Origin of the sequence: Xanthomonas sp. BRIP62418, from assembly GCF_003993495.1 — a bacterium.
Taxonomy (GTDB): Bacteria; Pseudomonadota; Gammaproteobacteria; order Xanthomonadales; family Xanthomonadaceae; genus Xanthomonas; species Xanthomonas euroxanthea.
Window position 1 is genome coordinate 1 of the sequence record NZ_QEZG01000058.1, and the last position, 57,671, is coordinate 57,671.

Annotated in this window: 45 protein-coding genes and 1 tRNA gene (1 of these 46 running past the window's edge); 15 read left to right on the plus strand and 31 right to left on the minus strand. The window is 65.9% G+C overall.

What is annotated here, in order from left to right:
• The first annotated feature begins 116 nt into the window (after positions 1-116).
• On the plus strand, positions 117-908 hold the full coding sequence (gene ccsA / locus EO174_RS21565) for a cytochrome c biogenesis protein CcsA (protein ID WP_126947445.1): 792 nt from the start codon (positions 117-119) through the stop codon (positions 906-908).
• Between the two features lie 52 nt (positions 909-960).
• On the opposite strand, the gene EO174_RS21570 is transcribed toward ccsA, so the two are convergent.
• Positions 961-2,010 carry an aldose epimerase family protein gene (locus EO174_RS21570; protein WP_126947448.1) on the minus strand — a complete coding sequence of 350 codons (1,050 nt, stop codon included), beginning with the start codon at positions 2,008-2,010 and terminating at the stop codon, positions 961-963.
• Between the two features lie 240 nt (positions 2,011-2,250).
• On the opposite strand from EO174_RS21570, the gene EO174_RS21575 reads away from it, so the two are divergent.
• Complete coding sequence (locus EO174_RS21575) at positions 2,251-3,834, plus strand: alpha-L-arabinofuranosidase C-terminal domain-containing protein (protein ID WP_164740297.1); 1,584 nt, start codon at positions 2,251-2,253, stop codon at positions 3,832-3,834.
• Positions 3,835-4,004: 170 nt separating this feature from the next.
• Here the strand turns inward: EO174_RS21575 and EO174_RS21580 are convergent, their stop codons facing one another.
• Positions 4,005-4,976, minus strand: coding sequence for a LysR family transcriptional regulator (locus EO174_RS21580; protein ID WP_104582469.1), 972 nt, complete (start codon positions 4,974-4,976; stop codon positions 4,005-4,007).
• A 135-nt stretch (positions 4,977-5,111) separates the two neighbouring features.
• On the opposite strand from EO174_RS21580, the gene EO174_RS21585 reads away from it, so the two are divergent.
• Positions 5,112-5,387, plus strand: a complete 276-nt coding sequence (locus tag EO174_RS21585) for a DUF2798 domain-containing protein (protein WP_104582468.1) — start codon at positions 5,112-5,114, stop codon at positions 5,385-5,387.
• Between the two features lie 414 nt (positions 5,388-5,801).
• Positions 5,802-7,151, plus strand: coding sequence for a glycoside hydrolase family 16 protein (locus EO174_RS21590; RefSeq protein ID WP_126947451.1), 1,350 nt, complete (start codon positions 5,802-5,804; stop codon positions 7,149-7,151).
• A gap of 96 nt (positions 7,152-7,247) precedes the next feature.
• Here EO174_RS21590 and EO174_RS21595 read toward each other — a convergent pair whose 3' ends face one another.
• Positions 7,248-7,616, minus strand: a complete 369-nt coding sequence (locus EO174_RS21595) for a response regulator (RefSeq protein WP_104582466.1) — start codon at positions 7,614-7,616, stop codon at positions 7,248-7,250.
• Positions 7,609-8,772 (minus strand): PAS domain S-box protein, encoded by a 1,164-nt coding sequence (locus tag EO174_RS21600; RefSeq protein ID WP_104582465.1) that lies wholly within the window; start codon positions 8,770-8,772, stop codon positions 7,609-7,611. The genes EO174_RS21595 and EO174_RS21600 overlap by 8 nt, the downstream gene beginning before the upstream one ends.
• A gap of 155 nt (positions 8,773-8,927) precedes the next feature.
• On the opposite strand from EO174_RS21600, the gene EO174_RS21605 reads away from it, so the two are divergent.
• From EO174_RS21605 to trxC, 6 genes are all read left to right on the plus strand, one after another.
• On the plus strand, positions 8,928-12,095 hold the full coding sequence (locus EO174_RS21605; protein ID WP_126947454.1) for a response regulator: 3,168 nt from the start codon (positions 8,928-8,930) through the stop codon (positions 12,093-12,095).
• Complete coding sequence (locus EO174_RS21610) at positions 12,068-12,919, plus strand: CheR family methyltransferase (protein ID WP_180496911.1); 852 nt, start codon at positions 12,068-12,070, stop codon at positions 12,917-12,919. The genes EO174_RS21605 and EO174_RS21610 overlap by 28 nt, the downstream gene beginning before the upstream one ends.
• Entirely contained in the window at positions 12,916-13,503 is a 588-nt protein-coding gene (locus tag EO174_RS21615) for a chemotaxis protein CheB (RefSeq protein WP_119132585.1), read from the plus strand. Before EO174_RS21610 ends, EO174_RS21615 begins: the two co-directional genes overlap by 4 nt.
• Positions 13,500-14,630, plus strand: coding sequence for a hybrid sensor histidine kinase/response regulator (locus EO174_RS21620; protein ID WP_126947457.1), 1,131 nt, complete (start codon positions 13,500-13,502; stop codon positions 14,628-14,630). Before EO174_RS21615 ends, EO174_RS21620 begins: the two co-directional genes overlap by 4 nt.
• Before the next feature lie 390 nt (positions 14,631-15,020).
• Positions 15,021-15,386, plus strand: coding sequence for a DUF1428 domain-containing protein (locus EO174_RS21625; RefSeq protein WP_104582460.1), 366 nt, complete (start codon positions 15,021-15,023; stop codon positions 15,384-15,386).
• 183 nt (positions 15,387-15,569) lie between these two features.
• Positions 15,570-16,016 (plus strand): thioredoxin TrxC, encoded by a 447-nt coding sequence (trxC, locus tag EO174_RS21630; RefSeq protein ID WP_104582459.1) that lies wholly within the window; start codon positions 15,570-15,572, stop codon positions 16,014-16,016.
• Between the two features lie 152 nt (positions 16,017-16,168).
• Here trxC and EO174_RS21635 read toward each other — a convergent pair whose 3' ends face one another.
• The 10 genes from EO174_RS21635 to EO174_RS21685 all read right to left on the minus strand — a co-directional run bounded on the left by EO174_RS21635 (position 16,169) and on the right by EO174_RS21685 (position 31,637).
• Positions 16,169-18,538 carry a TonB-dependent receptor gene (locus EO174_RS21635; protein ID WP_115676379.1) on the minus strand — a complete coding sequence of 790 codons (2,370 nt, stop codon included), beginning with the start codon at positions 18,536-18,538 and terminating at the stop codon, positions 16,169-16,171.
• Between the two features lie 404 nt (positions 18,539-18,942).
• Entirely contained in the window at positions 18,943-20,901 is a 1,959-nt protein-coding gene (locus tag EO174_RS21640; RefSeq protein ID WP_180496910.1) for a response regulator, read from the minus strand.
• Positions 20,891-21,766: an ATP-binding protein gene (locus EO174_RS21645; RefSeq protein ID WP_104582456.1), complete on the minus strand. Its 876-nt coding sequence runs from the start codon at positions 21,764-21,766 to the stop codon at positions 20,891-20,893. The genes EO174_RS21640 and EO174_RS21645 overlap by 11 nt, the downstream gene beginning before the upstream one ends.
• Complete coding sequence (locus EO174_RS21650) at positions 21,763-22,773, minus strand: ATP-binding protein (protein WP_126947460.1); 1,011 nt, start codon at positions 22,771-22,773, stop codon at positions 21,763-21,765. The genes EO174_RS21645 and EO174_RS21650 overlap by 4 nt, the downstream gene beginning before the upstream one ends.
• Positions 22,764-23,159, minus strand: a complete 396-nt coding sequence (locus tag EO174_RS21655; RefSeq protein ID WP_104538234.1) for an ATP-binding protein — start codon at positions 23,157-23,159, stop codon at positions 22,764-22,766. The genes EO174_RS21650 and EO174_RS21655 overlap by 10 nt, the downstream gene beginning before the upstream one ends.
• A complete protein-coding gene (locus tag EO174_RS21660; protein WP_104538235.1) occupies positions 23,156-23,518 on the minus strand; it encodes an STAS domain-containing protein in 363 nt (120 codons plus the stop codon). The genes EO174_RS21655 and EO174_RS21660 overlap by 4 nt, the downstream gene beginning before the upstream one ends.
• A gap of 1 nt (position 23,519) precedes the next feature.
• Entirely contained in the window at positions 23,520-24,362 is an 843-nt protein-coding gene (locus EO174_RS21665; protein ID WP_104582453.1) for an STAS domain-containing protein, read from the minus strand.
• A 1,481-nt stretch (positions 24,363-25,843) separates the two neighbouring features.
• Complete coding sequence (locus tag EO174_RS21675) at positions 25,844-28,168, minus strand: hypothetical protein (protein WP_126947466.1); 2,325 nt, start codon at positions 28,166-28,168, stop codon at positions 25,844-25,846.
• A 24-nt stretch (positions 28,169-28,192) separates the two neighbouring features.
• Positions 28,193-30,061: an ATP-binding protein gene (locus tag EO174_RS21680; protein WP_164739871.1), complete on the minus strand. Its 1,869-nt coding sequence runs from the start codon at positions 30,059-30,061 to the stop codon at positions 28,193-28,195.
• A 220-nt stretch (positions 30,062-30,281) separates the two neighbouring features.
• Entirely contained in the window at positions 30,282-31,637 is a 1,356-nt protein-coding gene (locus tag EO174_RS21685) for a helix-turn-helix transcriptional regulator (protein WP_180708131.1), read from the minus strand.
• Between the two features lie 911 nt (positions 31,638-32,548).
• Here EO174_RS21685 and EO174_RS21690 point away from each other — a divergent pair.
• Entirely contained in the window at positions 32,549-33,328 is a 780-nt protein-coding gene (locus EO174_RS21690) for a response regulator transcription factor (RefSeq protein WP_104582449.1), read from the plus strand.
• Positions 33,329-33,740: 412 nt separating this feature from the next.
• Here the strand turns inward: EO174_RS21690 and EO174_RS21695 are convergent, their stop codons facing one another.
• The 13 genes from EO174_RS21695 to murJ form a co-directional block, all read right to left on the minus strand.
• Positions 33,741-34,127: a DUF805 domain-containing protein gene (locus tag EO174_RS21695; RefSeq protein WP_104582448.1), complete on the minus strand. Its 387-nt coding sequence runs from the start codon at positions 34,125-34,127 to the stop codon at positions 33,741-33,743.
• 296 nt (positions 34,128-34,423) lie between these two features.
• On the minus strand, positions 34,424-35,815 hold the full coding sequence (gene radA, locus EO174_RS21700; protein WP_104650266.1) for a DNA repair protein RadA: 1,392 nt from the start codon (positions 35,813-35,815) through the stop codon (positions 34,424-34,426).
• 363 nt (positions 35,816-36,178) lie between these two features.
• Positions 36,179-38,059 carry a tetratricopeptide repeat protein gene (locus EO174_RS21705; protein WP_164740298.1) on the minus strand — a complete coding sequence of 627 codons (1,881 nt, stop codon included), beginning with the start codon at positions 38,057-38,059 and terminating at the stop codon, positions 36,179-36,181.
• 187 nt (positions 38,060-38,246) lie between these two features.
• A complete protein-coding gene (gene cyoD, locus EO174_RS21710; RefSeq protein WP_006450195.1) occupies positions 38,247-38,582 on the minus strand; it encodes a cytochrome o ubiquinol oxidase subunit IV in 336 nt (111 codons plus the stop codon).
• A complete protein-coding gene (cyoC, locus tag EO174_RS21715; RefSeq protein WP_180496907.1) occupies positions 38,582-39,211 on the minus strand; it encodes a cytochrome o ubiquinol oxidase subunit III in 630 nt (209 codons plus the stop codon). Before cyoC ends, cyoD begins: the two co-directional genes overlap by 1 nt.
• The gene (gene cyoB, locus EO174_RS21720) at positions 39,208-41,208 is read right to left on the minus strand and encodes a cytochrome o ubiquinol oxidase subunit I (protein ID WP_104582446.1); all 2,001 of its coding nucleotides are present in this window, start codon (positions 41,206-41,208) and stop codon (positions 39,208-39,210) included. Before cyoB ends, cyoC begins: the two co-directional genes overlap by 4 nt.
• Entirely contained in the window at positions 41,208-42,143 is a 936-nt protein-coding gene (gene cyoA, locus EO174_RS21725; protein WP_104650267.1) for a ubiquinol oxidase subunit II, read from the minus strand. Before cyoA ends, cyoB begins: the two co-directional genes overlap by 1 nt.
• A gap of 359 nt (positions 42,144-42,502) precedes the next feature.
• A tRNA-Thr gene (locus EO174_RS21730) sits at positions 42,503-42,578 on the minus strand.
• A gap of 177 nt (positions 42,579-42,755) precedes the next feature.
• On the minus strand, positions 42,756-43,706 hold the full coding sequence (ispH, locus tag EO174_RS21735) for a 4-hydroxy-3-methylbut-2-enyl diphosphate reductase (protein WP_126947469.1): 951 nt from the start codon (positions 43,704-43,706) through the stop codon (positions 42,756-42,758).
• A 77-nt stretch (positions 43,707-43,783) separates the two neighbouring features.
• Positions 43,784-44,296 carry a signal peptidase II gene (gene lspA / locus EO174_RS21740; RefSeq protein ID WP_104582443.1) on the minus strand — a complete coding sequence of 171 codons (513 nt, stop codon included), beginning with the start codon at positions 44,294-44,296 and terminating at the stop codon, positions 43,784-43,786.
• 309 nt (positions 44,297-44,605) lie between these two features.
• Entirely contained in the window at positions 44,606-47,437 is a 2,832-nt protein-coding gene (gene ileS, locus EO174_RS21745) for an isoleucine--tRNA ligase (protein WP_126947472.1), read from the minus strand.
• A gap of 6 nt (positions 47,438-47,443) precedes the next feature.
• Positions 47,444-48,514: a bifunctional riboflavin kinase/FAD synthetase gene (locus tag EO174_RS21750; protein WP_126947475.1), complete on the minus strand. Its 1,071-nt coding sequence runs from the start codon at positions 48,512-48,514 to the stop codon at positions 47,444-47,446.
• A 218-nt stretch (positions 48,515-48,732) separates the two neighbouring features.
• On the minus strand, positions 48,733-50,325 hold the full coding sequence (gene murJ / locus EO174_RS21755) for a murein biosynthesis integral membrane protein MurJ (protein ID WP_126947514.1): 1,593 nt from the start codon (positions 50,323-50,325) through the stop codon (positions 48,733-48,735).
• A gap of 116 nt (positions 50,326-50,441) precedes the next feature.
• On the opposite strand from murJ, the gene rpsT reads away from it, so the two are divergent.
• Positions 50,442-50,711 carry a 30S ribosomal protein S20 gene (rpsT, locus tag EO174_RS21760; RefSeq protein ID WP_002807888.1) on the plus strand — a complete coding sequence of 90 codons (270 nt, stop codon included), beginning with the start codon at positions 50,442-50,444 and terminating at the stop codon, positions 50,709-50,711.
• Between the two features lie 91 nt (positions 50,712-50,802).
• Here rpsT and obgE read toward each other — a convergent pair whose 3' ends face one another.
• From obgE to rplU, 3 genes are all read right to left on the minus strand, one after another.
• Complete coding sequence (gene obgE / locus EO174_RS21765; RefSeq protein WP_104582439.1) at positions 50,803-51,852, minus strand: GTPase ObgE; 1,050 nt, start codon at positions 51,850-51,852, stop codon at positions 50,803-50,805.
• Between the two features lie 232 nt (positions 51,853-52,084).
• Positions 52,085-52,345 carry a 50S ribosomal protein L27 gene (gene rpmA, locus EO174_RS21770; protein ID WP_003484326.1) on the minus strand — a complete coding sequence of 87 codons (261 nt, stop codon included), beginning with the start codon at positions 52,343-52,345 and terminating at the stop codon, positions 52,085-52,087.
• A gap of 12 nt (positions 52,346-52,357) precedes the next feature.
• Entirely contained in the window at positions 52,358-52,678 is a 321-nt protein-coding gene (gene rplU / locus EO174_RS21775) for a 50S ribosomal protein L21 (protein WP_016901712.1), read from the minus strand.
• Between the two features lie 291 nt (positions 52,679-52,969).
• Between rplU and uvrA the strand changes: the two genes are divergently transcribed.
• Both uvrA and EO174_RS21785 read left to right on the plus strand, forming a co-directional pair.
• Positions 52,970-55,936: an excinuclease ABC subunit UvrA gene (gene uvrA, locus EO174_RS21780; RefSeq protein WP_104650273.1), complete on the plus strand. Its 2,967-nt coding sequence runs from the start codon at positions 52,970-52,972 to the stop codon at positions 55,934-55,936.
• Positions 55,936-56,343 (plus strand): thioesterase family protein, encoded by a 408-nt coding sequence (locus EO174_RS21785; protein ID WP_126947478.1) that lies wholly within the window; start codon positions 55,936-55,938, stop codon positions 56,341-56,343. The genes uvrA and EO174_RS21785 overlap by 1 nt, the downstream gene beginning before the upstream one ends.
• Before the next feature lie 263 nt (positions 56,344-56,606).
• On the opposite strand, the gene EO174_RS21790 is transcribed toward EO174_RS21785, so the two are convergent.
• A complete protein-coding gene (locus EO174_RS21790) occupies positions 56,607-57,035 on the minus strand; it encodes a copper chaperone PCu(A)C (RefSeq protein ID WP_104650299.1) in 429 nt (142 codons plus the stop codon).
• A gap of 65 nt (positions 57,036-57,100) precedes the next feature.
• Here EO174_RS21790 and EO174_RS21795 point away from each other — a divergent pair, with 65 nt between their 5' ends.
• Positions 57,101-57,671, plus strand: the 5' portion of a protein-coding gene (locus EO174_RS21795; RefSeq protein ID WP_126947481.1) for an enoyl-CoA hydratase/isomerase family protein. It continues 200 nt past the right edge of the window; 571 of the gene's 771 nt are visible here — the first part of the coding sequence; the start codon lies at positions 57,101-57,103; the stop codon falls past the right edge of the window.

A 57,671-nucleotide genomic window follows, 5' to 3' on the forward strand; every position in this document is an offset into this window, starting at 1 on the left:
CGCCCGCCCCCGCCCGCCAGCTCGCAACCCGCTTTTCCCGATTCCCGATTCCCGATTCCCGATTCCCGATTCCCGATTCCCGATTCCCCGCCCCACCAATATGCGAAACTGACACGATGACAATCGTTCTCATCGCGTTCGCCTTGTATCTGCTGGCCACGGCGCTGCTCACCCGGTCGGTGCTGCGTGATGGCAACCAGGCGCCGGCACGCTGGCTGGTCCCGGCGCTGGCGGCCGTGGCGGTGCACGCCGGGTATCACGTGCTGGTGGCATTGCGCACCGCCGGCGGGCCGGACATGCATTTCTTCGCAGCGCTCTCGCTGAGCGGCCTGGGCATGGCCGCGCTGACAGCGGTGTTCGGCGCGCGCGGGCGCATGGCGGCGGTGGGCGTGGTGGTGTTCCCGCTGTCGGCGATCCTGCTGGCCTGCTACCACGCCTACGGCCACGAACCGAGCTCGGACCTGGGCTGGCGGCTGGAACTGCATGCGTGGATGGCGCTGCTGGCCTATGCCACGCTGGGTATCGCCGCGTTGCTGGCGATCATGCTGTGGCTGCAGGAGCGGGCCCTGCGCCGGCGCGATTTCCACACCTGGCTGCGCGCGCTGCCGCCGTTGACCGAGCTGGAGACGCTGCTGTTCCGCACCATCACGGTGGGCTTCGTGCTGTTGAGCCTGACCCTGCTGACCGGCCTGCTGTTCGTGCAGGACTTCCTGGCGCAGCGGCTGCTGCACAAGACCGTGCTCAGCATCCTGTCGTGGATCGTGTTCGGTGCGCTGCTGATCGGCCGCTGGCGCAACGGCTGGCGCGGCACCAAGGCGGTGCACTGGACGCTGACCGCGATGGCGCTGCTGGTGTTGTCGTTCTTCGGCAGCAAGTTTGTGATCGAACTGGTGCTGGGGCCGCGCTGATCGGCCTGGCTTCAGGCGCGCCGCGGCCTCACCGTCGCGGCGATCCACGCGCTCAGGCGTCCAGCGCAGCGCTCACCACCGGCCAGGGCTGATCCGGCCCCGGGTCGGCGAAGTGATAGGCGATGCGGCGGCGGTAGACCTGCCCGGGCCGCAGGATTGTCGACGGGAAGTTGGGGTGATTGGGCGCATCCGGGTAGTCCTGCGGCTCCAGGCAGACGCCGCGGCCGAGGCCGGGGTGGTGGGCGTCCAGATGCTGGCCTTCGTAGAGTTGCACCGCCGGCGCGTCGCTGCTGATGCGCAGCGCCACGCCACTGTGCGGCGAGTACAGCTCGGCAACGCACTCGGCCCCGGCGGCCAGCACCAGGCATTGGTCGTAGCCCTTGCCCAGCACCACCTGCGGGTGCGATGGGTCGATATTGTCGGCCAGCGCCGCCGCATGGCGGAAATCGAACGGCGTGCCGGCGACCGAGGCGATCTCGCCGGTCGGGATCGATTCGGCATCCACCGGCAGATAGCGATCGGCCGGCACGCGCAGCACCTGCAGCGCGGCGCGCAGATGCGGGTCGCCGGAGAGATTGAAGTAGGGGTGATGGGTCAGGTTCAAGGGGGTGGCGGCATCGCATTGCGCCTCGAAGTCCAGCTGCAGGCGGCGTCCTCGCAGCTGCAGCCGCGCGCGCATCTGCAGATTGCCGGGATAGCCTTCTTCGCCGTCGGGCGAGTGGTAACCGAGCAGCAGTTGGTCCGGCGCCTGCTCCAGCACGCTCCACACGCGCCGCCCGAAGCCGCGCAGGCCGCCGTGCAGCTGGTTGCGCCCTTCGTTGGCGGCCAGCGTGTGGGTGACACCGTCCAGCGTGTAGCGCGCACCGGCGATGCGGTTGCCGAAGCGGCCGACCAGGATGTTGAGGCTGTCGCCATCGGCGGCGTACGCCGGCAGATCCGGCAATGCCAGCAGCAGCGGCACCACCCCGCGCGCGGTGGTCAGCCGCAGCGCATGCAGGATGCCGCCGTAAGTGAGCACTTCCGCCTCCAGTCCGGCATCGCTGTGCAGCGTGAGCGCATGGACTTCGACACCGCCTGGCAACTGCCCGAACACTCGCTGCATGGATCGTCCCGCCGATACTGGAAGCTGGCGAGCATAGCGGGGGAGCGCGGTCGACGACCATGCCCCGGCGCACATCCGGCGCGCAGCGATGGCGAGGTCGGCAAGGCATGCACCAGCGTTCGGCGGCTTGATCGCGATGCAGCAATACAAGCCGAGGTTGCAGGCACTAGGCTAGCGACGCGCCCGCCCACGCTGCGGCGTGCGACCACCTCGATCGATCAGCACAGGAGCGCCAAGCCGATGCAGTGGATTCTTCCCGCCTTGCGGATATCGCCCAGACGGCTGTTGCAGGCTGTCGTTGGCGCGGCCTTGGTCGCCAGCGCGCTCGCCGCCTCTGCCGCCGAGGTCGAGGTGACCGGCACGCTGCGCGCGGACCAGCCCGGCGCGCAGGTGTCGCGGCAGCTGTTCGGCCAGTTCGCCGAGCATCTGGGGACCGGCATCTATGGCGGGGTGTGGGTCGGCGAGGACTCGGCGATTGCCAATACGCGTGGCTATCGCAACGATGTGCTGGCCGCGCTGAAGGCGATTGCCGTGCCCAACATCCGCTGGCCCGGCGGCTGCTTCGCCGACGAATACCATTGGCGCGATGGCGTCGGCGCGCCGGCCCTGCGCCCGGTCAGCGTCAACACGCACTGGGGCGGCGTGGAAGAATCCAACCGCTTCGGCACGCACGAGTTCATGGACTTCACCGAACTGCTGGGCACCCAGGCCTATATCGCCGGCAACGTGGGCAATGCGGCGCCGGACGAAATCGCGCAGTGGGCCGAATACATGACCGCACCCACCCGCTCCAGCCTGGCCAACGAGCGCCGCGCCAATGGCCGCGACGCGCCGTGGCAGGTGCCCTACTTCGGCGTGGGCAACGAGTTGTGGGGCTGCGGCGGCAACATGCGCGTGGAATACGCGGCCGACGTCTATCGGCGCTACCAGACCTTCGTCAAGGCACCGACCAACCAGAAGATCCTCAAGATCGCGCCCGGCCCCAACAACGACGACTACCACTGGAGCGAAGTGATGATGCGCGAGGCCGGCACGCTGATGGACGGCCTGAGCCTGCACTACTACACCGTGCCCGGTGGCTGGCCGCCGCGCGCCTCCTCCACCGACTTCGACGAAGCCGCCTGGATCGACACGCTGTCGCGCACGCTGGTGATGGACGAGCTGATCAGCAAACACAGCGCGATCATGGACCGCTACGACCCGGGCAAGAAGGTCGCGCTGGTGGTGGACGAATGGGGCACCTGGTACGCCGGGCTGCCGGATGCGAACCCGGGCTTTCTGCATCAACAAAACAGCCTGCGCGATGCACTGGTGGCGTCGTTGAACATCGACATCTTCAGCGCACATGCCGAACGCGTACGCATGGCCAACATCGCGCAGATGGTCAATGTGCTGCAGGCGATGATCCTCACCGACGGCGACAAGATGGTGCTGACGCCGACCTACCACGTGTTCGCGCTGTACAAGCCCTACCAGGACGCCACCCAGCTGCCGCTGCAACTACGCACACCCGAGTATCGCCACGGCGATGTCCACGTGCCCGCAGTGCACGGCTCGGCGGTCAAGGCCAAGGACGGGCACGTCTACATCGCGCTGACCAATCTGGCGGCCAACGCAGCGGCGAGCGTGAGCGTGCAGGTAGAAGGCCTGTCACCGAGCAGCGTGGACGGGCAGATCCTCACTGCGCCGGCGATCACCACGCACAACACGTTTGCCCAGCCGCATGCGGTGGAGCCGAAGGCGTTCAAGGGCGCACGGGTACGAGGCAAGGCCTTGACGGTGGCCTTGCCGGCGCGTTCGATCGTGATGCTCAAGCTGGAGTGAGTGATGGCGGCGACGTCAGCTGCCGTCGCCGCAGTGGCTGGCGAGCGATGACTGCGCAAACGGTGTTGCAAGGCGATGTTCTCGACGCATCGCGCGCCCGCGCAGGACGCCTGCGTGCGCCTGGTGGACCAGGGCACGCAACCGGGCGGTCTCCAGATGTCGAATGCCGGCTATACGCCGGTTGCCGCCTGGGCGGGCGCAGGCGCCAGCGTGGGTTCGGCGATACGCCATTGCACGGGCAGGCGTTCGAGCACGTGCTGCATGAAGGCACGCACCTTGGGGGTGAAGTCGCGGCGGTCGGCGACGCAGAGGTAGATCCGCAGCGGTTCCGGCAATGCCTGGGCGCTGCTGCCGAGAGCTGAGACAAACAGCGGCTGCAGCTGGCCGCGCTGCAGATAAGGCTGCACCACATAGGCGGCCAGGCGCGCGATACCGCCGCCGGCGGTGGCCATGGTGGCGAGCGCATCGATATCGTCGCTGACCATCGCCTTGCCCAGCTCCGGCTGGAAGCGCACGCCATTGCGCACGAAATTCCATGGCAGGCAGCGCCCGTCGACCGGGTAACGCAGCAGCAGGCAATCGTGATACTTCAAGTCGTCCGCGGTTTGCGGCGTCCCGCAGCGCGCCAGATACTCGGGCGCTGCGCAGACCACCAGCGGCACCTGGGCGATGCAGCGCGCCACCAGGCCGTCTTCCAGCTGCGCTTCGATGCGCAGGCTGACATCCACGCTTTCCTGGGCGTGCTGCACAGCCCGGTCGGTACACAGCAGCTCGATCTCCAGCTGCGGATACTGCTGACGCAGGGCCGGCAGCATCGGGGCGAGCACGTGCCGCGCGAAGGCCGCGGTGCTGGCCACCCGCAATCGCCCCGCCGGCGCCTGCTGCGGCCCGGCCACCGATTGCCGCGCGCGCTCCAGATCGCGCTCCAGCTGCCGCACCTGTTCGAAGTACAGCGTGCCGCGCTCGGTCAGCGCCAGGCTGCGCGTGGTCCGGTGCAGCAGACGCACGCCCAGATGCTGTTCCAGACGCGCGATGTTCTGGCTGACCGCGGCAGCACTGATCCCCAGCAACTTGGCGCCTCCGGCAATGCTGCCGGCATCGACAGTGCTGACAAAGCTGCGGATGGACTGAAGAATGTTCATTGAATAGGCAAGTATTACCAAACGATTCGTAAGTTTTTCTTACGTAAGCCGCAAGGCTACGCGATCTACCCCGGCCGCGGTGGCGTCCCTACAGTGCTGCCCATCGTGCCGATCCGCGGCAACCGAGGCCATTGCATGTCGACATCTCCCCCTTCCTCCCCGTTGATGCGCCCACGCTGGAAACTCGGCGTGCGCACCACCCCGTTCGTGTTCGCGTTCTACATGGCCGCGATCATGGCCCTGCTGATGTGCCTGGTGATCACGGGCGCCAATACCGGCCTGGCCCCCGGCTACCTGTGGCGCGTGCTGGACGCCTACCGCATCGCGATGCCTACCGCATTCTGCTGCGTGCTGGTGGTGCGCCCGCTGGTGATACGACTGGTGGCGTGGACGGTGCACGCCGGGCATTGAGTCAGGCGGGCGCGAGCATGCCCGGAAACGGCCATACGGCAAGCGTACCGATGCGTCTGCGCGGCCATCGATGCGCAGCAACGTGCGCCTTGCCTGCCGCAGTGGCATTCAGGACGGGGCATTACTGCAGAGGCTGCACGCGCTCGCATGCGTCGTCGACCCGCCATCCCCCCGCTTGAATGTTCCGACCTGGACGCTGCGCATGCCACCTGCCGGCAGCGGACATTCGCAGCCAGCTGCTGCCGCGCAACATCCGGTGCATGCAGTCTGCGACCGCCGTCATGCCAATGATGGACTATTCCGGAATGAACACCACGGAACTGAAACGCGCCACACAATTGCTTTGACACTGAAGTAGCCGCTGCGCAGCGTCACGTCTCCATGGACATCGGTCCACTTTCTGGAGAAGCACGCATGAACACGCGACGCAGTGCCGCTGTGCAGCTCGCCCTGCTCTGGGCCGTGGCGATGCCACCAGGCGCGCACGCGCAAACCCTGGTGTGGGAGGACAACTTCAATGGGCCCGGCATCGATGGCAACAAGTGGACCTACGATGTCGGCAACGGCTGCCAGATCGGCTTGTGCGGCTGGGGCAATGGCGAGATGCAGTACTACACCAGCCGCGCCGAAAACGCGCGCATCGAGAATGGCCGGCTGGTGATCGAAGCGCGGCGCGAAGCGTTCCAGGGCATGCCGTTCACCTCGGCGCGCCTGAAGACCGAAGGCCGCATGCACTTCAAGTACGGCACGCTGGAAGCGCGCATCAAGACGCCGGTGGTGGGCAACGGGCTGTGGCCGGCATACTGGATGCTGGGCACCATCGGCGTGTGGCCAGGCCGTGGCGAGATCGACCTGATGGAAGCCGGCATGGCCGCGGCGATCGCCAATGGCACCACCAATCGCCGTATCGGCGCCGCCGTGCACTGGGACTACAACGGCCAGCAAGCAGACTACGACACCAGCTACACCAGCCCGGTGGATCTGCATGCCGACTTCCATGTGTACCGCATGACCTGGGACCCCCAGTTCATCCGCGTGTCCATCGACGGCCAGCAATACTTCGAATTTGCGATCTCCAATATCGAGGGTGCCTCGCTGCACGAATTCCACCAGCAGCAGTATCTGCTGCTCAACCTCGCCGTGGGCGGCAGCTATACCGGCATCACCTCGCCTGCGGCGGTGACCGCGCCGCTGCCGGGCAGGATGGAGGTCGACTACATCCGCCTGTATCAAAATCCCGGTTCGCAGCTGTACGTGGGCGCGCAACATGCCGCGCCGGCAGGGCGCTTTGGCGTGTTCACCGAGCAGGCCGACACCAGCGGGCGGCTACAGTTCGGCCAGGATGCCGAGCTGTATCTGTGGAACAACCTCACCCCGATTGCGCAGGCGCCGTTCGAAGGCAGCAACGTGATGGCGTACCGCGCCAACGCCGGTGCCTGGTATGGCCTGGGCATCCAGACCGACTATCGCAACATGGCCGCCTACGCCGGCGGCGCGCTGAAGCTGCAGCTGAAAACCACCACGCCGTCGACGTTCAAGATCGGCATCAACACCAGCTTCGGCGACAGCTGGGTGGATTTTGCCGCTGGCGGCAATCAATACGGCCTGGTGCGCGACGGCGCCTGGCACGAGGTGAGCATTCCCTTCAGTGCGTTCTACGATCTGGACCTGCAGGCGGTCAAACAGATGTTCATGCTGGTGGCCGATCCACCCGCCGCGCCGGTGGAGATCGCCATCGACAAGGTGTATTACCAGAGCCGTTGAGCGGCATCTATGCAGCAGTCCCGGCGAAGGCGCCACACGATGGCCGCGCAATTCCATGCAGCGGTTCCTGCAGCGCGCGACCGGCGCAGCCAGCGCTCAGGCGTTGGCTGCAACGCCTTTCAACACGTCGATCAGCTGACGCAGGCGATACGGCTTGGGCAGGAAATCCACCCGCGCCGGCAGCGGTGGCAACTGCGCCTTTGCGAATCCCGAGGCCAGGATCACCCGCGCCTGCGGCAGCAGTTGCGCCACGTGTTCGCTCAGTTCGATGCCCGACATGCCGTTGGGCATGCGGACATCGCTGAAGACCACATCATAGGGGCCATTCTCGCGCAGCATGCGCAGGGCGCTATGGCCGTCGTCGGCGGTCTCGACGGTGATGCCTGCATCGCGCAGCGCCTCGCCGATCAGTTCGCGCAATTCCTGCTGATCTTCCACCATCAACAGACGCAGGGGTTCAGTCATGCTCAGCCTCCTCGATGGCCGGGAGAAACAGGGTAACGGTGGTGCCGCGGGCGGGAGCGGTGTCCAGCTCGACGAAGCCGCCGGACTGGGAGGCGAAGCCATACACCTGGCTCAATCCCAGGCCCGAGCCCTTGCCCACGTCCTTGGTGGTGAAAAACGGCTCACTGGCGCATCGCGCCACGTGCGCGGACATGCCCGGGCCGTCATCGCGCACGGCGATACTGACGTAATTGCACGGCTGGCCATGCGGATCGGACGGCGCAACACGCTGCTGTACGGCCGTTTCCAGCACGATGTTGCCGCCGCCAGGCATGGCATCGCAGCTATTGAACACCAGATTGAGCAAGGCCGCTTCCAGTTGGCCAGGGTCCACGCGGATATCGGGCAACTGCTCGGCGAACGCCAGCGACAGCACGATCCCGGCCGGGCAGGCACGCCGCAGCAGCTCCAGCGAGCGCGTCACCACCGCGTTGGCGCCATGGCGCTCGGGAATCAGCCGCTGCCCGCGTGCGAAGGACAGCAGTTGGCGCGTCAGCAAGGTGCCACGATCGACTGCGGTCTGCGCTGCTTCCACCAGCATGCGCGTGCGCGCATCGTCGCCGGCACGCAGCGCGATCAGATCCAGGCTGGTCACCATCACGGTCAGCAGATTGTTGAAATCATGCGCCATGCCGAGCGTCAGGCGGCCCAGCGCATCCACCTTCTGCGACTGCAGCAGGGCGTGCTGCGCCTGCTGCAACAGCTGCTGCGCCTGGTGTCGCTGGTCGATGTCGCAGGTGACCTTGGCAAACCCGACCAGGACGCCGAATTCCAGCACCGGTTCGATCGCCACGCTCGCCCAGAAGCGGCTGCCGTCCTTACGCAGCCGCCAGCCCTCGGTGGCAAAGCGCCCTTCGCGCTTGGCGGTGTCCAGATTCTGCGCCGGTTCGCCGCGTTGCACGTCCTCGGGCAGGTAGAAACGCGAGAAGTGCGAGCCAATGACCTCGGCGGCGGTATAGCCCTTGATGCGCTCGACACCGGGATTCCAGCTGCACACATGGCCGCCCGTATCGAGCATGTAGATCGCGTAATTGGACACGCTCTGCACCAACAGCTGGCACTGCCGGCTGTCGTGAGAAAGCGGCCCCGCACTGTCGACGGCCGTCTCCGCATCCATCGCGCGACTTTTCCCCGGAAAAGCGCGCGACCATAGTGACGGGTGCGTGAAGGCTGCGTGCAAGCCGACCCGACTGCAAAGCGTCAAAATACCGGCGATTTGCGCGTGAAACTTATCGGCTACCATGACCGCCCCCCAGTCAGGTCCGCGCCGTCATGCAGAACATCTCGACCACACGCGACCGCTGGGTGTGGGTGATCGCGGGGGCCCTGATGGCGGGAACACTCGGCGTGGAGTTGGTCACCCCACTCGGCTATGCAGTGTGGCTGACCTACTTCGTCGCAGTGGGCGTGACGGTCTTCCAGAATCGCGTGCAGGCGCCACTGGTGGTCGCCGCGCTGTCGTGCATGCTGCTGGCGGTCGGTTTCAAGCTGGCGCCGGCCAGTACCAGTTCGAGTTTCTCCTCGATCAACCGCAGCATCGGCGGGGTCTCGTTCCTGGCGATGGCGCTGGTGGTGATGCAGGCCATCCGCGCGCGCCGTCAGGCCGAACTGGCGTTATGGCTGCAGCAGGCCGAAAACACCGTCGAAGCCAGTCTGCGCGGCGACCACAGCCCGGACGATCTGGCCAATGCGGCCGTGCAGGCACTGTGCGACACGCTGGATGCCCAGGTCGGCGCGTTGTATCGCATCGAAGGCGACCGCCTGCGGCTGACCGGCGGCACCGCGCTGCCGGCCGATGCATCCAGGACGCTGCCGACCGATGCCGGCCAACTCGGCGAGGCCTTGCGTGGCGGCACGGTACGCCGGGTGCGCGGCGTGGACGCCGGACATCTGCAGATCGCTTCCGGCCTGGGCCGCAGCGCCTGCCAGGAGCTGCTGCTGGCGCCGGTCATCGCCGATGGGCGGGTGATCGGCATTCTCGAGCTGGGCCGCGCCGCCGCACCGGGCATCGCCCGCACGCGCGAAGAAGAGCTGCTCGCACGCTGCGGCGAAAACATCGGCCTGGCCTTGCGCACGGCATTGCTGCGCGCACAGCTGGTGGCCCTGCTGGAAGAAACCCAGCGTCAAAGCGAAGAACTGCAGACCCAGCAGGAAGAGCTGCGCGTGGCCAACGAGGAGCTGGAGGAACAGAGCCGCAGCCTGCAGCAATCGCAGAGCGATCTGGAGATGCAGCAAGCCGAACTCGAACAGACCAATGTGCAGCTGGAAGAACGCACCCAGGCACTGGAAGCGCAGAAGCAGGCCTTGCTGGTGGCACAGAATCAGCTGGTGCGCAACAGCAACGAGCTGTCCACCGCCTCGCGCTACAAATCCGAGTTTCTGGCCAACATGTCGCACGAGTTGCGTACGCCGCTCAACAGCGCGTTGATCCTGGCCAAGCTGCTGGCGGACAACAAGGACGGCACGCTCAGCCCCGAGCAGGTGAAGTACGCACAGGCGATCCTGTCGTCCAACAACGATCTGCTGGCGTTGATCAACGACATTCTCGACCTGTCCAAGATCGAGGCCGGGCATGTGGAACTGGCCGACGAAACCATCGCCACCAGCTCGGTGGTACAGCGCCTGCGCGAAACCTTCGAGCCGCTGGCGCGCCAGAAAGGCCTGGCCCTGCAGCTGGCTGCCGAATCCGATGCACCGACGCAACTGGTCGTCGACAGCCAGCGCCTGCAGCAGATCCTCAAGAACCTGCTGGCCAATGCGATCAAGTTCACCGAGCACGGCAGCGTCAGCCTGTCGATCCAGGCGCATACGCCGGGCCGGGTGCTGTTCAAGGTCAACGACACCGGCATCGGCATCGCGCACGAACAGACCGAGATCATCTTCGAAGCGTTCCGTCAGGCCGATGGCAGCACACGCCGTCGCTATGGCGGCACCGGCCTGGGCTTGTCGATCTCGCGCGATCTGGCCCAGCGCATGGGCGGCAGCATCCGCGTGGACAGCCAGCCGGGGCGCGGCAGCAGTTTTACGCTGGAATTGCCGATCGACGGCGCCCCGGCCGAGCTGGCGATGGCCGCGCCGGCAAACGCAGGCGCGGCACTCGGCGGCACGCCGTCGTCGCGGTTCGCCAGCGGCACGGCCATGGCCTCGCGGCGTGATGGGCGCGCCACGGTGGCCTCCACCGGGATGCCGCTGCCGCTGCCGATTCCGGCAACCGCCACTGCGCCGCTGCAGCGCGCCGACGACGATCGCGACCAACGCACCCGCCCCGGCCGGCTGATCCTGGCAGTGGAAGACGAAGCACGCTTTGCGCAGGCGCTGGTCGACCTGGCGCACGAACTGGATTTCGACTGCGTGGTGGCGCCCAGCGCCGAAGAAGCGCTGCGCCTGGCAGCCGAACTGCGCCCCAGCGGCATCCTGCTCGACCTCGGCCTGCCGGATGCGTCCGGGCTGAGCGTGCTCGAACGCCTCAAGCGCGATCCGGCCACGCGCCATATTCCGGTGCATGTGGTATCGGCGCTGGAGCGCAGCCAGATCGCGCTGGAACTGGGCGCGGTGGGCTATTTGATCAAGCCGGCCACGCGCGAGCTGCTGGCAGGTGCGATCCGGCAACTGGAAGACACCAATGCCCGCGCGGTACGCCGCCTGTTGATCGTCGAAGACGACAGCGCCCTGCGTGCGAATCTGCAATTGTTGCTGGCGCGCGACCAGCTGGACATCATCGCGGTGGGCAGCATTGCCGACGCGATGCAGCAGCTGGCCGGCTCGACCTTCGACTGCATGGTCACCGATCTGGCGCTGCCCGACGGCAGTGGCTACGACCTGCTCGAACGCATGGCCGGCAACGACGCGGTGGCGTTTCCGCCAGTCATCGTCTACACCGGGCGCGCGCTCACCCGCGACGAGGAACAGCGCCTGCGCCGGTATTCCAAGAGCATCATCATCAAGGGGGTGCGCTCGCCCGAGCGTCTGCTCGATGAGGTGACGCTGTTCCTGCACAGCGTGGAAGCCTCGCTGCCCAGCGACCAGCAACGCCTGCTGCGCGAAGCGCGCCGCCGCGACGCGGTACTGGACGGCGCCACCGTGCTGCTGGCCGAAGACGATGTGCGCAACATCTTCGCGCTCTCCAGCGTGCTCGAACCGCTCGGCGTGACGCTGCAGATCGCCCGCAACGGCCGCGAGGCGCTGGAACATCTGGCCAAGCACGAGGTGGACCTGGTGTTGATGGACATCATGATGCCGGAGATGGACGGGCTGACCGCGATGCGCCAGATCCGCGCCAATCGCCAATGGCAGGATCTGCCGATCATCGCGCTGACCGCCAAGGCCATGGCCGACGATCGCGAACGCTGCCTGGAGGCCGGCGCCAACGACTACATCGCCAAGCCCATCGACGTGGACAAGCTGGTGTCGCTGTGCCGTGTGTGGTGCTCGCGGCAATGAACGCGGTGGAGCTGTTCGATCTGGAGCTGCGGGTGCTGCTGGAAGCGGTCTACCAGCGCTATCACTACGACTTCCGCGATTACGCGGTGTCCTCGCTGCGCCGGCGCATGCGCCACGCGATGGCGCGCATGGAGTGCACGCGCGTGGCCGACCTGCAGCACCGCCTGCTGCACGAACCTGACACCTTCGCGCAGGCGATGCAGTTCTTCACCGTGCAGGTGTCGGAGATGTTCCGTGACCCGGCCTACTTTCGCGTCCTGCGCGAACATGTGGTGCCGGTGTTGCGTACCTACCCCTCGATCAAGCTGTGGGTGGCCGGCTGCAGCACCGGCGAGGAAGTCTGGTCGCTGGCCATCCTGCTGCACGAAGAAGGCCTGCTGGAAAAGGCGGTGATCTACGCCACCGACATCAATCCCGAAGCCTTGGGCATGGCCGAAGCCGGTGCCTTCGGCATCGACCGCATTGCGCAGTTCAGCCGCAATTATCTGGACGCCGGCGGCCGCAGCTCGCTGTCCGACTACTACACCACCGCCTACGATGGCGCGGTGTTCGACCGCCGTCTGAAGCGTAATATCGTATTCGCCGATCACAGCCTGGCCACCGATACGGTGTTCTCCGAAGTGCACCTGGTGTCGTGCCGCAACGTGCTGATCTATTTCAACCGCAGCCTGCAGGACCGTGCAGTGGGCCTGTTTTACGATGCGTTGGTGCATCGAGGCTTCCTGGGCCTGGGCAGCAAGGAGTCGCTGCAGTTCGGCGCGCATGCGCAGGCGTTCGAAACCGTGGCGCGCGAGCAGCGCCTGTTCCGCAAGGCGGCCGCATGAACGTCTTGCACACGGCGGCAACTCAGTTCGACGCGATGGTGATCGGGGCCTCGGCCGGCGGTGTCGTGGCCTTGCAGGCGCTGTTGTCCAGCCTGCCTGCGGATCTGCCGATGCCGGTGCTGGTGGTGCTGCATCTGCCGCGCGACCGCACCAGCCACCTTGCCGAGCTGATGGATGCACGCTGCGCCTTGCCGGTGCGCGAGGCCGAAGACAAGCAGCCGTTGCTCGCCGGCAGCGTGACCATCGCCCCGCCCGACTATCATCTGCTGGTGGAAACGCGCGACAGCCTGGCGCTGTCGATGGATGCACCGGTGCTGTTCTCGCGTCCGGCGATCGACCCCTTGTTCGAATCGGCTGCCGACGTGTTCGGGCAGCGCCTGCTGGCGATCCTGCTCACCGGCGCCAGCAGCGACGGCAGCGCCGGGGTGGCGGCGGTGCGCGCGGTAGGCGGCAGCGCCTGGATCCAGCGCCCCGACGATGCCGCCTCACCGCTGATGCCCGCCTCCGCGCTCGCCCATGCCGGCGCCGATGCGGTGCTCACCCTGCAGGCGATCTGCAGCCGACTGGAAACCTTTCACCCATGAACCTCACCGCGACCGGCCTGGCGACAACCAGCAACGATGACGAACCGGCCAAGCTGCTGATCGTCGACGACGTGCCGCAGAACCTGGTGGCGATGGAAGCGCTGCTGCAGCGCGACGGCATCCAGGTGCTGTGCGCCGCCTCCGGTGCGCAGGCGCTGGAGCTGTTGCTCGAACACGATGTGGCGCTGGCATTGCTGGATGTGCACATGCCGGAAATGGACGGCTTTTCGCTGGCCGAGCTGATGCGCGGCTCGCAGCGCAGCCGGCATGTGCCGATCATTTTCCTGACCGCCTCGCCGAACGATCCGATGCGCGCGTTCCAGGGCTATGAAACCGGCGCGGTGGATTTCCTGCACAAGCCGATCGAGCCGCACGTGATCCTCAGCAAGGTCAATGTGTTCATCGAGTTGTACCAGCAGCGGCGCCTGCTCAAGGCGCGCAACGCCTCGCTGGAACGCGCGCTCACGCTCAACGAAACCATGATGGCCGTGCTCACCCACGACCTGCGCACGCCGCTGTCGGTGATTCTACTGTGCGCCGACAAGCTCAGCCTGGATGTGGACGCCGATGGCTCGGCCGCGCGCACGCTTGATCACCTGGAAAACAGCGCGCGGCGGATGGCGCGGATGGTCGAGCAGCTGCTGGATTTCTCGCGCCTGCGCAGCGACGGGCTGTCGATGCAGTTCGGCCCCTGCAATCTCGGCGACCTCACCCACAGCGTGGTGGGCGAAGTGGCACAGGCCAATCCGCACACCCCGATCGACCTGCGTACCGAGGGCGACCTGCACGGCGATGGTGATGGCGATCGCCTGGCACAGGTGGTGTCCAATCTGGTCGGCAACGCGGTGCTGCACGGCGGCAGCGAGCCGGTGCGGGTGCACCTGGACGGACGCGAACGCGACACGCTGCGGCTGTCGGTGCGCAACGTCGGGCGCATCCCCGACAGCCTGATGCCGCGGCTGTTCGAGCCGTTCAAGGCCAGCTTCCATGCCAGCCAGGGCCTGGGGCTCGGCCTGTTCATCGCCGACCAGTTCGTCAAGGCGCACGGCGGCACGCTGCAGGCACGCAACGAAGACGGCGACGTGGTGTTCGAAGCCATCCTGCGGCGCCACAACCTGGCCGCGTAGTCGCGGCCATGCGGCGGCCGGGCAGCACGCCGGGCTGCCGCCACGGCGCACCCGGCAAGGCGTGCGGGGTGATCGAAACCCATGCAATCCCGATGCTGGCGGCCTGTCGCAACCCCAGCCCATCGTGACAACATAATCCCTCTGACGAACTCATCCAGGACGCCTCACGCAGCGCGCGGCGCATGCGATCCGACAACGGAACTTGGCACGAAAACGGTTTGCAACGTCATGCGAGCGCGACCAGTGCTTGCCATCCAGATGCACCGTATGCTCGCAATCCACGCGCGGGCAACACGCACCCTGGCGCTGCTTTCCAGCGTGTTCCGATCGCACCAACATCTGTTCGCCGTCATCAGGTGCACGCCGTGCGCCATGTCTGAGGAGGTGCTTATGTCGTATGTGGATGGGTTTGCACTCGCGGTGCCCACGGCCAACAAGGCCGCGTTTCTGGAACATGCCCGCATGGGCGATGCCATCATCATCGAATACGGCGCACTGCGCGTGGTGGAGTGCTGGGGTGATGATGTCCAGCATGGACAACTGACCGACTTCCATCGCGCGGTCGCTGCCGGCGAGGACGAAACCGTGGTGTTTTCGTGGATCGAATGGCCGGACAAGGCGACCCGCGATGCGGGCATGCGCAAGATGATGGACGACCCGCGCATGGACCCGTCGGTCAACCCGATGCCGTTCGATGGCAAACGCCTGATCTACGGCGGCTTCGTTCCGATCCTGAGCCTGGGCCAAGCGGGCTGACCACCGCAGCGTGCTGCGGCGCACTTCTCTGTCGCGGCATTGCGGCACACCCGGTGCGGCGGCGGCAGCCTTCGGCATCGGGTCCTTGGCGATGGCCGTTACACTGGCCGCATGCCGCCGCGCCCGCCGCCCATGTGGTATGCGGGCGCGGCGACTGCATTACCTGCCACCGGAGACCGCCACATGCCCGACGCACCGCTCCTGATCGCCTGCCCGAGCTGCGCGGCGATGAATCGTGTCGCACACGCGCGTCTGCGCGATGCGCCCAACTGCGGCAGTTGCCATAAACCATTGTTCCTAGGCACACCGGTGGCGTTGTCGGCGGTCGACTTCGACAAGCATGCGGTACGCAGCGCGCTGCCGTTGGTGGTGGATTTCTGGGCGCCGTGGTGCGGGCCGTGCCTGAGCATGGCACCACACTTTGCCGCCGCCGCGGCGATGCTCGAACCGCAGGTGCGGCTGGCCAAGGTCGATACCGATCTGCATCCGGCGCTGGGCACGCGCTTTGGCATCCGCAGCATCCCCACCTTGCTGGTCATCCGCGGCGGCAGTGAGCTGGGCCGTCATTCCGGTGCGGTGAGCAGCGCGCAGATCGTCAGCTGGGTACAGTCGGTATTGCGCAGCCGTTGATACAAAAAAACCCGCTGCGTGATGCACGCAGCGGGCCTGGTTCTACGATTGGCATCACTGCGACACATGCGCGGTGATGCGGTCGATCGACCAGCAACCGGGAGCGGCTGACAAGATGACCGTGCAGCCGCTCGCTACTGGTTCAACCGCTCTTACTGCCAGTTGACGTTGACCGACACACCCACGATGCGCGGCTCGTTGTAGACCGCCGCCATGTAGTTTTCGATCACGCCCTTGACGTTCTTCTCGTTGGTGATGTTGCGCGCGAACGCCGCCACTTCCCACGCACCGTAGCCGCCGGTGTAGCCGAGCTTGAAGCCGCCTTCGACATTGCCGTCGGCGCGGAACTCGGTGGAGTCGTACAGCACGAAGCTGGTTTCGCCCTGCTTGTTCCAGTCGGTGGAAACGAAGAACGCGCCATCGGTGCCCACCGGAATGTCGTAGCGCGCCGCCAGGTTGAGGTTGTACTTGGGCGCGTTGGGCAGCGGGTTGCCGTCGATCTGCGCAAAGGTGTTGGCACCGACGCGGATGGTCGGGTCGTTGACCGTGCACACCACCACGCCATTGAGCGCACAGGCCTGCGCGTAGACGCGATCGTCGTGGATTTCGCTATGCAGCAGGCTCAGGCCGGCGGTCAGCGACAGGTTGGAGATCGGGCGCCAGTCCAGGTCTGCTTCCAGGCCGTAGGCCTTGGCCTTGTCGGCATTGAACAGCACGCCGTTGCCGTCCGAATCGTTGCCGTTGAGCTGGATGTCGTCCACCGTGTAGGTGAAGCCGCTGACATTCAGACGCAGGCGATTGTCGAACAGGCTGCTCTTGATGCCGGCTTCCCACGACAGGATGGTTTCCGAATCGGCAGTGGTGAAATCCGAATTGAACACCGCGCTGCGGCCCTGGATGGTCGGGCCGCGGAAACCGCGTGCCACGCGCGCGTAGACGCTCAGCTCGGGGTTGATTTCATACATCGCGCTGAGGTCCCAGCTGGGCTGGGTGTCGGACAGGCGTACGTCGCGACGGCCGCGATAGGTCACCGCGCCAGCGGCGGTATCGGCGGTCTTGAGCAGGCGGGTTTGCTTGGTGTCCTTGGTCTGGCGCAGGCCGGCGGTCAGGGTGAGCGCGTCGGTGGCCTTGTAGCTGAGCTGCCCGAAACCGGCCCAGGAGGTGTTGGTGTTGCGCAGGCGCACCCAGTTGTTGGGGTTGCGCGCGGCGGTCTGCAGGAAATAGGCACGCTGATAGAAATCGGTGGTGTCGCGCCCGTCGAAGTAGAACGCGCCGACCTGCCATTGCAAGGCATCGTCGCCTTCGCTGGCCAGGCGCAGTTCCTGGGTGTACTGATCCAGGTCGCGGATCTGCCCCATCGACTGGCCGAAGCCGTTCGGCACGCCGTTGACCGGGTAGTTCGCCGCCGCGCCGCCATCGGTGTCGCCACGGCTATAGCCGGAGGTGGTTTCGTAGGCGGTGATGGAGGTCAGCGACACGCCACCGAAATCGTAGATCGCCTTGATCGAGCCGCCATCGGTCTGATACGCCTGCGGGTTGTCGTGTGCCTCGTCATAGGCCACGCGATCGCGCGGCACGTCGACCTTGTCGCTGCCGCGCGTCACTGCATTGCGCAGGAACAACGTGGAGGTGCCGTCGTAGTCGCGCGTATGCACCGAGCCCAGCAGCGAGAATGCGTCGTTGGGCTTGAGCAGCAGCTGCAGGCGCGCATTGCGGTCGTTGTAGCCGCCCATCGCATCCTTGCGCGGCGTGCGCGTGCCGTCGGCACTGCTGCCGGCGAAGGTGTTGTCCACCCAGTCGTCGCGGTGCTGGTACAGCGCCGACACGCGGAACGACAGTACCTCGTTGATCGGCCCGCCGAAGCCGCCATCCAGCGACACCGTGTTGTAGCTGCCGTAGCTGGCATCGACACGGCCGGTATAGGTCTCGCTGGGCTTGACCGTGTCGAACTTGACGATGCCGGCGGTGGTGTTGCGGCCGAACAAGGTGCCCTGCGGGCCGCGCAGCACTTCGACCTGGTCCACGTCGTAGACCGGGTTGGACTTGAGCACCACGTGTTCCAGTACCACGTCGTCCTGGATGATGGACACCGGCTGCGAGGCACCGAGGTAGAAGTCGATATTGCCCAGGCCACGGATATAGAAGCGCGGGAAGATGCGCCCGGTGGTGGTCTCGGCGTAGAAGCCCGGCACGCGGCCGGACAGCGCCAGCAGCGTGTCGTCGCCACCGGCGGTGAACTCGCGCATCGCCGCACCCTGCACCACGCCCACCGACACCGGCACCTCCTGCAGGTTTTGCTCGCGGTGCTCGGCAGTGACGGTGACTGCATCCAGCGCCGTCGGGCTGCCCTCGCCCTGGCGCGCCGGCACCTGCTGCGCAGCGGCCGCTGCCGCCAGCGAGGCGAGCAGCAGGCCGGCGCAGGCGCGCGCCAGCGGCGTGCGCTGCAATGCGGCGCGACGGGGTGCGGTTACGTGCGTGGCGGCGGGCGTCAGCGACGCGGAGACAGACGAGGACAACGACATGCGAGATGATCCTTGGGTAGGTGACGCGAGGGGTGAGACAGGGGCAATAGCGGCGATCAACATGACTGCGCAGCCATCAGGCGCGCGCGGCCGGCGCTCGGAACCGGGTGCACCACCGGCACCCGGTTCCTCTGCGCCATCCGCGCCATCTGACTGCCGCGCTACGTTTTGTTTCCCCCACCAACATCCGTCGGCATCGAACATGCCGGCCGGAGGCGCAACGTGGCGCCGCGCGCACGATATGTCAGCAATGTTGCAGCTCTATGGCAAGCGTGCCGCCACGCACATGGCAGCCGCCGCAGAGCCACGGTCGCCGTGGCGTGTTCAACGCATAAGTGGGCCGCCACACCATCGTCGTGCGATCGGCAGGCGTCGGCAGCAGGCCCCAGGCGCGCCCCCCCGCGTCAGGCGCGGGCAGCCAGCACGCTGCTGTCGAGCATCTGCCCGACCATGTTCAACAGATCGTTGAGGCTGAAGGGCTTGGGCAGCAACGCCATGCCGTCGGCCAGGAATTCCTGGCGGGTGGCGGCGTTTTCGGCGTAGCCGGTGATGAACAGGATCGGCAGGCCAGGCCGCAGCGCGCGCGCCACGTCTGCCATGTCGCGCCCGTTCATGCCGGGCAGGCCGACATCGGACACCACCAGATCGATCTCCACGCCGGCACGCAATTGATCCAGCGCGCCGTTGGCATCTTCGGCTTCGACCACGTGGTAGCCGGCGTCGCTGAGCACCTCGCTCACCATCATGCGCACCACGTCGGTGTCGTCCACCAGCAAGATGCGCTCGCTGCGGGTACGGGGCGAATTCGGTACCGGTGCCGGCGGCAATGCGCTGGCAGTGAGTCCACGCGGCAGCAGCAAGGCCACCGTGGTACCGCGCCCCACCGTGCTGGTGATGCGTGCGGTGCCGCCGGACTGGCGCGCAAAGCCGTAGGTCATCGACAGGCCCAGGCCGGTGCCTTCGCCGATCGGCTTGGTGGTGAAGAACGGCTCGAAGACCTGGTTGAGAATGGCCGGCTCGATGCCGCTGCCGTTGTCGATGACGTTCACCGCCACGTACTCGCCATCGTCCAGTTCCGGATCGCCCTGCGCGGTATGGGCCGCGCTCTGGATGCGGATGGTGCCCCTGCCCTTCAACGCGTCGCGCGCATTGATCACCAGATTGAGCACCACGTTTTCGAGCTGGTTGGCATCGGCCACCGCCACCAGCGGCGTGTCCGCCAGGTCCAGCTCCAGCACGATGTTCTCGCCGATCGAGCGGTGCAGCATGTCTTCCAGCGAGCGCACGCGTGCGTTGATGTCGAAGGCCTGCGCATCCAGCGATTGCTTGCGTGCGAAGGCAAGCATGCGCTGGGTCAGCGCGGCAGCGCGATGCGCCGAGCCGGTGGCGATCTCGGCCAGCCGCGGCACACGCTCGATGCGATTGGACTCGACCGCCAGCTGGATCATGTCCAGGCCGGAAATGATGCTGGTCAGCAGGTTGTTGAAGTCGTGCGCGATGCCGCCGGTGAGCTTGCCCAGCGCTTCCATCTTCTGTGCCTGCAGCAACTGGATCTCGGTGCGCTGGCGCTCGGCGATCTGGTGGGCCAGCTCGGTGGTGGCGGTATCCAGTTCCTGGCGCTGCTCACGCTCGCGCATGCGCTGTTCGGTGACATCCTCGACCAGCAGCAGGCCCAGGTCCGGTTCGCGATACGGCGACACGCGCCACTCGGTTTCGCACACCTTGCCCTCGCGCAGGATCGACAAGGCACCGCTCCAGCGCTCGCGCTGCGCCAGCGCGTCGATCAGCGCGTGCACGGTGGCGGCCTGGTCCACGCCGGGCACGGCAAGCGCCTCGCCGGGTGTGGCGGTGCCGATCAGGCGCTGGAACGCGGCATTGGCTTCATGCGTGTGCAGCCTGGCGTCGACCACCGCAATCGGTGCGCTGATGTGCTCGAAGATCTCGCGGAAGCGGGCCTCGCTGATGCGCAAGGCGTCCTCGGCCTGGCGCGCGCGCAACAAGGTGCGCAACGTGGCGACCAGCACGCTGGGGTCGACCGGATGAATCAGGTAGGCATCGGCGCCGGCTTCCAGGCCGGTGATCATGTCGCCGGTGGCGATCGAGGCGGCCGATACATGCACCACCGGCAGCAACGCGGTGCGCGGCTCGGCGCGTAGCGTGCGCACGATGTCGAAGCCGCTCATGTCCGGCAGATTGACGTCCAGCACCACCGCAGCAAACGCCTGCTCGGCCAGCCTGGCCAGGCCGTCGGTGCCGGTGCCGGCTTCTTCGACCACGAACTGATGGTGTTCGAGCACGCGCCGCACCGAATAACGCGTCACCGCGTTGTCGTCGACGACCAGAATGTGTGGCTTACTGCCCAAGTGCATCCTCCGCTGCCAGCGTGACCGGCAGCACCACGAAAAACTCCGAGCCCTGCCCGACCACGCTGTTGATTCCCACCCTGCCGCCCAGCAGCTCGGCAAACCGCTTGCAGATCGACAGCCCCAGACCGGTGCCGGTGAGGCGTTTCTGCAACGGTGAATCCACCTGTACAAAATCCTCGAACAAGGCGTCGTGAAGCTCGGCCGGGATGCCGATGCCGGTGTCCTGCACGCCGAAGCGCACATGGCTCTCGCCTTCCAGCTGCGCGAACACGCGCACATGGCCTTGCGGGGTGAACTTGAGCGCGTTGGAAATGAAGTTGCGCAGGATCTGCGCCAGCTTCTTGTCGTCGGTATAGAGCATCGGCAGCACCGGCGGATCCTCGAAGATCAAGGTGGTGCTGCTGACATCGGTGAGCGGGCGGAACATGCCGCGCAAGGCCGCAAACAGGTCCATCAGATCGAACCAGCCCGGCGAGATGGTGATGCGCCCGGCTTCGATCTTGGCCAGATCCAGCAGGTCGTCGACCATCTCGGTGAGCTCGCGCGCCGAGGCACTGACAAAGCGCACCTGTTTGGACTGCTCGGCAGTGAGCGGCCCGTCCATGCCGTCCTCGAGCAGCCGCGTGATGCTCAGGATCGAGCTGAGCGGGGTGCGGAACTCGTGGCTCATGTAGGACAGGAAGCGGCTCTTGAGCTCGGACACGTCGCGCAGCTGCTCAGCCTGCTGATCGAGCTCGGCATACAGCGCCAGCACGCCCTGGTTGGTTTCTTCCAACTCTTCGCGCAGGGCCTGGTTCTGCTGCCGCAGCGCGTCCAGTTCGGCCAGCGGATCGATGGGCGATGTCTCACCGGAAGCATTCATTGCAGGCCTCCCAGCCGCATGACAAACACGCCGCAATCGTCGCGGCCCCGCGTGTAATCGCGCAGCAGCACGGCCGCAATCAGGCGCGGATGGCGCGACAGCAGCCCCGGATGATCGCGCAGGCTCCAGCGTGATTGCAGACCATCACTGTGCATGACCAGCAGTTTGCCGGCGGCGTCCGGAAAATCGAACGGCTGCGTCTTGCGGAACTGCACCCCGACGATGCCCGGATGCGAGGGCATGCCACGCACGCCGTCGCCATCGCACAGCGACGCGACGATATTGCCCACACCGGCAAAGCGTACCCGGCCGGTGCTGCTGTCGAATTGCATCACCGCCGCCGCGCCGCCGCGGGTGCCTGACATGCCCGCATGCAGCTGCGCGATGCGCTCGCCGGGCTCGCCGCTGGCCGCGGCTGCAGCGCGCGTGCCGGCATCGGCAGCATCGGCGGCGCCTGGACCGTGGCCCAGGCCATCGATCACGGTGACGGTCACGCGCTGCTCGCCAATGGCCAGATGCCAGGCATCACCGCACACCGTTTCGTTGTGCAGCGGCAGGCGGATCGCGCCGTACGGCAGGTCCAGTTCGGCGCGTTGCTGCGCAAACAGCCGTGCCATCACCACCGCGCCCTTGGCATCGGAATACGCGTCCAGCACCTGCGCCTGGCGCTGGATCGCGCCCAGCCCGGTGCCCGGCGTCCCGGCGGTGGAATAGCCATCGCGCAGGCCGTCCACGAGTGCGAAGCCCGGCCCGCCGTCGATGGCGCAGATTTCCACGCCCATGCCCTGGCGTGTGGCCACCGTGGACAACTGCAGGCAGCCGCCACGTCCATGCTTGACCATGTTGGTGGCCAGCTCGGTGGCCACCAGTGCCACGCGGCCGCAGGCGGCCTCGTCGAAACCCAGCGTCTGTGCCAAAACCGTCGCTTCGCGACGTGCCTGCCCGACCTGGCTGATTTCGTCGACACGAAACGCGCGCGTGACCTCGCCGGCGAGCGTCACTTCCATTTGGTGATGGTGATGCGCGTGCCCTTGCCGGCTGCGGTATCCAGGACGAAGTCATCCACCAGCCGCCGGCTGCCGGACAGGCCCAGTCCCAGCCCGCTGCCGGAGGTCCAGCCATCGGTGAGCGCCAGGTCCAGGTCGGGAATGCCGGGACCTTCGTCGCGGAAGGTCAGCTGCACGCCCTTGCGGATGCCGCTTTCCACCAGGGCCCAATCCATCTCGCCGCCACCGCCATAGATCACGGTGTTGCGCGCCAGTTCGCTGGCTGCGGTGACCAGCTTGGTCTGGTCGACCAGACGCAGGCCGCACTGCACCACCAGCTTGCGTACCGTCTGCCTGGCCAGCACCACATCCTGTTCGGTACGCACCGATTGCGAACCGGTCGTCATGAAGTGCGATCGGGCTGCTGCAGCAGGCGCATGCCGCGTTCGACATCGAGCGCGGTGCGCACCGATGGCAGGGTCAGCCCCAACTCGACCAGCGTGATCGCCACGGCCGGCTGCATGCCCACCACCACGGTCCTGGCATCCATGATCGCCGCCAGCCCGGAGATGGTGCTGATCATGCGGCCGATGAAGGAGTCGACGATGTCCAGTGCGGAAATGTCGATCAGCACGCCACGCGCGGAGGTGGCGCTGATCTTTTCCGACAGGTCCTCCTGCAACGTCATCGCCAATTGATCGTGCATGTCCACCTGGATGGTGACCAGCAGCAGGTCGCCCATCCGCAGGATCGGGATGCGCTCCATGTCAGCCTGCCTTGTTCACGGTCACGCCGATGCGCTTGAGCGCCAGCGCCAGCGCATCGGACAGGTTGGCCTTGGTGACGATGCCCTGCAGGTCCAGCCCCAGATGCACGATGGTCTGCGCGATCTGCGGGCGCACGCCGCTGATGATGGCATCGGCGCCCATCAGGCGGATCGCGGTGACGGTCTTGAGCAGGTGCTGCGCGACCAGGGTGTCCACGGTGGGCACCCCGGTGATGTCGATGATGGCGATTTCCGAGCCGGTATCGACGATGCGCTGCAGCAGCGACTCCATCACCACCTGGGTGCGCTGCGAATCCAGCGTGCCGATCATCGGCAGTGCCAGTACACCGTCCCACAGCTTGACCACCGGGGTGGACAGCTCCAGCATTTCTTCCTGCTGGCGCACGATGATGTCTTCGCGGGTCTTCTGGAACGCCTTGACGGTGTACAGGCCCAGGCGATCCAGCAGCTCGGACAGCGCCCACAGCTGCTGGCCCAGATCCTCCGGCGTGTCGGCGTATTCGCGCTGCACAAGCGCGAACAGCACCCGCTTCAGCGAGAAGATGAAATTGGCGGTTTCCTGCGAATCAAAGCCACGGGTGGCGCGATCGCGCGACAGGTTTTCCAGGAAGCGACGCACCTCGCTCCAGTCGGCGCTGTCCAGGCTGCTGCCACCGTCCTTCAGGGAGGCGACCAGCAGGTGCAGGAAATCCGCGCTCTGGGTTTCGACGTCCTGTCGGGAAATACGTCCATCGCTGCCCAGGCTGGAGCCCAGCCATGCCGCCAACAACGCAGCTTCCTGGCCACGAATCGCATCGATCGAGCGCTGCTGCAATGCCACCATGAGATCACCCGCCAAGAGTTAGAAGAGAGAAGGCTGGGCATGCGGGGCGATTGCGCCCCCCTGACTGGCGCGGCGCCCCCACGCCGAAGCGCTGCAGAGTAAAGCAATTCAGTTTCGGCAACCAGCGACGAACCTGTAGCGGTCAGAGGAAGATCCGTACGGAGTTTGACATTGCCGCGCACGCCGCGAACGTGAGCGCGACCACGCCTGGACAGATGCGCTTGCCGCCGGCCCGCCACCCTGCGCTCGGGCGCGAGGCGCCCGGCTACAGACTGCCGCCGGACCGGCCGTGATGCGGTCACCGACCGCTGCGCGAAGGTGGTCCAACTTGTGGGAAGACCGCCTGACGCCGGCCCGGACCGATCGCAACGCCCCTCCCATGGCAGCGGACGCGCTCGATGTGCCGGCAGGCCGGTTTGCCCCCCGGCGCCGCATGCACGCGCCGGGTCTCGCCACTGCGGGGTCAGCCTGCAGTGCGTATTGAAGCCATCGCTTGCCGATCGGCACTAGCGATACCGGGAGCATGGTGCCGCGTCCGGGGGCGGGACCGTGTGGCGGCATGGATGCCGCCACCGAGCCTACATGGACGTACTTGCGGCGTGTCCCGACACCGGATGCGGCGCCGCGCCGCCAACCGACTCCGCACACCGACCAACCCTGCGTGAGATCTGCCGGTGCTACGTAGAAGCTTCGGTCTACGGCGGGCGCTTGCACGCGTACCGGCGTGGGACACGCCGCAAGTACGTCCTTGTAGGCTCTGGCGCTGCATCCATGCCGCTCAAGGTCCCACGCCGGCACGCGCGCAAGCACCATCAGTTGCTATCGGTTCCGGAACGAAATGCGAACGACTTGCTGGACTACACGTCTCTGGAGTGCCCCTCCTGGCGACGTGACAGTAGATAGATGACTCGCCAATTGCGTTAGCGACGGAGTCCGCAGGCATCTACACGTGCTGACCGCATTGCTTGCCAATCAGCGGTAGCGCTATTGGGAGCGTGGTGCCGCGTCCGGGGGCGGGACCGTGTGGCGGCATGGATGCCGCCACCGAGCCTACATGGACGTACTTGCGGCGTGTCCCGACACCGGATGCGGCACCGCGCTGCCGACCAACTCCGCATACCGACCAACCCTGCGCATGAGGTCTGCCGGTGCTCCTTAGAAGCCTGGGTCTGCTGCGGGCGCTTGCCCGTGTACCGGCGTGGGACACGCCGCAAGTACGTCCGTGTAGGCTCTGGCGCGGCATCCATGCCGCTCAAGGTCCCACACCGGCACGCGCGCAAGCACCACCGGTTGCTATCGGTTGCGGAAAGAAATGCGAACAGCCAGGTGGGCTGCACGTTCTTCCGAGCGTCACCATTGCTGACGACATACCAGCAGTTGGCATGCAAACCACACATGCCAATCCCGAATGCCCACTCCCCAATCCCGGCGGCAACGGCGACCGCATCAGCAGCCGCTGCGCGACGAGCCTGATCGCCGCCCTACAGCCCGTAGCGCTCCACCGCCTCCAGATGCGGGCGCGGGTCCTGATCGCAGGCCTCGGCCAGGCGCAGCCAGCACATCGGGTGCGCCCACTGCGCGGTTGTGGCCAGCAGGACGCGATGCAGTTCCAGCGGCGCCGCCGCTTCCGGCAGCGCCACGGTGAACAGCACGCCCGGCAGACCCGTGCTTGCATCTTCCGGGTCGAATGCGTCCGCGTGTGCCGGATCGACCACGCGATAGTCGTCGCGGCTATGCAACCACAGCTTCCAGCCGCGCGCTTCGACGTCCTGCCGCAAGGCCTCGATCGCCTCCTCGCCAGGATGCACGCCATCCACCAGCCAGCTGCTGCCGTAACCGCCTGGCTCCAGCACATGCACCTGCGCATAGGTCGGCACGAACCGCTCGCGCTCGGCCTCGTCGTCCGGTGGCGGATACAGCAACTCCGCGTCGAACACCACCCAGTCGCCGACATGCTGGCGCCGATGTGCCGGTGCATTTTCGACGATACGCGCGGTGACCGGGCCGGTGCGCCGTGCGTAGTACTCGGCTACCTCGCCGTCGTCCACGCAACGCACGATCACCCACCCCCAGGTTTCTTCGACCACGCCACTGGTGCTGCTCAGCTCCATGCCGAGCGCCAGCGCCGAGGCGCGCACCGCGTCCCATTGCTGCGCCGCGCTGGCCGCGGTCATGTGATCCCAATGCGCGGAGCGCGGCTCCTCCATCAACTCGGTCAGCTGGCGATACACCTCGGCGGCTTCGGCGAAGCGGCCGGTGTTGAGATACATGCGCCCCAGCAACCCGCGCGCGCCATGCGAGCCTGGCGACAATTCCAGCAACGCGGTGCAGGCCTGCTCCAGCGCCGGCCAATCGGCCAGCCGCTGGGCCAGCTGCGCCTCGCACCACAGCGCCGCCACCGGCACCAGCGGGCGATACAGCTGCGCCAGCCGCCGCAGGCCGGCTTCGTCGCCGCGGCCCAGCAACAGGTTCATCAGCCGGAAGGTCGGGCTGGTCTCGCGGTCGGCATGCCGCTGCACGAATGCCCACAGCAGCGCGATCGCCTCGTCGTCGGCCGCACACGCGCTCAATGCCGACGCCGTGGTGTCCACCAACTCGGCGTCGTCGGGACGCTCGGCCACTGCCAGCAGCAACCACTGCGCCTCGCGCTCGGGATTCCGTGCCACGTCTTCGGCTTGCGCATCCAGCCACTGCAGCAACTGCTCAGCGGGCACCGGTGCCGGCTCGCCCGCCGGTGCGGCCTCGACGCGCGCAGCCAGGCCGTCCAGCAGTTGCGTGGCGCCACGGTCCTGGCGCAACTTGGGCACATGCGCACGCGCAAGCGCCAGGTGCCGGCGCGCGGTCCACACCGCACCACGCTGCAACGCCAGCGCGATCGCCATCTCGGCCGCTTCGATCAGGATGCGATGCGCACCCACCTGCGCGTAATGATCGAGCATCACCTGCAGGCGGCTGCCCAGATCCCAGGTGTTGCGCTCGGGCTGGCGCGATACCAGCACCACCACCGCACGCAACCAGTGCAGGCGGTAGCGCGGCGCAACCTCGCGCCACGGCAGAAAGGCTTCCAGTGCTTCGTCGTCGCGATTCAACATTGCCAAGGCACGGGCTTTCTGCAGGCGCCGCGGCTGACTGCAGTTGGCCCATTCGGCCCCTTCGCGCGCGGCTTCGCGTTCGCGCTGTTCGATCAGCGCCAGCGCCTCTTGCGCGCGGCCCAGCGAGAGCAGGATCGAGATGCGCATGTCCGGCACGCCGTCGTAGATCTGCCCGCCATGCGCAACGATGGTCTGCGACTGCTGTTCCAGATAACTCAGTGCCGCCTCGCCGCGTCCATCGTCGAGCAGGGCATCGGCTTTTTCGCAGCTCAGGCACTGGTAGCACGACCAGCTCGGATCGATGCGGCCCAGCGTTTCCTCGCACACCTCGATGCGCTCTTCCACCCAGCCCGGCCCGTCGATATTGGCGTAGCAGGCGGCCAGGTCCTGGGTCACGCACACCGACTGCGGGCACTCCACCGCATCGGCGCGATGCGCGCGTTCGAACAACGCCACCGCGTCGCTGAGCGCACGCTCGCCTTCGCAGAGATTGCCGACGCGGTTGCGCATTTCCCAGTGCCCGACGAACACCTCCAGCCACGGATTGGCCAGCGTCTTGCCCAGCGCACGCGCCTCGGGCAACAACGCTTCGGCGCGTTCGATCTGCAGATCGCAGATATGGTCGGTCAGGCGTGTCAGCAGCTGCGCATTCTGCGGCTGCCCGGCTTCGCCCAGATCGTCCTGCAGCTTTTCTACCCAGTTCCAGATTTCCATCGTGTTGCTCCTTCGATGCGGCGCTCAGCGCGCCAGCAGTTGGGTCACGGCCTCGGCAAGATCGCCAAAGGCCCGGTTCAAATCCGATCCGCCCGATGCGTTGGCACCCGGCTGCGGCTGGCTGCGCCCCTGCGTCGACACGATCACCTTGAGTGAGCGCAGCAACCGCGCCGCCACCGCCGCCTGCGGATTGCCGGCGCGCTGCGCCGCCAGCAGTGCCTGCAAGGCCGGGTTGTCGAGATTCAGATACAGCCGCTGGGTCTGCCGCGCCTGAATCCCCGCCGTGAACTGCCGGGCCAGCCGCAACGCGGCGGTGGACACGCGCTTGTCGTTCTCGTCCTGCTCCAGCCGGCGTTTGAGTTCGGCCTCGCGGTCGGGCACCACCACCAGCGGCAATGCCTCAGGGCTGAAGCGTGCCGGCACCAGCGCCTCGCCATCGCCCAGGTGCTGTTCCAGCCAGGCCAGTTCGTCGGCCGGCAACGTATCCAGCTGGAACAACTGCCGGTTGCCCTGCTCGGTGCCCAGCTCGACCAGGCGCACGCCCTTGGCCTGCGCCCAGCGGCGCAGGAACGGCACCACCGCATAGCGGTTTCCGTAGGCCACCGGCACGCCCATCGCGCGGAACAGCATTTCCTCGAAACCGCTGTCGCTGTCCAGGATCACATGTACCGCGCCACGCGCCGGCAACTGCTGCGCGGGCAGGTCGCCCTGCGAGGTCGGCACCCGCACGTGTTCCATCAGCAGCGCGAACAAACGCTCGTCGCACAGCGCCGCGCCCAGCAATGCCTCGTTGTGCCGCAGCAGGATGCGCCGCCAGGCTTCCGGCTGCTGACGCGCCACATCGGCCAGGCCTTGCACCAGCGCTTCGGACAGCGCGTGCTGCACGGCCGTGTAGGTGGCATCGCGTTGCAGATCTTCGCGGCTGGCGGTGGGCGTCAAGCGATTGGACTCGATCACACCCCCGATAAAGCCCGCCCACGGTGGCAGCAGTTCGCGCGCGTTGTCGTCCAGCAGCATGCCGCGCAGGAACACCGACAGGTTGCGGTTGTCGCTGGTGCCGTAGGTGGCTCCGTCCTGCACCCACAGCAGGCCGACCGCATCGCTGCCCTCCTCCGCACGCACCGGCATGCAGCACAAGGGCTCGAAGTTGCGCTCGAAACGCGCGGCAAACTCGCGCTGACGCCGCCAGGCCTGCACCGGATGCAACGGCACCGCATCGTGCATGCGCCACGGCGGCGGCTCGGGATTGATCGCCTGGGTATCGCCGCCGATCCAGATCGGCTCGCGCAACAGCGCGCAATAACGCGACAGGATCTCGCGCAGCCGTGCTTCCTGGGCCAACGGCAGATAGTCCTCGTGCAGCTCCAGCACCACTTCCGTTCCGACCTGGGCGCGTGCCGGGATCGGACTCACCGTGTATTGCTCGGCATTGCTGGAGATATAGCAATGCCCCAGCGTCGGGCTCTGGTAGGAGGTGGTGCGCACGGTGACGCGGCGCGCCAGCACGAAGGCCGACAAAAAGCCCAGCCCGAACATGCCGATCAGGCCGCTGTCCTCATGCCCACCCTGACGCAGGCCACGCGTATACCCCACGCCGACGGTAGCAAGGTAATCGTGGATTTCCTGTTGGGTCAGCCCGGCGCCGGTATCGACGATGCGCACGATGCCCTGGGCAGCATCGGCATGCACTTCGATGCGCGATTGGCCTTGCCAGTCGGGTTGTTCCAGGCGGCGACGCAGGATCGAGTCGTGCGCGTTCTGCACCAGCTCGCGCAGCGCGACCACCGGCGTGGAATACAGATGCTTGCTGAGAACGGACATCAATCCGTTGAGATCGACGCCTGCGCGGCGGATCTGGGAGGCGTCCGTCGCCTCGGAGGTGTGATCTTGCATGATCGTTCGTCGTTTCCTTGGCGGCCACGCCCATCCTCGGACGCGCCTTCCTGGGTGGCAGTGCGAGCCGCACAGGATAGCCGCAAGCCGCCCCACACGCACGCACGTCACACTATGACGGCGTCTCGCGCGTGGCCGGCGCGCGGCCGCCACGGCAGCCCCCCTTGCAGAAACGACGCGCCACGGCCTGCGTCGACGCATGGCCGTGGCGCGCAACGGCTTACCGCTGCAAGGTTTCCATCGGCGCCTCATTGAAATGCTGGCGATAGCCCTTGGCCAAGGCCGACCGGCTGCCCACGCCCCAGCGGCTCGCCGCCTGCAGCACGCTGCCGCAGCCGCCTTCGGCCAACAGTTCGTCGCGGATGCTCTGCATCCGGTAACGCCGCAGCACCTGGGTCGGCGACAGCCCGGTGGCGGACTTGAACGCCTGCTGCAAGGCGCGCCCGGTCACGCCGATCTGCGCGGCCACCTCGTTGATGGACAGGTCCGAACGGTGCGCATTGGTGATCATGTAGGCGTAGGCGCGCCGATACTTGGCCGGCAGCCGCGCGGAGATGTCGTCGCTGACATGTGCCGGCGTGCCGCTTTCCAGCAGCCGCGGCGCCTGCACCTCGCTGCGCAGGCACTGCACCGCGCCCAGCGCGTACCGGTTGTACAGCAACAGCGCCTGCTCGGTCTTGCCCAGCGCCTGGCTGATCTTGGCCTGGCAATACTCGAACTCCAGATTCCAGCGCGGCGCGTGGTGACGTCCGGCACCGGCCAGGGCGCGCTCTGCCAGATCCGCGCGCCCCACCGCCAATGCGGCAAGCGCCAGTTCCACCTGCGCATCCTGCCGGGCGCATGGCGGGCACCCGGTGGCGGCGGCCGGCAGCGCATCGATCTGCGCATCGAAACCGAAGGTGTCGCCACCGGCAATGCGCAGCAGGTTGCGCACGTGGCGCATGCGCTGGGCGAGCACCGGCATGCTCTCGGCCAGGTCGGCGATGCAGGCGCGCAACTCGTTGGGCTCGAACGCATGCGCCGCATCCTCCTGGCGCAGCGTGGCCTGCCAGAACACGTGGTCGCTCATCCGGTCGGCACGCCGGATGCGCAGCTGCGCGATCATGTCCAGACGCAGCGCGTTGGCGATGCGCTGCCACTCGGTTGCGCCGCTGTCCAGTTCCCCCAGCGCTTCGTTGGCACGCTCCAGCGTCTGCAGCGCCAGCGTGCTCTGGCCCAGATGGAAGTGGGTCAGCGCCTTGCCCAGCAGACTCTCCCCGCACAGGCAGGGCGGCGTTTCGCGGTCCATCGCCAGCTGTGCGAAGCAATTCAATGCAGCGCTCAGGCGGCGCTGGCTCAGCATCAACCAGGCGGTGTTGCGGCAGGACAGCAGCCGCAGTTGGCGCTGATGCCCGCGCATCGCCTTCAAGGCGTGGCGGTAGGCATCTTCGGCCTCCTCCTGGTATTCGAGGATCAACAATGCATCGCCGCTGGCACCGAGCAGGCTGACTTCATCCTCTGCACCATCCGGGGCGGCCTGGCCGTCGCGGCGTTGTTGAAGATGTTGCAGACCTTGCGGCCAGGCACCAACCAGCATCCTGCTTGTATAGATAGGAAGACGGTCTGCGTACGACAACGCAGAGATTGCCGCGAAGTAGGTTGAAAGGATCATGCCGGGCTCTCTCATAGGGGGACGAGCAAAAACAACAATGCGCCGGTCTGGCTGGCGCAAACGATTGTATGCAGCGGATCCAATGGAATTTCTCACTCCAAGGCACTAAGAAAATCAAAAATCCTCACTCTGTCTGTCGGCAAACCAGTTAAGCGGCGTGCAGGTAAAGGGCACTTTTTGCATACCGCCACCGCATGCGTGCATAGGACATTCCACGCCATGCGAAGCCGTATTGAAGACAGGACGCCAGCCAAAAAAGCAATCGTCGGCCATTCGAGCACCTGAGCCCGTGCGCAGCGGGACCATTGTCCTGGCATGTCGCGGCGATGGCCGCGTGCAAGGTATTTCAGTAAATGAAAGATGCACTTCAAACCAATGCTGCCGCATTCCATGGCATCAACCGATGGCCCACATATTCCATGCGCGCTTCGCGCACGTGCAAATCGCAATACCGTGGTATAGACCTGACATTGCATTCAACGACCTGGCGATCGTGCGTATTGTTTTCCGCCGGAACCATCGGCCCGCGTACCGCGCGATGTCGGAATTTTGTTAGTCGCCGTCGACGCATGCCCTGGATGTAAGAGCTGCGTTGCGCCTAAATGAGCGTACGTTAAAGCCGGCCCGCCCGAAGCCGAAGAAAAGTACGCAGCAGTGAAACTTTCTGGCTCCGCAATGGTACATACCATTCGTCCGGCCTCAGGCCGGATCCCCTGGCAGCCGAAGGCGATGGCGATGCACTTATCTATACATGTGGGTTTTGTATTGGCGCCTGCTGTCCACAACAGGCATCCAGCACATGACTGGTACGTGGGCAGACATGGGAAGGCCGGCTGATGCACGGCAACCCTACCGGCAAGCAAGGATCGGCTTTCCTGTTGACGCAGGACGCGCGTCTGGCATCGCAGGTCAATGCGAGCCTTGCACCGCTGGCCCCGAGTTTTGCGGTGTTTTCCGACGAACTCGAACTCCTGCGCTCGCTGCGGCATTCCCCCTGCGAGCTGCTGGTTTTCGACGCGACCTGCGTCGCGTCGGACGACAGCTCGCTGCTGGCCTGGCAACGCTGCCACAGCGGTCATCCCACGCCACTGATCGTGCTGGGGCGTTTCGACTGTGCGCACGACATTCTGGCCTGGTACCGCGCCGGCGCACACGACGTGCTCGCCCTGCCGTTCAATTCCCACGAACTGCATGTGCGCGCGGCATTGGCGCTTTCGCCGGTGGCCGAGGCATGCTCCGAGAGCCAGCAGCTGAGTGTTGGTCCCTACCACCTGATTCGCGACGAAAATACCGTGTACCTGCACGGCAAGCCGATCGTGCTGACCGCACGCGAGTTCTCGATCGCCTGGCTGTTGTTTTCCAGCCCCGGCGTATGTTTCCGCCGCTGCCAGTTGGCCAAGGCGGTGTGGGGTAGCCACACCGAGTTCACCGACCGCACGATGGAGCAGCACATCTACAAGCTGCGCAAGAAGCTGCAGCTATGCAACCACAGCGGCGTGGTGCGCATCAGAACCGTGTATTCGCATGGTTATAAGCTGGAACTTGCTACGCCCGACAAGCACGCGCCCAGCAAGGCCGTCAGCCCCAGCACCGCCCATCACGCCGCGGCCTGTTGACCAACGCGGGCTCGCAACAGCGGCAGCGCGGCGAACGGCGGCGAGCCGCGCTTGCTGCATGCCATCGGCGCCTGCAGTGCAGTGAGCCGTCCGCTGTGATGCGTTGATCTGGTCGGGCATTGGCTGGACTGCTTTTCGCCTGCTGCCACGCCGGGCGGAAAACCTATCCACCTGGTAGTTCAATCATGTAGTGAACACACGAGCAGGCCCTTGCCCTATTGCCGCTCGACCGCTTCCCACGCCCTGGCAAGACGGTTACGTTTTTGCGGGCAGCTCAAAATGCCCCCATCGCACCAAGTGCCGCACTCGAACAGGTGCGTGCCCTTCGACAGCCTGAGCCGGCCGGCTCTCCAGAAACGACAATGGCGCGGAGGACTCCCCGCGCCATTGTTCGATCAGGCATTGCACCCGGTTACTGCTTGGGATTCTCGCCGTACTCGTTCGGGCCGGGCGTGCCTTCCAGGCACATGAAGACCAGCACGATGAAGCCACCGACGTAGGGCACCAGGCTGATCAGATAGAACCAGCCGGACTTGCCCTGGTCATGCAGGCGACGCACGGTCACCGCAATGCTCGGCACGATCAGTGCCAGTACGAAGATCCCCATGATGGCAAGCACCAGCCATGCCAGTGCGCCGGGACCGTTCTCGCCGCCCATCACTGCCGCCGCGATGCCGAACAAGCCGCCCAATACCAGCAGGACGATCGCCTGCAGCAGCATGAACATCCAATATTCCTTGCGGCGCGAGCGGCCATTGAAGTCGGCGTAGCGCTTGAGTGGCAACAACATCCATTCCATCGTGTTCTCCTGGTGACGCGCAGTGGGCGCTGTCTGTGATCCGGTGCACCGTGCAACGGGCCGCGCATGTTGCCATAGCCGCCCTCTGCTGAAAACGGTTTCTTACCGGCTGGCGGCATCTCGCGACTGCTGGCCGACCAACGGTCGCCGCAGTTGCCGGCGGCCAACCCGACAACCTCACTGATGCAACTCCGGCATCGCGCGGCGCAATGTGTGCAGCCCTGCACCGGGCGCGCGATCAGCTCACCGCGTGCAGCGCGATGCCCTGCGCACGCGCGCTCCCATACACGCCGGCATCACTCGGCCGCCGCTTCCAGCGCCTGGCTCAGCCGCTCCACCGCGACGATCTCCATGCCCTTGATGCTGGCAACCTTGGGCGCGTTGGCCTTGGGCACTATCGCGCGCTTGAAGCCGTGGGTGGCGGCTTCTTTCAGACGATCCTCGCCGTTGGGCACCGGCCGGATCTCGCCCGACAGCCCCACTTCGCCAAAGGCAATCGTCTTCTCCGACAGCGGCCGGTCGCGCAGCGAGGACAGCACTGCCAGCAGCACCGGCAGATCGGCAGCGGTTTCCTGCACGCGGATGCCGCCGACCACATTGACGAACACGTCCTGGTCGCCCACCACGATGCCGCCATGGCGATGCAGCACCGCCAGCAGCATCGCCAGCCGGTTCTGCTCCAGCCCCACCGCCACGCGCCGCGGATTGGACAGCGGCGAGGCGTCCACCAGTGCCTGCACCTCCACCATCAGCGGCCGGGTGCCTTCGCGGGTGACCATCACGCAACTGCCCGGCTGCTGGGTGCTGCCGCCGGACAGGAAGATCGCCGACGGGTTGGAGACCTCCTTGAGGCCCTTCTCGCCCATCGCGAACACGCCCAGCTCGTTGACCGCCCCGAAGCGGTTCTTGAACGCGCGCAGCAGGCGAAACCGGCTACCGCTCTCGCCTTCGAAGTACAGCACCGCATCGACCATGTGTTCCAGCACGCGCGGGCCGGCGATGCCGCCCTCCTTGGTCACATGGCCGACCAGGAACACGGCGGTGCCGGTCTCCTTGGCATAGCGCACCAGCCGCGCCGCGCTCTCGCGCACCTGGCTGACCGAGCCCGGCGCCGCGGTCAGCGACTCGGTCCACAGCGTCTGGACCGAGTCGGCCACGATCAGCTTCGGCCGCGCCACGCTGGCATGCTGCAGGATGTTTTCGATGCCGGTTTCGGCCAGCGCATTCAAGCCTTCCAGCGGCAGATCCAGCCGCACCGCGCGCCCGGCCACCTGTGCCAACGATTCCTCACCGGTCACGTACAGCACCGGCAGCGTGCTGGCCATGCTCGCCAGCGCCTGCAGCAACAATGTCGACTTGCCGATGCCCGGGTCGCCACCGATCAGCACCACCGCGCCCTCGACCAGCCCGCCCCCCAGTACCCGATCGAACTCGCCGATGCCCGTGGACACACGCGCCTGCTCGGACTGCTGCACATCCTTGAGCGCGGTGATCTTGGGCGCCTCGGCCTTGCCGGCCCAGCCGCTACGTCGCGAAGCCGCAGGCGAGGCCTTGCCGCCGGGCGTGGCGCTTTCGAGCACGATCTCGCTGAGCGTGTTCCAGACCCCGCACTCGGTGCACTGCCCCTGCCACTTGTTGTATTCGGCGCCGCACTCGCCGCAGACATAGGCCGTTTTCGCCTTCGCCATCGTCAGTTAACCCATCGCTTCTGGAGCGACAGCATAGTCGGCGTCGGTCTCAGGATGCGCGACGCTGGCTCGGGAATCGGGAATCCGGAATCGGGAATCGGGAATCGGGAATCGGGAATCGGGAATCGGACAGCTGACGCCGCCGCAGGAAGGGATGCAAGCACCCATTCCTGCGGCGGCGTTTTTCACCTGGCCGCATTGATGAGCGGACCAGTCGGCTGGCGCGCCGTCTTTCGATCGGTCGCACCGGCATCGGTACCGACGAAAACCGGCGCCTGCCGCTGCATGATCGATCGCTCCCGGGCACGCACCGCCAGGTTTTTCCACTGCCCGCTCGAATGGCTGCTGGCAGCCGATCGCCACTCAGCGCGGCTTGTACAACTCGCTCAGGCGATCCGGCTTGCCGGGGATACGTTCCAGATGCGGATACAGCAGGCCGCCGTGGTAATCGATGCGCACGGTGTCGTAGCGGTCCAGGCGCTTGACCAGCAGTTCGATCGGCGCGGTGGTGCCCTTGGCCGCCTTGATCGCGTCCTTGATCACCTCGCTGCTGAAGGCGCGGCCGTTGACCGCCACGATGGTGTTGCCGGCGATCAGGCCGGCATTGAAGGCCGGGCCGTCCCAGAGCACATCACCGATGTCGCCAGAGGCTTTCAAGGACACGCCAAGCGAATAGGCCAGGTTGGCGTCCTTGTCGTCGCTTTCGTCGGCCTTGGTGGCCAGATTGGGCTCGTCGTTGTAGACCAGCTTCCAGCCATTGGCCTCGATGCCCCCGTTCAACGAGCCATGCCCGTCCATGCGGCTGCGCAACAGGCTGGCCCAGTCGTAGGCGGCAATGCCGTTGAGCGTGGCGACGATGTCGTCGAAGGTGTACGGGTTGACGTCCCAGTCGCCGTTGTTCATGCCGAAGAACGCCTTGCCGAAATCGTCGATGGAGCGCTTGTTGTTGGTCAACGCGCGCAACTTGCTGTCCACTTCCAGCCACATCATCTGGCCGCCGGAATAGTAGTCCTCGCTCATCTGATAGCTGCGGTACGCCTTGGGCCGGCGCATCGACATGGTCGGGTCGTTGGTGGTGTCCTGCACGGTGCGCCAGGCCATGCCGGGGCGCCCGCGCTCATAGCTCGCCGCCACGCCGGCCAGCATCTCGCGCGCCTGGTCCTGCGTCCACAGGCCCGAACGCGCGGCCATCACTTCGCCCCAGAACTGGGTCTGGCCCTCGTACAGCCACAGCAGGCTGTCGCCCATCGGCACATTGAAGTTCGGCGTGGCCAGGTCGGCACCGCGACGGTACTTGCCGTTCCAGGAGTGGTTGAACTCGTGTGCGAGCAGGTCGCGCCCGGTCCAGCTCTTGTCCCACTCGGTGAAGTACGTCGGCACGCCGCTGTTTTCGCTGGAGCGGTGATGCTCCAGTCCGATGCCACCCAGTTTCTTGGTCAGCGCCAGCAGGAATTCGTAATGATCGAAATGGCGCGCGCCGTAGAGCTTGTCCATCTGCTGCACCAGCGCTGCATGCGCCTTGATCTGCTCGGGCTTGGCCTCCAGCGACTTGGCTTCGTCGGCGAACACGTTGAGGTAGACCGGCTGCTTGCCGGCGCTCAGCTCAACGCGCTTGTAGTACTTGCCGGCGAACATCGGCGAATCGACCAGGTCGTCGAAATCGATCGGCTTGAAGGTCACCGTGTCGCCGACGCGGCGGTCGGTTTCCAGTGCCGTGGCATAGCTCCAGCCGGCTGGCAAGGTGACGCTGGCCTGGGCCTTGATGTTGCGTGCGAACACGCCGGCCGGATACAGCGCGGTGGTGTTCCACTGCAGGTTGAGCATCTCCGGGGTCATCATCACCCGGCCCTGGTTGGGGGCCTGCGGCGAGAGGAACTTGAACTCGGCCACCAGCTCGCTGGCGCCCTGCGGCACGTCCACGGTGAAGGCGTACACATCGAACTGGTCGCGTTTCCACGGCACCACCTTGCCATCGACCTTGATCACCAGACCGGCCAGCTTGTCGATCGGCCCGGTCGGCGAGTGATTGCCGGGAATCCACTGCGGATACAGCAGCGTCATCGGGCCGGGCTTGGCCGGCATGGTGGTTTTGACCTTGAAGATGCGGTGGGCCAGATCGGTGGCATCGACGTCGATCTTCAAGGTGCCGTCGAACGGCACGTCCTGCGGCGCAGCGGTTTGTGCGGCCGCAGGCAACGACAGTGCCGCCAGCAGCGACACGGACAACAAGGTGGGGATCTTCATCGCAACTCCGCAGGGACCTGGAACAGGCAAGCCCACGATGCTAAGCGCCTGCCTGCGCTTCCCCCGTATGCCATAGGTCATGCTGCGCACCGATTCGCACGCAAAAAAAAAGCCGCCAGTGACCTGGCGGCTTCGTTCTGTCCGGTATGCGTCGATCCGGCGTGCCGGGATCGGGCGCCATGCCGTCTCAATGCATCATGTTGACGTTCATGTTGTGCAGCACCCACAGCGAACCCACGATCACGATGCCGATAATCAGCAACGAGAACAGGCCCACCTGCACGTTGGAACGCTGCTCGGGCGAGCGATCCATGTGCAGGAAGTACACCATGTGCACCAGCATCTGCACCGCGGCCATCAGCGAGATCACGATGACGGTGACACCCTTGGAGAACGCTCCGCTCATCACCATCGCAAACGGGATGACGGTGAGGATCACGGCCATCACAAAGCCGATCAGGTAGGACTTCAGGCCGCCGGCATGTGCGTCGGCAGCGGTTTCATGCGCGTGGTGATTGGCCATTACAGCGCTCCCAGCAGGTAGACGACGGTGAACACACCGATCCAGATGATGTCCAGGAAATGCCAGAACAGGCTCAGGCAGGCCAGACGCGTGCTGTTGCGCGGGGTCAGGCCGTTCTTGGAGATCTGGATCACCAGCACTGCCATCCACAACAGGCCGGAAGCCACGTGCAGGCCGTGCGTCCCCACCAGGGTGAAGAAGGCCGACAGGAACGCGCTGCGTCCCGGACCCGCCCCTTCGTGGATCAGATGGTTGAACTCCCAGACTTCCATGCACAGAAAGCCAATGCCCAGCAGCGCGGTGACGCCCAGCCAGGCGTACAGCCCGGTCATGTTGCGCTTGTGCGCGGAAATCATCGCAACGCCGAAGCTCAGGCTGCTGAACAACAGCAGGAAGGTTTCCACCAGCACGAACTTCAGGTCGAACAGCTCCTTGGCGGTCGGTCCGTCCACCGTGGCGCCGGAGAGCACCGCATAGGTGGCGAACAGGCCGGCGAACAGCAGGCAGTCGCTCATCAGGTAGACCCAGAACCCGAAGACGGTGTTGCCACCGGCATCGTGATGTTCGTGGTCGTCGTGGCCGCCCGCGTGGGCGGCGTGGTCTAGCGTGGTCGAGGAAGACATGGTCATACCACCTTCGCGGCCTGCGCCGCATGTTGCTGTTCGAGCAGGGCAAAGCGCGCGTTTTCGATACGCTCCACTTCGTCGGCCGGCACCCAGTAATCGATGTCGTCATCGAAGGTACGGGCGATGAAGCTGCCGATCATGCCGACCAGGCCGACGATGGCCAGCCACCAGATGTGCCAGATCAGACCGAAGCCCATCAGCACGCTGAAGGCGCCGATATACACGCCTGCACCGGTGTTGCGCGGCATGTGGATGGCCTCGTACTTGGACGGACGCACCCAGCCCTTGCCGTTCTGCTTGTCGGCCCAGAACTGATCGCGGTCGTCGATGTGCGGCAGCACGGCGAAGTTGTAGAACGGCGGTGGCGAGGAGGTGGCCCACTCCAGCGTCCGGCCATCCCACGGATCGCCCGTGTGGTCCATGTGCTCCTTGCGCTTCCACACGCTGTAACCGATCTGCACCAGGTTCAGGAAGATACCCAGACCGATGATCGCAGCACCGGCCGCGGCGACATACAGCCACGGCGCCCACTCGGGGTGGTTGTAGGTGTTCATGCGACGGGTCATGCCCATGAAGCCGAGCACGTACAGCGGCATGAAGGCCACGAAGAAGCCGATGATCCAGCACCAGAACGAGGCCTTGCCGATCTTTTCGTTGAGCTTGAAGCCGAACGCCTTCGGGAACCAGTAGGTCAGGCCGGCCAGGTAGCCGAACACCACGCCGCCGATGATCACGTTATGGAAGTGCGCGATCAGGAACAGGCTGTTGTGCAGCACGAAGTCCACTGCCGGGATCGCCAGCATCACGCCGGTCATGCCGCCGATGGTGAAGGTGATGATGAAGCCGATCGTCCACAGTACCGGCGAGGTCATGTGCACACGACCGCGGAACATGGTGAACAGCCAGTTGAAGATCTTCACGCCGGTCGGGATCGAGATGATCATCGTCGTGATGCCGAAGAAGGCATTGACGTTGGCACCCGAGCCCATGGTGAAGAAGTGGTGCAACCACACCACGAACGACAGCACGCCGATGCACGAGGTGGCGTAGACCATCGAGGTGTAGCCGAACAGGCGCTTGCGGCTGTAGGTGGCGATCAACTCGGAGAAGATGCCGAACGCCGGCAGGATCAGGATATAGACTTCCGGGTGACCCCAGATCCAGATCAGGTTGACGTACATCATGGCGTTGCCGCCACCGTCATTGGTGAAGAAGTGCGTGCCCAGGTAACGGTCGGCACCCAGCAGCGCCAGCGCCACGGTCAGGATCGGGAATGCGGCGATGATCAGGATGTTGGTGATCAGCGCGGTCCAGGTGAAGATCGGCATGCGCATCAGGGTCATGCCCGGCGCGCGCATCCGCATGATCGTCACGAAGAAGTTGATGCCGGTCAGCAAGGTGCCCAGGCCTGAGACCTGCAGCGCCCAGATGTAGTAGTCGACGCCGACCCCCGGACTGTATTCCAGCCCCGACAACGGCGGATACGCCAGCCAGCCGGTCTGGGCGAATTCGCCGACACCCAGCGAGATGTTGATCAGCGCCGCACCGGCCACGAACAGCCAGAAGCTCAGCGAGTTCAGGAACGGGAACGCCACGTCGCGCGCACCAATCTGCAGCGGCACGATCAGGTTCAACAGGCCGGTCATGAACGGCATGGCCATGAAGAAGATCATGATCACGCCGTGCGCGGTGAAGATCTGGTCGTAGTGATGCGGCGGCAGCACGCCTTCGCCGCCGTTACCTGCCAGCGCCTGCTGGGTGCGCATCATCGCCGCATCGGCGAAGCCGCGCAGCAACATGACCAGCGCCACGATGATGTACATCACGCCGATGCGCTTGTGGTCCACCGAGGTGAACCACTCGTTCCACAGGTAGCCCCACAGCTTGTACTTGGTGATGGCGCCCGCGATGAGCAGGCCGAGCAGGCCTGCACCACCGAGTGCGACCATGATGATCGGCTCGTGGTACGGAACCGCCTCGATCGTAAGTTTGCCTAGCATCACTTGTCTCCAGAAGTGCACATGGCAACCGGCTCTGCAGCCGCTGCCTGATGGTCGCCATGGCCTTTGTTATGGCCCGGACCATTCATGTATTTGTCGACGAGCGAGCGGAACATGCCGTCCTGCACCGACGAGTAGTAGGTGACCGGATACTGTTCCTTGTCGTTGCGGTTGGCTGCCAGCACCTGGTACTCGGCGGCGTTCAACGCGGTCGGCGATGCCTTGACCTTGGCCACCCATGCATCGAAGCCGGCCTGATCGACGGCATGCGCCTTGAAGCTCATCTTCGAGAAACCGTGACCGCTGTAGTTGGTCGACAGGCCGAAGTATTCGCCCGGCTCGTTGGCCACCAGGTGCAGCTTGGTTTCCATGCCGGCCATCGCGTAGATCATCGTGCCCAGGTGCGGGATGAAGAACGAATTCATCACCGTGTCGGAGGTGATCTTGAAGTTCAGCGGCGTATGCACCGGGAAGGCGATTTCGTTGACCGTGGCGATGTTCTGGTCCGGGTAGATGAACATCCACTTCCAGTCCAGCGACACCGCTTCGATGGTGATCGGCTTGACGTCCGAATCCAGCGGCCGGTACGGGTCCAGCGCGTGCGAGGAGCGCCAGGTCAGCACCGCCAGCACCAGGATGATCACGCACGGGATCGACCACACCACCACCTCGATCGCGGTGGAGTGCGACCAGTCCGGCTCGTAGCGTGCCTTCGTGTTGGACGCGCGGTATTTCCACGCGAACGCAATCGTCATCACGATCACCGGGATGACCACGATCAGCATCAGCACGACCGAGGTGATCAGCAGCTGCTTCTCGTCGTGGCCGATCTGGCCTTTCGGGTTGAGAATGGCCGAACTGCAGCCTGCCAACAGCAGGAACGGCAGCATCAGGCCTGGACGAAGTACACGCCCGAGATGTTTCAACGGAATCATCGGTCGATCCAAGTGCGAAGGAACGCCAGCCTCGTTCGTCGTATCCAGGTGGGACTTGTCCTGACGGCACGCTTCCTGAAGGAAGGCGGCCACGCAGACCGAAGACACGAGTTAGCTCCCTGATTTTAGACTTTGCTGCACCTGCACGAAACCCATCGGCAATGATCTGTCGCAATTAATGCGCACAAAACTGTGCGACATGTTGTCGCAGCGCTGCGCAGGACGACAAAGATGCAGCCGCGGCCATCGATTGCGGACGCCACGATGTGTGGCGTATATGGCCGGGCCAGCGGCAAGATGCGCGTGCTTCGGCCCAAACGCAGCTGGGCCGACCAATGGTCGACCCAGTGTTGAAGCAATGGTGCCGGAAATAGGAATCGAACCTACGACCTACGCATTACGAATGCGCCGCTCTACCAACTGAGCTATTCCGGCGAGCCGTGCATTGTAGGAGCGGAGCCGGTGCCCGGTCAATCGCCGCCAGGCGCCGCACTGCGTATCCCGGCCCCGGACCTGTGGACCATGGCCGGCGGAGGACGACCACCTGCAGCTGCGAAGCACCCGGGCTTGCGGCAGGGACCCGCCGCCGCAAGCAGCCCGGAGCGCCCGCTGTCAGCTGACCAGGCGCAACCGCAATTCCTTGGGCAGGGCGAACACCATCGATTCCGGCTCGCCTTCCAGCTCCGACACACTGCTGGCGCCCAGCTCGCGTAACCGCGCCAGCACGCCATCGACCAGCACCTGCGGCGCGGAGGCGCCGGCGGTCAGGCCGATGTGCTGCTTGCCCACGACCCAGGCCGGGTCGATCTCGCTGGCGTTGTCGATCAGGTAGGACTCCACCCCGTCGCGCCGGGCCAGCTCGCTGAGGCGATTGGAATTGGAGCTGTTGGGCGAACCGACCACCAGCACCAGATCGCATTGGCGCGCGAGATCGCGCACCGCGTCCTGGCGGTTCTGGGTGGCGTAGCAGATATCGTCGTGGCGCGGCCCCTGCATGGCCGGGTAGCGCGCACGCAGGGCCTCGATGATGCCCATGGTGTCGTCCACCGACAGCGTGGTCTGGGTGGTGTAGGCAATGTTCTCCGGCTGGCGGATCTGCAGCGTGGAAACCTGCTCGATGTCCTCGACCAGATAGATCGTGCCCGGGCCGCGTTCGCGGCTCCACTGCCCCATCGTGCCTTCCACCTCCGGGTGTCCGGCGTGGCCGATCAGCACCACGTCGCGGCCGGCCCGGCAATGCCGCGCCACCTCGAAATGCACCTTGGTCACCAGCGGGCAGGTCGCGTCGAACACCTTCAGCCCGCGGCGCTCGGCTTCCTGGCGCACCGCCTGCGAGACGCCGTGTGCGCTGAAGATCACCGTGGCGTTGTCCGGCACCTCGTCCAGCTCTTCGACGAAGACCGCGCCGCGCTGCTTGAGGTCGTCGACTACGAAGCGGTTGTGCACCACTTCATGGCGCACATAGATGGGCGCGCCCAGCGTTTCGATCGCGCGCTTGACGATCTCGATCGCACGGTCGACACCGGCACAGAAACCACGGGGATTGGCGAGCAGGACATCCATGGCGGGCATTCTACGGGAATGGGGAATGGAGGATGGAACCGGGCGATGCCGGTACGCCGCGACTTCAGCGACGATTCCTACTTCCGGATCCCCGCCTCCCGCTTGCCGGACCTGTCGAACAGGCCGAATACCGCGATGCCGATGGCGCCGCCCACGATTGCCGAGTCGGCGATGTTGAACGCAGGCCAAGTGTGGCTGCCGATATACCACTGGATGAAATCGACCACGTGGCCGTGCATCAGCCGGTCGATCACGTTGCCGATCGCCCCGCCGATCACCAGTGCATACGGCAACGCGCTGCGCCATTCGCCGCGCGCGGTACGCGACAGCCAGAACGCCAGCAGCCCGCTGATGCCCACCGCCAACGCAGTGAAGAACCACAGCTGCCAGCCGCCGGCATCGCTCAGGAAGCTGAAGGCCGCGCCGGTGTTGTAGGTGCGGTACCAGTTCCAGAAGCCGTCGATCACCGGCACCGGGGTGTACTCGGGCAGGCTGGACAGCACCCAGGCCTTGCTCCACTGGTCCAGCCCGACCACCAGTGCCGACAGCAGCAACCAGATCAGGGCGGAGGGTTTGGGGCGTTGACTCATGTCGAAAGATCGCAGTTGGTGGTGACTTCTCCGACGCCGGAGAAGATGCCTGGATGGCGTTGGGGATGGCGGTTAGCGGAACAAAAGCTGGAAGACAGGCGGGCAAGGATGGCATGGACGCCCGAGCCAGCCGCCCTGCCCCGCATTGCCGCGTGCGCCACGCTTCAGCAAGCGAGGGACTGCGGCGCCGGGGCCATCGACGGCAGCGGTGGCTGCCGATGAGGTCGCGCGCAGGCGCACGCCCGGCCCATCCGGGTCTCGATCACGCGTGGCAGGATCGGCCCGCCACGCGCAATCATGCGCACCCCATCAGAACCAGCGACGCTCCTCGCCGGGGCCTTCGATATTGCTGACGCAGCGGCTGCACAGTTCCGGGTGACGCGGATCGCTGCCCACGCTGGCCTGGTGGTGCCAGCAGCGCACGCACTTGGCCTTGCTGGTCGGCTGCGCGCTGACGAAGATGTCGTCGGTGCTGGCCGCAGTGACGGTGACATCGCCACTGATGAACAGGAAGCGCAGCTCCTCGGCCAGCGGCTGCCAACGCGCGGCAGTCTGTGCATCGGCAGCCACGGTGATCTCCGCTTCCAGCGCCGCACCGATCGCGCCGTTGGCACGCATCGGCTCCAGCACCTTGGCCACCTGCTCGCGCAAGGCCAGCAACTTGTCGACATCCGCACCGGTCAATGCAGCATCGGCCGGCAGCGGCGCCAGGCCGTCGTACCAGGTGGCGAACAGCACGTTGTCGGCGTGCTTGCCCGGCAGGTAGCCCCACAGCTCTTCGGCGGTGAAGCTCAGCACCGGTGCGATCCAGCGCACGAACGCCTCGGCCACGTGATACATCGCGCTCTGCGCCGAACGGCGGCCGCGTGCATCCTCGGCCATCGTGTACAGGCGGTCCTTGGTCACGTCCAGATACAGCGAGCCCAGATCCACGCTGCAGAAATTCAGCAGCGCCTGAACGATCTCGGCAAAGTCGTAGCGCGCATACGCGGCGACGATCTTCTCCTGCAGCTCGTGCGCGCGATGCACGATCCAGCGGTCCAGCAGCACCATGTCGTCCAGCGCCACCAGGTGCTGCAACGGATCGAAGCCATGCAGGTTGCCGAGCAGGAAGCGCGCGGTATTGCGCAGGCGACGGTACGCGTCGGCATTGCGCTTGAGGATCTCCTGCGACAGCGACATCTCGTTGCTGTAATCGGCCGAGGCGATCCACAGGCGCAGGATGTCCGCACCCAGGGTCTTCATGATGTCCTGCGGCTCGATGCCGTTACCCAGCGACTTGGACATCTTGCGGCCGTGCTCGTCCACGGTGAAGCCGTGGGTCAGGCACTGCTTGTACGGCGCCGCCTTGTCCATCGCCACGCCGGTCAGCAGCGAGGACTGGAACCAGCCACGGTGCTGGTCGGAGCCCTCCAGGTACAGGTCGGCCGGCTTGGGCAGGCCGCGGTCCACCAGCACCGCCTCGTGGGTCACGCCGGAGTCGAACCACACATCCAGGATGTCGGTGATCTTGTCGTAATCGGCCGCCTCGTCGCCCAGCAGTTCGGCCGCGTCCAGCGTGTACCACACGTCCACACCGCCCAGCTCCACGCGGTCGGCGACCTGTCGCAGCAACTCGGTGCTGCGCGGATGCGGCTCGCCGGTTTCGCGATGCACGAACAAGGCGATCGGCACGCCCCAGGTGCGTTGGCGCGAAATCGTCCAGTCCGGACGCCCGTCGACCATGCCGGCGATGCGTGCCTGGCCCCAGGACGGATACCAGTGCACGTTGTCGATGGCCGCCAGCGCATCGGCGCGCAGGTTGGCCTGCTCCATCGAGATGAACCACTGCGGCGTGGCGCGGAATGCGATCGGCGTCTTGTGGCGCCAGCAATGCGGATAGCTGTGCTCCATCTTGCTGGCCGCCAGCAGCACGCCGGTGTCGCGCAGCGCCTCGATGAGGATGTCGTTGGCCTTCCAGATGTGCAGCCCGGCCAGCACGGTCTCGCCCAGCGGCGGCGTCGACGGCAGGTACACGCCCCGCCCGTCCACCGGGTTGATCTGCGCAGCGCCATAGCGCTCGAGCAGGCCGTACTGCTTGGAAACCTGGTAGTCCTCCTGGCCATGTCCCGGTGCGGTGTGCACCGCGCCGGTACCGTCCTCGGCCGACACGTGGTCGCCCAGCAACAGCGGGATTTCGCGCTCGGCATAGAACGGGTGGTTCAGCAGCATCTGCTCCAGCGCCGCACCCTTGGCATGCCCGTGCACCACCACCGTGTGCACGCCGTAGCGCGCCAGCGCCTTGCCGGCCAGGGCTTCGGCCACCACCAGCCAGCGCGGCTGGCCGCGATCGGCGGGGCCTTCGACCAGCACGTAGTCCAGGTCCGCGCCCAGGCTCACCGCCAGCGACGCCGGCAGCGTCCACGGGGTGGTGGTCCAGATCGGCACCGCCACGCCCACGCCCGCCGGCAGGCTCGCGCCGAATGCAGCAGCCACGGCCGCCGGATCGCGCGCCGGATAGGCGATATCCACCGTCGGCGACACCTTGTCGGCGTATTCGATCTCGGCCTCGGCCAGCGCCGAGCCACAGTCGAAGCACCAATGCACCGGCTTGACGCCGCGGGTCAGATGGCCGTTGTCGACCACCTTGGCCAGCGCACGGATCTCGTTGGCCTCGAAGCGGAAATCCAGCGTCTTGTACGGGTTGTCCCAGTCGCCGATCACGCCCAGGCGCTTGAAGTCGCGCCGCTGCAGGTCGATCTGCTCGGTGGCGTATTCACGGCACTTCTGGCGGAATTGCGCCGCATCCAGCTTCACGCCGACCTTGCCGTACTTTTTCTCGATCGCGATCTCGATCGGCAGGCCGTGGCAGTCCCAACCCGGGATGTAGGGCGCATCGAAGCCAGCCAGGTACTTCGACTTGACGATGATGTCCTTGAGGATCTTGTTGACCGCGTGGCCCAGATGGATCTGGCCATTGGCATACGGCGGGCCGTCGTGCAGCACGAACAGCGGGCGCCCGGCCGCATTGGCGCGCAGTTGCGCGTACAGCCCCTCGCGCTCCCAGCGCTCCAGCATCGCCGGCTCGCGCTTGGGCAGGTCGCCGCGCATCGGGAATTCCGTCGCGGGCAGATGGAGAGTGGCTTTGTAGTCTTGGGTCACAGGTCTCTACCGTTGCGCTGGATTTTTTGATAAGTCCGCACATGGATGTGCGGGCTCTTGCGAGTGACTCGCATCATAGGTCGGCTCCTGCGAGGGACTCGCATCATAGGCGGGCTGTTGCGAGGAACTCGCGTGTGTCGCAGAAACTGCATGCCTGTCCAGCACCGCACGCGCCTGCTCGGCATCGCGGTGCATCTGCACCGTCAGCGCGTCCAGGCCGTCGAACTTCTCTTCGTCGCGCAGCTTGGCGACGAATTCGACGGCAATATGCCGGCCATACAGATCGCCCTGGAAGTCGAACAGGTGCGCTTCCAGCAGCGGCTCCACGCCGGCCACCGTCGGCCGCGTGCCGAAGCTGGAGACCGACGGCCACGGCCGCTCGGCCACACCATGCACCCAGGTTGCGTAAATACCCGACAGCGCCGGCGTGCGCGGAAATCGCAGATTGGCGGTCGGATAGCCCAACGTGCGTCCAAGCTGCTTGCCTCGCACCACCCGCCCGCCAATGGCATACGGCCGGCCAAGCAATTGCCCGGCGTGCGCGAACTCGCCTGCACCCAGCAGCTCGCGGATGCGCGTGGCCGAGATGCGCTCGCCGTGCAGATGCACCGGCGCGATTTCGCCCGCCTCAAATCCGTAGTGCGCACCGAGCGCGCGCAGCAGGCCGATATCGCCACCACGCCGATGGCCGAAACGGAACTCCGGGCCGATCCAGACCTCCTTGGCGCATAGCCGGCCGACCAGGGCCAGCCGTACGAAATCCTCGGCGCTCATCGCCGACAGGCGGCCGTCGAAACGGATCATGCCCACGCTGTCGGCACCGAAGCCGTGCAGCCCTTCGATCTTGGCGCGGGCCAGGGTCAGCCGGGGCGGCGGCGCGGCCGGGGCGAAAAATTCGCGCGGCAGCGGCTCGAAGCTCACCGCCACCGCCGGCACGCCCAGCGCGCGCGCGCGCGCGACTGCGTGCTGCACCAATGCCCGATGCCCCAGGTGCAGGCCATCAAAGGCGCCGATGCAGACCACGCTTCCGTGCGGGAACAGCGTCCCGCCCTCGACGTCTCTAAACAGCCTGCTCATTCCTCGATCCAAACAGATGCCGGCCTGCCGGCCGACCCTCGTTGATGCATAACCCGCAAGTATAGCCGTGCCTGTCAACCCGCATGGGCGCCGCCCGGCCGGTGCCGCGCCAGCTGCGTCCCGGAAGCGGGCAGGCGATTGCGCGCCCGCCTGGCCCGGCATCAACTCCCACCGCCTGACCGATGGCTCTGCACCCGCTCGGCCAGCCTGGCAGGCGACTAGCCCTCGCGCAGATGCCGCGGCCGCAAACCGAGCGCCACCTGCGCCACCAGATAAGTCGCCCCGCCGCTACCGACCAGTACTGCCAGCCAGCCGATGCGATCCCACTTGTCCATCACGGTGAACGATGGCAGCCACCACAGCAGGCTCAACAGCACCGCCACCATCGCCGCGCACGCCAGCAGCAGGCGCAGCGCATAGCCGGTCCAACCCGGCCGGCGCTGGTAGACGCCGGACTTGCCCAGCCAGTACCACAGCAAGCCCAGGTTGAGGTAACTCGACAGCGCGCTGGCAATGCCCAGCGCCAGATGCAGACCCGGCTGCTTGCCCAGCGCCTGCATCACGCCCTGCGCCTTGAGCTCGGGCGGCACCATGACCTGGTAGACCACCGCCAGCAAGGCGAAGTTGAACACCATGTTGGCGATCAACGCCGCCACGCCGGCCCGCACCGGGGTACGGGTGTCCTGGCGGGCGTAGAAGGCCGGCAGCAGCACCTTGAGCATGGCGTAAGCCGGCAGGCCGAAGCTCAGGCCATAGACCGACATCGCGGTCATCCGCGTGTCGAAGGCAGTGAACTGACGGTACTGGAACAAGGTCGCCACCAGCGGCTCGGCCAGCAGCAGCAAGCCGAGCATTGCCGGCACTGCGATCAACAGCGTGGTGCGGAACCCCCAGTCCAGCGCGCCGGAGAACGCACTGCGGTCGGTCTTGACGTGATGGCGCGCCAGCGCCGGCAGGATCACCGTGCCCAGCGCCACCCCGAACACGCCCAGCGGCAGCTCCAGAAAGCGGTCGGCCAGCGACAGCCACGACTGCGAGCCATCGGCCAGGCGCGCGGCGATGACCGTGTCCAGCATCAGGTTGATCTGCGCAATCGACGAACCGAACAGGGTCGGGATCATCAAGGTCAGCACCTTGCGCACGTCCGGATGCGTCCAGCTCCAGCGCGGCAGCGTCAGCAGATCGATGCCTCTCAAGGCCGGCAGCTGAAACAGCAACTGCAGCGCACCGGCCACCAGCACCGCCCAGCCCAACGCCAGGATCGGCACCTCCAGCCGCGGCGCCAGCCACAGGGCACCGGCGATCATGCACAGGTTGAGGATCACCGGCGTCAGTGCCGGAATCGCAAACCGCTGAAAGCTGTTGAGGGCCCCGCCCGCCAGCGCGGTCAACGACACGAACAGCAGAAACGGAAACGTCAGCCGCAGCAGATCCACCAGCAGGCCGTACTTGTCCGGATCGGTGGCCGCGCCATCGGAAAACACCGACGCCAGCTGCGGGGTGAAGATCAGCCCCAGTGCGGTGATCACAAGCAACATGCCACCCAGCGTGCCGGACACCCGCGACATCAGCTCGCGCAGGTCCGCATGCGGGCGGGTTTCCTTGACTTCGGTGAACACCGGTACGAAGGCGGTGGCGAACGAGCCCTCGGCGAACAGGCGACGCAGGAAATTGGGGATCCGGAATGCCACCCAGAACGCGTCGGTCACCGCATTGGCGCCAAAGGTGGTGGAGATCGCCTGGTCGCGGATCAGGCCCAATACCCGCGACACCATGGTCATACTGCTGAATGAGAGCAGGCCTCTCAACATGCCGGGCTTGCTCACGCAGCCTCCCTCTTGACAACTGACTTGACGTACATAACTAAGCCCATCATACTTTCCCGCTTGCTTTTTCCACTACACCGATTTTTCAGGAACCCACCACCGTGGCCAATATCAAGTCCGCCAAGAAGCGCGCCAAGCAGACCGTTGTGCGCAATGAGCGCAACACGGGCCAGCGTTCGATGCTGCGCACCGCCGTCAAGAAGGTGATCAAGGCCCTTGACGCCAACGATGCTGCAGGCGCCGAAGCTGCTTTCGCCGTCGCTCAGCCCATCCTCGACCGTTTCAGTGCCCGTGGCCTGATTCACAAGAACAAGGCTGCGCGTCACAAGAGCCGTCTGACCGCTCGTATCAAGGCCATCAAGGCCGCGTAAGCGCGCCGTGTCGGCATCACCGCAGGCCTGGCTTGCGGTGGCATAGAAAAACCCGGCCTTGGCCGGGTTTTTTGTGTGCCTGCGCATGCGCTCAGCCGGCATTGCGTGCCTCGAGCTCGTCCTCGCGCTGACGGTCGAAGAAGGCCATGACGTCCTTCATGATCGGGAAGGTGCCATCGCGACCCAGCGCCGAGACCAGATACCACGGCGCGGTCCAGCCCAGTTCGGCCACGATCGTCTCGGCCGCGGCGCGCGCCTCGTCCTCGAACATCAGGTCGGCCTTGTTGAGCACCAGCCAGCGCGGCTTCTTCAGCAATTCGGGATCGTGACGTTCCAGTTCGCGCTCGATGGTGCGCACCTGGTCCACCGGCGACGCCTCCACGCCACCATCCATCGGCGAGATGTCCACCAGATGCAGCAGCAGGCGGGTGCGCTGCAGATGGCGCAGGAACTGCGTGCCCAGCCCGGCACCGTCGGCCGCGCCCTCGATCAGGCCCGGCACGTCGGCGATGACGAAGCTGCGATACGCCTCGACACTGACCACGCCCAGATTCGGATACAGGGTGGTGAACGGATAGTCGGCCACCTTCGGGGTCGCCGAGGACACCGCGCGGATCAGCGTGCTCTTGCCCGCGTTGGGAAAGCCCAGCAGGCCGACGTCGGCCAGCAGCTTCAGCTCCAGCTTGAGCAAGCGCTCCTCGCCCTCTTCACCGGTGGTGGACTGGCGCGGCGCACGGTTGACCGAGCTCTTGAAATGCATGTTGCCCAGGCCGCCCTTGCCGCCCTTGGCCACCAGCAGGCGATCGCCATGCTGGGTCAGGTCGCCGATGACTTCGTCGGTCTGCACGTTCATCACCACGGTGCCGACCGGCACCACGATGATGCGGTCTTCGCCACCCTTGCCGTAGGCCTGGCGACCCATGCCGTTCTCGCCGCGCTGCGCCTTGAAGGTGCGCTCATGCCGGAAGTCGACCAGCGTATTGACGTTCTCGTCGGCCACGATCCACACGCTGCCGCCGTTGCCGCCATCACCGCCGTCGGGCCCGCCGAGCGGGATGAACTTCTCGCGGCGAAAGCCGACACAGCCATTGCCGCCATTGCCGGCACTGACCAGGATTTCTGCTTCGTCGACTAACTTCATGAGATTTGAGATTCGTAATTTGGGATTGGTAACACCACCGCAGGACGCCGCTAGGCCGCTGCGGAAACAGCAGGAAGCAGCGGTATCAGGACTATCGAGATCCGCCGTTGCGAATCCCCAATCCCGAATCCCCACTCCCGGCCGTCAAACGAAAAACCCCGCAAAAGCGGGGCTTTCCGTCTCGTCCACCGGGCAGCGATGCCTGGCGGACTGGCCTGCATGGAGCGGGCGATTACGCCTCGGCAACCACACTGACGGTACGACGCTTCTTCGGGCCCTTGGTGGAGAACTCCACCTTGCCGTCGACCAGCGCAAACAGCGTGTGGTCACGGCCGAGGCCGACGCCGGCGCCCGGATGAAACTGGGTGCCGCGCTGACGCACGATGATGTTGCCGGCATCGATGGCCTGGCCACCGAAGATCTTCACACCCAGGTACTTCGGGTTGGAATCGCGACCGTTGCGCGAGGAACCTACGCCTTTTTTATGTGCCATGACTGGTTCTCCTTACTTCTTATCGCCACCGGCAATGCCGGTGATCTCGATTTCGGTGTAGTACTGACGGTGTCCCTGACGCTTCATGTGGTGCTTGCGGCGACGGAACTTGATGATGCGCACCTTGTCGGCGCGGCCATGGGCCACAACCTTGGCGGTGACCGAGGCGCCCTTCAGCGCATCGCCCAGCTTGATGCCATCGCTATCGCCCAGCATCAGGACGGTGTCGAACTTGATCTCGTTGCCAGCTTCGACTTCGAGCTTTTCCACGCGGAGCGTTTCGCCCTGCGCGACGCGGTATTGCTTACCGCCGGTTACCAGAACTGCGTACATGACCAGGTTTTCCTCTGTAGTTATTATGGTCGCACTGACGTGCCCTAGGGCAGACAGGAGCGGGATTGTACGGGCTGACGGGGTTTGGGGTCAACCTGCCGGGCGCCGGGCCGCAGCCATGCCCGATCCACCCATGCAACGCATCATCCGGCCGCCACAGCGGCCCGGTCAGACTGGCATTTGGGGCAATTGCCCTCACCTAGGTCGGCGGGTAGGCTGATCGACTGCCACTCATTCCTGCTGAGCACGCTCGCACCACTGCCGGTTCGCCGGCCCGACATCGGATCCCCCATGGCGATGGATTTCATCCGCATCCGCGGCGCGCGGACGCACAACCTCAAGAACATCGACCTCGACCTGCCTCGCGACAAGCTGATCGTGATCACCGGCCTGTCCGGCTCGGGCAAGTCGTCGCTGGCGTTCGACACCATCTATGCGGAGGGTCAGCGCCGCTACGTCGAGTCGCTGTCGGCGTATGCGCGCCAGTTCCTCAGCGTGATGGAAAAGCCGGACCTGGACCACATCGAAGGCCTGTCCCCGGCGATCTCGATCGAACAGAAATCGACCTCGCACAACCCCCGTTCCACGGTCGGCACCATCACCGAGATCTACGACTACCTGCGCCTGCTGTACGCGCGTGTCGGCCAGCCGCGTTGCCCCGATCATGGTTTCCCACTGGAGGCGCAGACCGTCAGCCAGATGGTCGACCACATGCTCACACAGGACCAGGAGCAGCGTTACATGCTGCTGGCGCCGGTGATCCGCGAGCGCAAGGGCGAACATGCGCAGGTCTTCGAGCAACTGCGCGCGCAGGGCTTCGTGCGCGTGCGCGTGGATGGCGAGCTGTACGAGATCGACGCGGTGCCGCCATTGGCGCTGCGCCAGAAGCACACCATCGAGGCGGTGATCGACCGCTTCCGGCCGCGCGAGGACATCAAGCAACGGCTGGCGGAAAGCTTCGAGACCGCACTCAAGCTCGGCGAAGGCATGGTCGCGGTGCAGTCGCTGGACGACCCGGCCGCCGCGCCGCACCTGTTCTCGTCCAAGTACAGCTGCCCGGTCTGCGATTACTCGCTGCCGGAGCTGGAGCCGCGGCTGTTTTCGTTCAACGCACCGGTGGGCGCCTGCCCGAGCTGCGATGGTCTGGGCGTGGCCGAGTTCTTCGACCCGGATCGTGTCGTGGTGCATCCGGAGCTGTCGCTGTCGGCCGGCGCGGTACGTGGCTGGGATCGGCGCAACGCCTATTATTTCCAGCTGATCGCCTCGCTGGCCAAGCACTACAAGTTCGACGTGGATGCGGTGTGGAATTCGCTGCCGGCCAAGGTGCGCCAGGCGGTGCTGTTCGGCAGCGGCGATGAAGTGATCAGCTTCACCTACTTCACCGATGCGGGCGGGCGCACCACGCGCAAGCACCGTTTCGAAGGCATCCTGCCGAACCTGGAGCGCCGTTACCGCGAAACCGAATCGCCGGCCGTGCGCGAGGAGCTGAGCAAGTACGTCAGCCAGCAGCCCTGCCCGGCCTGCAACGGCACGCGACTGAATCGTGCCGCGCGCAACGTGTTCGTGGCCGACCGGCCGCTGCCCGAACTGGTGGTGCTGCCGGTCAACGAGGCACTGAGCTTTTTCCGTGGCTTGTCGCTGCCGGGCTGGCGCGGCGAGATCGCCAGCAAGATCGTCAAGGAGATCGGCGAGCGGCTGGGCTTCCTGGTCGATGTCGGCCTGGATTACCTGACGCTGGAGCGCAAGGCCGACACCCTGTCCGGCGGCGAGGCGCAGCGCATTCGCCTGGCCAGCCAGATCGGTGCCGGCCTGGTCGGGGTGATGTACGTGCTGGACGAGCCGTCGATCGGCCTGCATCAGCGCGACAACGAACGCCTGCTCGGCACGCTGACGCGGCTGCGCGACCTGGGCAACACCGTCATCGTCGTCGAGCACGACGAGGACGCGATCCGCCTGGCCGACTACGTGCTGGATATCGGCCCCGGCGCCGGCGTGCACGGCGGCGAGATCTGCGCGCAGGGCACGCTGCAGGACATCCTGGATGCGCCCGGCTCGCTGACCGGCCAGTACCTGTCGGGCAAGCGCCGCATCGAGATCCCCAAGCAGCGCCACAAGCCCAACCCGAAGATGATGCTGCATCTGCGCGGGGCCACCGGCAACAACCTGAAGAATGTCGATCTGGACATTCCGGCCGGCCTGCTGACCTGCATCACCGGCGTGTCCGGCTCGGGCAAGTCCACGCTGATCAACGACACCCTGTTTTCGCTGGCCGCCAACGAGATCAACGGTGCCTCGCATCCGGTGGCCGCGCATCGCGAGGTCGAGAACCTGGATCTGTTCGACAAGGTCGTGGATATCGACCAGTCGCCGATCGGGCGCACCCCGCGCTCCAATCCGGCCACCTATACCGGCATGTTCACGCCGTTGCGCGAGCTGTTCGCGCAGGTGCCGGAAGCGCGCGCGCGCGGGTATTCGCCGGGCCGTTTCAGCTTCAACGTGCGCGGCGGACGCTGCGAGGCCTGCCAGGGCGATGGCCTGATCAAGGTGGAGATGCACTTCCTGCCCGACGTCTACGTGCCCTGCGATGTCTGCCACGGCAAGCGCTACAACCGCGAGACGCTGGAGATCCGCTACAAGGGTTTCAACATCAGCGACGTGCTGCAGATGACCGTCGAGGACGCGCTGCGGCTGTTCGAGCCGGTGCCGTCGATCGCACGCAAGCTGGAAACGCTGGTGGATGTGGGCCTGAGCTACATCAAGCTGGGCCAGAGCGCCACCACGCTGTCCGGCGGTGAGGCGCAGCGCGTCAAGTTGTCCAAGGAGCTGTCGCGTCGCGATACCGGACGCACCCTGTACATCCTCGACGAGCCGACCACCGGCCTGCACTTCCACGACATCGAGGCGCTGCTCGGCGTGCTGCACAAGCTGCGCGACGAGGGCAACACGGTGGTGGTGATCGAACACAACCTGGACGTGATCAAGACCGCCGACTGGATCGTGGACCTGGGCCCGGAAGGCGGCCATCGTGGCGGCAGCATCCTGGTCTCCGGCACGCCGGAAGATGTGGCTGCGCACAAGGCGTCCTACACCGGACAGTTCCTGGCCAAGATGCTGCCGTCGGTGAAGGCGCGCGAGACCCGGCCGGCGGCGATGGCCAACAAGCCCGATGCGCGCCCGCCACGCAAGGTCAAACCGGAGAAGGTGGCGAAAGTCGCCAAGTCCGCCACCAAGAAAACCGCGAAGAAGAAGGCAAGCTGATGAGCGAAGAGCACAAGGTGTTGGCACGCATCCCGATCAGCGTGCGCTGGCGCGACATGGACAGCATGGGCCATGTCAACAACGCCAAGTACATTTCGTATCTGGAAGAAGCGCGCGTGCGCTGGATGCTGGGCGTCGACGGCGTGGCGATGACCGACCGCATCGCGCCGGTGGTCGCCGCCACCAACGTCAACTACAAGCGCCCGCTGGTATGGCCGAACGACATCCTGGTGGAACTGTTCGTCGAACGCCTGGGCAGCAGCAGCATCACCATCGGCCACCGCATCCTCGACCAGAAGGACGAGGGCGTGCTGTATTCCGATGGCAACGTGGTGGTGGTTTGGATCGATACGCAGACCGGCAAGAGCGCATCGCTGCCGGACGCGGTACGCGCTGCCAGCAGCTGAGATTTGCCAGTTGTGCGCTGGATCTCCAACGCCATAAGACGACGGCGGATCTTCCGGGAGCCGCCGTTTTTGTTTGCAGCGATCCTGTCATGCCGCTGCGCGATATCACCGACAGGCCGCGTGATCGGGAACGGACCGACACAATGAAGTGACAGCCTGCTCGCCACCACGCATCGCGTTTGATCGGCTACATCGCGCAGTGGGCTCTGCAAGGACTGCAGCCTGCGAGGCTACGGCCTCGCTCAGCCACGCCCTGCGCGCGGTTACGCCCCCGGCGCGCGCTTGCGCGCCTGCAGCGTGGTCTTGATCTGGCGGCCATCCTGCAGGGTGAAGGTCACCGGCACCTGCGCGCCTTCCTGCAGCGGCGCACGCGCTTCCATCAGCATCAGATGCAGACCGCCCGGCGCAAGCGGCACCGACCTGCCGGCCGGCAACGCCAGCTCCGGCACCGCGCGCATGCGGCTGACACCGTTGGTCTGCGTGGTCTCGTGGATGGACACATCGGCAAACGCACTGCTCTTGGCCGCAGTGACCTTCGACGGCTGCGCACAGCCGTTGTGGAACTGCCCGAATCCCGCTGCCATGCCCATGCCACCAGGCGGCGGAATGCGGATCCAGCCGTCCTTGAACTCGGGCAGGCACTGCGCGCCAGCGCCTGCACTTGCCAGCATCAGCAACGCACCCAGCAGCACGCACCGCTGCATGCGCCGCCTGCTTCGACTGCCGTCTATCATGACCCAACCTCCAGGAGCCCCGAATGAGCATCCAGATCTTAGACCATGGCCGTCTTCGCGAACTCCGTCTGGCGCGCCCGCCGGTCAATGCACTGGACAGCGCGTTGTGCCAGGCGCTGAGCGTTGCGGTGCAGCAGGCCGGCGAGGAGACCGACGGCATCGTGCTGTCGGGCAGCGAGCGGATCTTTTCCGGTGGCATGGACGTGCCGCACCTGCTGGCGCACGGCACTGACCGCGCCGCGTTGCTGGCCAGCTGGACGGCCTTCTTCGAGGCCGCGCAGGCGCTGGCCAACAGCCGCGTGCCGGTGGTGGCGGCCATCGGCGGGCATGCGCCGGCCGGCGGCTGCGTGCTGGCGCTGTGCTGCGACTACCGGGTGATGGCGCGCAGCGCCGATACCGCCAGGCCCTATGCGATCGGCTTGAACGAGGTGCAGGTGGGCCTGGCCGCACCGGAAGGCATCCAGCGCCTGTTACGCCGTGTGGTCGGTGCGCACCGCGCCGAGCGCCTGCTGATCTCCGGCCAGTTGCTGCCTGCCGAACAGGCGGTCACGATCGGCCTGGTCGACGAACTGGTCGATGGCGACCTGGTCACCG

Excerpts from the sequence above, each read along its gene's own strand:
- EO174_RS21590 (WP_126947451.1), top strand. The coding sequence starts at position 5,802 with ATGAACACGCGACGCAGTGCCGCTGTGCAGCTCGCCCTGCTCTGGGCC.
- EO174_RS21705 (WP_164740298.1), bottom strand. The coding sequence starts at position 38,059 with ATGAAGATCCCCACCTTGTTGTCCGTGTCGCTGCTGGCGGCACTGTCG.
- trxC (WP_104582459.1), top strand. The coding sequence starts at position 15,570 with ATGCCCGACGCACCGCTCCTGATCGCCTGCCCGAGCTGCGCGGCGATG.
- EO174_RS21635 (WP_115676379.1), bottom strand. The coding sequence starts at position 18,538 with ATGTCGTTGTCCTCGTCTGTCTCCGCGTCGCTGACGCCCGCCGCCACG.
- rpmA (WP_003484326.1), bottom strand. The coding sequence starts at position 52,345 with ATGGCACATAAAAAAGGCGTAGGTTCCTCGCGCAACGGTCGCGATTCC.
- EO174_RS21625 (WP_104582460.1), top strand. The coding sequence starts at position 15,021 with ATGTCGTATGTGGATGGGTTTGCACTCGCGGTGCCCACGGCCAACAAG.
- EO174_RS21685 (WP_180708131.1), bottom strand. The coding sequence starts at position 31,637 with ATGCTGGTTGGTGCCTGGCCGCAAGGTCTGCAACATCTTCAACAACGC.
- obgE (WP_104582439.1), bottom strand. The coding sequence starts at position 51,852 with ATGAAGTTAGTCGACGAAGCAGAAATCCTGGTCAGTGCCGGCAATGGC.
- EO174_RS21595 (WP_104582466.1), bottom strand. The coding sequence starts at position 7,616 with ATGACTGAACCCCTGCGTCTGTTGATGGTGGAAGATCAGCAGGAATTG.
- EO174_RS21600 (WP_104582465.1), bottom strand. The coding sequence starts at position 8,772 with ATGGATGCGGAGACGGCCGTCGACAGTGCGGGGCCGCTTTCTCACGAC.
- ccsA (WP_126947445.1), top strand. The coding sequence starts at position 117 with ATGACAATCGTTCTCATCGCGTTCGCCTTGTATCTGCTGGCCACGGCG.
- radA (WP_104650266.1), bottom strand. The coding sequence starts at position 35,815 with ATGGCGAAGGCGAAAACGGCCTATGTCTGCGGCGAGTGCGGCGCCGAA.
- cyoD (WP_006450195.1), bottom strand. The coding sequence starts at position 38,582 with ATGGCCAATCACCACGCGCATGAAACCGCTGCCGACGCACATGCCGGC.
- cyoA (WP_104650267.1), bottom strand. The coding sequence starts at position 42,143 with ATGATTCCGTTGAAACATCTCGGGCGTGTACTTCGTCCAGGCCTGATG.
- EO174_RS21665 (WP_104582453.1), bottom strand. The coding sequence starts at position 24,362 with ATGGTGGCATTGCAGCAGCGCTCGATCGATGCGATTCGTGGCCAGGAA.
- EO174_RS21680 (WP_164739871.1), bottom strand. The coding sequence starts at position 30,061 with ATGCAAGATCACACCTCCGAGGCGACGGACGCCTCCCAGATCCGCCGC.
- cyoC (WP_180496907.1), bottom strand. The coding sequence starts at position 39,211 with ATGACCATGTCTTCCTCGACCACGCTAGACCACGCCGCCCACGCGGGC.
- EO174_RS21650 (WP_126947460.1), bottom strand. The coding sequence starts at position 22,773 with ATGGAAGTGACGCTCGCCGGCGAGGTCACGCGCGCGTTTCGTGTCGAC.
- EO174_RS21675 (WP_126947466.1), bottom strand. The coding sequence starts at position 28,168 with ATGGAAATCTGGAACTGGGTAGAAAAGCTGCAGGACGATCTGGGCGAA.
- EO174_RS21605 (WP_126947454.1), top strand. The coding sequence starts at position 8,928 with ATGCAGAACATCTCGACCACACGCGACCGCTGGGTGTGGGTGATCGCG.
- EO174_RS21615 (WP_119132585.1), top strand. The coding sequence starts at position 12,916 with ATGAACGTCTTGCACACGGCGGCAACTCAGTTCGACGCGATGGTGATC.
- EO174_RS21620 (WP_126947457.1), top strand. The coding sequence starts at position 13,500 with ATGAACCTCACCGCGACCGGCCTGGCGACAACCAGCAACGATGACGAA.
- cyoB (WP_104582446.1), bottom strand. The coding sequence starts at position 41,208 with ATGCTAGGCAAACTTACGATCGAGGCGGTTCCGTACCACGAGCCGATC.
- EO174_RS21785 (WP_126947478.1), top strand. The coding sequence starts at position 55,936 with ATGAGCGAAGAGCACAAGGTGTTGGCACGCATCCCGATCAGCGTGCGC.
- uvrA (WP_104650273.1), top strand. The coding sequence starts at position 52,970 with ATGGCGATGGATTTCATCCGCATCCGCGGCGCGCGGACGCACAACCTC.
- murJ (WP_126947514.1), bottom strand. The coding sequence starts at position 50,325 with ATGTTGAGAGGCCTGCTCTCATTCAGCAGTATGACCATGGTGTCGCGG.
- EO174_RS21655 (WP_104538234.1), bottom strand. The coding sequence starts at position 23,159 with ATGACGACCGGTTCGCAATCGGTGCGTACCGAACAGGATGTGGTGCTG.
- EO174_RS21570 (WP_126947448.1), bottom strand. The coding sequence starts at position 2,010 with ATGCAGCGAGTGTTCGGGCAGTTGCCAGGCGGTGTCGAAGTCCATGCG.
- lspA (WP_104582443.1), bottom strand. The coding sequence starts at position 44,296 with ATGAGTCAACGCCCCAAACCCTCCGCCCTGATCTGGTTGCTGCTGTCG.
- EO174_RS21580 (WP_104582469.1), bottom strand. The coding sequence starts at position 4,976 with ATGAACATTCTTCAGTCCATCCGCAGCTTTGTCAGCACTGTCGATGCC.
- EO174_RS21695 (WP_104582448.1), bottom strand. The coding sequence starts at position 34,127 with ATGGAATGGATGTTGTTGCCACTCAAGCGCTACGCCGACTTCAATGGC.
- EO174_RS21690 (WP_104582449.1), top strand. The coding sequence starts at position 32,549 with ATGCACGGCAACCCTACCGGCAAGCAAGGATCGGCTTTCCTGTTGACG.
- EO174_RS21585 (WP_104582468.1), top strand. The coding sequence starts at position 5,112 with ATGTCGACATCTCCCCCTTCCTCCCCGTTGATGCGCCCACGCTGGAAA.
- EO174_RS21575 (WP_164740297.1), top strand. The coding sequence starts at position 2,251 with ATGCAGTGGATTCTTCCCGCCTTGCGGATATCGCCCAGACGGCTGTTG.
- EO174_RS21660 (WP_104538235.1), bottom strand. The coding sequence starts at position 23,518 with ATGGAGCGCATCCCGATCCTGCGGATGGGCGACCTGCTGCTGGTCACC.
- ispH (WP_126947469.1), bottom strand. The coding sequence starts at position 43,706 with ATGGATGTCCTGCTCGCCAATCCCCGTGGTTTCTGTGCCGGTGTCGAC.
- EO174_RS21645 (WP_104582456.1), bottom strand. The coding sequence starts at position 21,766 with ATGAATGCTTCCGGTGAGACATCGCCCATCGATCCGCTGGCCGAACTG.
- EO174_RS21750 (WP_126947475.1), bottom strand. The coding sequence starts at position 48,514 with ATGAGCAGGCTGTTTAGAGACGTCGAGGGCGGGACGCTGTTCCCGCAC.
- rplU (WP_016901712.1), bottom strand. The coding sequence starts at position 52,678 with ATGTACGCAGTTCTGGTAACCGGCGGTAAGCAATACCGCGTCGCGCAG.